Origin of the sequence: Brevibacillus sp. HB2.2 (genome assembly GCF_013284275.1) — a bacterium.
In the GTDB taxonomy this organism is placed as follows: Bacteria; Bacillota; Bacilli; order Brevibacillales; family Brevibacillaceae; genus Brevibacillus; species Brevibacillus brevis_D.
On the sequence record NZ_JABSUV010000051.1, the window covers coordinates 1 to 42,442 of the forward strand.

The 42,442-nt window shown below is 45.9% G+C and carries 35 protein-coding genes and 2 pseudogenes; 13 read left to right on the forward strand and 24 right to left on the reverse strand.

Going from position 1 to position 42,442, the window contains the following annotated elements; genetic code table 11:
- The 3 genes and pseudogenes from HP401_RS26180 to HP401_RS26185 all read left to right on the forward strand — a co-directional run.
- A pseudogene (locus HP401_RS26180) lies at positions 1-3,155 on the forward strand (hypothetical protein); the annotation flags it as partial.
- An 83-nt stretch (positions 3,156-3,238) separates the two neighbouring features.
- Complete coding sequence (locus HP401_RS29700) at positions 3,239-3,421, forward strand: hypothetical protein (RefSeq protein ID WP_217364556.1); 183 nt, start codon at positions 3,239-3,241, stop codon at positions 3,419-3,421.
- A gap of 22 nt (positions 3,422-3,443) precedes the next feature.
- Positions 3,444-3,833, forward strand: a complete 390-nt coding sequence (locus HP401_RS26185) for a M67 family metallopeptidase (protein WP_217364557.1) — start codon at positions 3,444-3,446, stop codon at positions 3,831-3,833.
- Positions 3,834-3,869: 36 nt separating this feature from the next.
- On the opposite strand, the gene HP401_RS26190 is transcribed toward HP401_RS26185, so the two are convergent.
- From HP401_RS26190 to HP401_RS26215, 6 genes are all read right to left on the reverse strand, one after another.
- The gene (locus HP401_RS26190; RefSeq protein ID WP_064200905.1) at positions 3,870-4,058 is read right to left on the reverse strand and encodes a hypothetical protein; all 189 of its coding nucleotides are present in this window, start codon (positions 4,056-4,058) and stop codon (positions 3,870-3,872) included.
- A 16-nt stretch (positions 4,059-4,074) separates the two neighbouring features.
- A complete protein-coding gene (locus tag HP401_RS26195) occupies positions 4,075-4,371 on the reverse strand; it encodes a ferredoxin family protein (protein WP_012685452.1) in 297 nt (98 codons plus the stop codon).
- Positions 4,371-5,666: an FAD-dependent oxidoreductase gene (locus HP401_RS26200; protein WP_012685451.1), complete on the reverse strand. Its 1,296-nt coding sequence runs from the start codon at positions 5,664-5,666 to the stop codon at positions 4,371-4,373. Before HP401_RS26200 ends, HP401_RS26195 begins: the two co-directional genes overlap by 1 nt.
- Positions 5,659-6,681 (reverse strand): electron transfer flavoprotein subunit alpha/FixB family protein, encoded by a 1,023-nt coding sequence (locus tag HP401_RS26205; protein WP_173607152.1) that lies wholly within the window; start codon positions 6,679-6,681, stop codon positions 5,659-5,661. Before HP401_RS26205 ends, HP401_RS26200 begins: the two co-directional genes overlap by 8 nt.
- Entirely contained in the window at positions 6,678-7,508 is an 831-nt protein-coding gene (locus HP401_RS26210) for an electron transfer flavoprotein subunit beta/FixA family protein (RefSeq protein ID WP_012685449.1), read from the reverse strand. The genes HP401_RS26205 and HP401_RS26210 overlap by 4 nt, the downstream gene beginning before the upstream one ends.
- Before the next feature lie 199 nt (positions 7,509-7,707).
- A complete protein-coding gene (locus HP401_RS26215) occupies positions 7,708-9,969 on the reverse strand; it encodes an immune inhibitor A domain-containing protein (RefSeq protein WP_173607153.1) in 2,262 nt (753 codons plus the stop codon).
- A gap of 396 nt (positions 9,970-10,365) precedes the next feature.
- On the opposite strand from HP401_RS26215, the gene HP401_RS26220 reads away from it, so the two are divergent.
- A complete protein-coding gene (locus HP401_RS26220; protein ID WP_173607154.1) occupies positions 10,366-11,124 on the forward strand; it encodes a TrmB family transcriptional regulator in 759 nt (252 codons plus the stop codon).
- A gap of 269 nt (positions 11,125-11,393) precedes the next feature.
- On the opposite strand, the gene HP401_RS26225 is transcribed toward HP401_RS26220, so the two are convergent.
- A complete protein-coding gene (locus tag HP401_RS26225) occupies positions 11,394-12,119 on the reverse strand; it encodes a CPBP family intramembrane glutamic endopeptidase (protein ID WP_012685446.1) in 726 nt (241 codons plus the stop codon).
- A gap of 950 nt (positions 12,120-13,069) precedes the next feature.
- On the opposite strand from HP401_RS26225, the gene HP401_RS26230 reads away from it, so the two are divergent.
- Complete coding sequence (locus HP401_RS26230) at positions 13,070-14,257, forward strand: MFS transporter (protein ID WP_173607155.1); 1,188 nt, start codon at positions 13,070-13,072, stop codon at positions 14,255-14,257.
- 76 nt (positions 14,258-14,333) lie between these two features.
- Here HP401_RS26230 and HP401_RS26235 read toward each other — a convergent pair whose 3' ends face one another.
- Positions 14,334-15,662, reverse strand: coding sequence for a sensor histidine kinase (locus HP401_RS26235; protein ID WP_173607156.1), 1,329 nt, complete (start codon positions 15,660-15,662; stop codon positions 14,334-14,336).
- A 241-nt stretch (positions 15,663-15,903) separates the two neighbouring features.
- On the opposite strand from HP401_RS26235, the gene HP401_RS26240 reads away from it, so the two are divergent.
- Complete coding sequence (locus HP401_RS26240) at positions 15,904-17,088, forward strand: amidohydrolase (protein ID WP_012685443.1); 1,185 nt, start codon at positions 15,904-15,906, stop codon at positions 17,086-17,088.
- A 58-nt stretch (positions 17,089-17,146) separates the two neighbouring features.
- Here HP401_RS26240 and HP401_RS26245 read toward each other — a convergent pair whose 3' ends face one another.
- From HP401_RS26245 to HP401_RS26310, 14 genes are all read right to left on the reverse strand, one after another.
- Entirely contained in the window at positions 17,147-18,310 is a 1,164-nt protein-coding gene (locus HP401_RS26245) for an FAD-dependent monooxygenase (protein ID WP_173607157.1), read from the reverse strand.
- 15 nt (positions 18,311-18,325) lie between these two features.
- Positions 18,326-19,240: a cysteine synthase A gene (cysK, locus tag HP401_RS26250; protein WP_173607158.1), complete on the reverse strand. Its 915-nt coding sequence runs from the start codon at positions 19,238-19,240 to the stop codon at positions 18,326-18,328.
- A gap of 136 nt (positions 19,241-19,376) precedes the next feature.
- Complete coding sequence (locus HP401_RS26255; protein WP_173607159.1) at positions 19,377-20,429, reverse strand: hypothetical protein; 1,053 nt, start codon at positions 20,427-20,429, stop codon at positions 19,377-19,379.
- Positions 20,430-20,556: 127 nt separating this feature from the next.
- Positions 20,557-21,375: a hypothetical protein gene (locus HP401_RS26260; RefSeq protein ID WP_173607160.1), complete on the reverse strand. Its 819-nt coding sequence runs from the start codon at positions 21,373-21,375 to the stop codon at positions 20,557-20,559.
- A gap of 163 nt (positions 21,376-21,538) precedes the next feature.
- Positions 21,539-22,525, reverse strand: coding sequence for an ROK family protein (locus tag HP401_RS26265; RefSeq protein ID WP_173607161.1), 987 nt, complete (start codon positions 22,523-22,525; stop codon positions 21,539-21,541).
- Positions 22,526-22,552: 27 nt separating this feature from the next.
- Positions 22,553-23,377: a sugar phosphate isomerase/epimerase family protein gene (locus HP401_RS26270; RefSeq protein ID WP_173607162.1), complete on the reverse strand. Its 825-nt coding sequence runs from the start codon at positions 23,375-23,377 to the stop codon at positions 22,553-22,555.
- 5 nt (positions 23,378-23,382) lie between these two features.
- The gene (locus HP401_RS26275; RefSeq protein ID WP_173607163.1) at positions 23,383-24,357 is read right to left on the reverse strand and encodes a Gfo/Idh/MocA family protein; all 975 of its coding nucleotides are present in this window, start codon (positions 24,355-24,357) and stop codon (positions 23,383-23,385) included.
- A 15-nt stretch (positions 24,358-24,372) separates the two neighbouring features.
- The gene (locus HP401_RS26280; protein WP_173607164.1) at positions 24,373-25,347 is read right to left on the reverse strand and encodes a Gfo/Idh/MocA family protein; all 975 of its coding nucleotides are present in this window, start codon (positions 25,345-25,347) and stop codon (positions 24,373-24,375) included.
- Positions 25,348-25,360: 13 nt separating this feature from the next.
- On the reverse strand, positions 25,361-26,350 hold the full coding sequence (locus HP401_RS26285) for a Gfo/Idh/MocA family protein (protein ID WP_173607165.1): 990 nt from the start codon (positions 26,348-26,350) through the stop codon (positions 25,361-25,363).
- Between the two features lie 28 nt (positions 26,351-26,378).
- Positions 26,379-27,221: a carbohydrate ABC transporter permease gene (locus tag HP401_RS26290; RefSeq protein WP_173607166.1), complete on the reverse strand. Its 843-nt coding sequence runs from the start codon at positions 27,219-27,221 to the stop codon at positions 26,379-26,381.
- Between the two features lie 30 nt (positions 27,222-27,251).
- On the reverse strand, positions 27,252-28,211 hold the full coding sequence (locus tag HP401_RS26295) for a carbohydrate ABC transporter permease (protein ID WP_016739349.1): 960 nt from the start codon (positions 28,209-28,211) through the stop codon (positions 27,252-27,254).
- Between the two features lie 71 nt (positions 28,212-28,282).
- Entirely contained in the window at positions 28,283-29,563 is a 1,281-nt protein-coding gene (locus HP401_RS26300) for an ABC transporter substrate-binding protein (protein ID WP_012685431.1), read from the reverse strand.
- A gap of 152 nt (positions 29,564-29,715) precedes the next feature.
- On the reverse strand, positions 29,716-30,921 hold the full coding sequence (locus HP401_RS26305; RefSeq protein WP_173607167.1) for an ROK family transcriptional regulator: 1,206 nt from the start codon (positions 30,919-30,921) through the stop codon (positions 29,716-29,718).
- Between the two features lie 287 nt (positions 30,922-31,208).
- A complete protein-coding gene (locus tag HP401_RS26310) occupies positions 31,209-32,753 on the reverse strand; it encodes a YcdB/YcdC domain-containing protein (protein ID WP_173607168.1) in 1,545 nt (514 codons plus the stop codon).
- Between the two features lie 268 nt (positions 32,754-33,021).
- Here HP401_RS26310 and HP401_RS26315 point away from each other — a divergent pair, with 268 nt between their 5' ends.
- A complete protein-coding gene (locus HP401_RS26315) occupies positions 33,022-33,264 on the forward strand; it encodes a hypothetical protein (RefSeq protein WP_173607169.1) in 243 nt (80 codons plus the stop codon).
- A gap of 249 nt (positions 33,265-33,513) precedes the next feature.
- Here HP401_RS26315 and HP401_RS26320 read toward each other — a convergent pair whose 3' ends face one another.
- A complete protein-coding gene (locus tag HP401_RS26320) occupies positions 33,514-35,694 on the reverse strand; it encodes a glycosyl hydrolase family 18 protein (protein WP_173607170.1) in 2,181 nt (726 codons plus the stop codon).
- A gap of 235 nt (positions 35,695-35,929) precedes the next feature.
- Here HP401_RS26320 and HP401_RS26325 point away from each other — a divergent pair, with 235 nt between their 5' ends.
- From HP401_RS26325 to HP401_RS26350, 6 genes are all read left to right on the forward strand, one after another.
- Positions 35,930-36,469 (forward strand): M23 family metallopeptidase, encoded by a 540-nt coding sequence (locus tag HP401_RS26325; protein WP_254457196.1) that lies wholly within the window; start codon positions 35,930-35,932, stop codon positions 36,467-36,469.
- Between the two features lie 525 nt (positions 36,470-36,994).
- Positions 36,995-37,513 (forward strand): hypothetical protein, encoded by a 519-nt coding sequence (locus HP401_RS26330; RefSeq protein ID WP_064200927.1) that lies wholly within the window; start codon positions 36,995-36,997, stop codon positions 37,511-37,513.
- Between the two features lie 121 nt (positions 37,514-37,634).
- The gene (locus tag HP401_RS26335) at positions 37,635-37,994 is read left to right on the forward strand and encodes a VOC family protein (RefSeq protein ID WP_173607171.1); all 360 of its coding nucleotides are present in this window, start codon (positions 37,635-37,637) and stop codon (positions 37,992-37,994) included.
- 243 nt (positions 37,995-38,237) lie between these two features.
- The gene (locus tag HP401_RS26340) at positions 38,238-38,321 is read left to right on the forward strand and encodes a YjcZ family sporulation protein (RefSeq protein ID WP_217366234.1); all 84 of its coding nucleotides are present in this window, start codon (positions 38,238-38,240) and stop codon (positions 38,319-38,321) included.
- Between the two features lie 1,295 nt (positions 38,322-39,616).
- Positions 39,617-40,609 carry a GNAT family N-acetyltransferase gene (locus tag HP401_RS26345; RefSeq protein ID WP_173607173.1) on the forward strand — a complete coding sequence of 331 codons (993 nt, stop codon included), beginning with the start codon at positions 39,617-39,619 and terminating at the stop codon, positions 40,607-40,609.
- Positions 40,610-40,894: 285 nt separating this feature from the next.
- On the forward strand, positions 40,895-41,680 hold the full coding sequence (locus HP401_RS26350; RefSeq protein ID WP_173607174.1) for a hypothetical protein: 786 nt from the start codon (positions 40,895-40,897) through the stop codon (positions 41,678-41,680).
- A 134-nt stretch (positions 41,681-41,814) separates the two neighbouring features.
- Here the strand turns inward: HP401_RS26350 and HP401_RS26355 are convergent.
- Positions 41,815-41,943: pseudogene (locus tag HP401_RS26355) on the reverse strand (LuxR C-terminal-related transcriptional regulator); the annotation flags it as partial.
- Positions 41,944-42,442: the final 499 nt, after the last annotated feature.

Genomic DNA, 42,442 nt, shown 5'->3' on the forward strand with positions numbered 1-42,442 from the left:
TTTCTCAGACACAAGAGCTTCAAGCACGACAGCAGGAACTTCTCAGTCTTGAACAAGCGTTACAAGCGCAAGGACTAGAAATGCACGCTCAGGCACAAGACCTCAACTCACGGGAGCAGGAACTTCACGTTCTCAAACAAGAGCTTCAGACACAAGACCAAGAACTTCAATCCTTAAAGCATAACCTTGAGACGAAAGAACAACAGCTCCAGTCCCAAGAGCTAGTGCTGCATTCCCAAACACAAGACCTTAACTCACGAGAGCAGGAACTTCTTGATATCGAACAAGTGCTTCAGACACAAGGCCAAGAACTTCAATCCCTAAAGCATAACCTGCAGACGCAAGAGCAACAGCTTCAGTCCAAAGAGTTTGAGCTGCATTCCCAAACGCAAGACCTCAACTCACGAGAGCAGGAACTTCTCGATATCGAACAAGTGCTTCAGACACAAGGCCAAGAACTTCAATCCCTAAAACATAACCTTGAGACGAAAGAACAACAGCTCCAGTCCCAAGAGCTTGAGCTGCATTCCCAAACACAAGACCTCAACTCACGGCAGCAGGACCTTCTCGATATCGAACAAGTGCTTCAAACACAAAGCCAAGAACTTCAATCCCTAGCTCAAAACCTGCAAACGAAAGAACAACAGCTCCAGTCCAAAGAGCTTGAGCTTCATTCTCAAACGCAAGACCTCAACTCACGGGAACAAGAACTTCTCGAGCTCGAACAAGAGCTTCAAACACAAGGCCAAGAACTTCAATCCCTAAAAAATAACCTTGAGACGAAAGAACAACAGCTTCAGTCCGAAGAGCTTGAGTTGCAATCCCAAGCGCAAGACCTCAACCGACGGGAGCAGGAACTTCTCGATATCGAACAAGTGCTTCAGACAAAAGGCCAAGAACTTCAATCCCTAAAACACAACCTTGAGACGAAAGAACAACAGCTCCAGTCTAAAGAGCTTGAGCTGCATTCCCAAACGCAAGACCTCAACTCACGTGAACAAGAGCTTCAATCCCTAGCTCAAAATCTGCAAACGAAAGAACAACAGCTCCAGTCCAAAGAACTTGAGCTGCATTCCCAAACACAAGACCTCAACTCACGGGAGCAGGAACTTCTCGAGCTCGAACAAGAGCTTCAGACGCAAAACCAAGACCTCCAATCCTTGGTTCAAAACCTGAAAACGCAAGAACAACAGCTCCAGTCCAAAGAGCTTGAGCTGCATTCCCAGACGCAAGACCTCAACTCACGGGAACAAGAACTTCAATCCCTAGCTCAAAACCTGCAAACGAAAGAACAACAGCTCCAGTCCAAAGAACTTGAGCTGCATTCCCAAACGCAGGACCTCCATGCACGAGAACAAAAACTTCTCGAGCTCGAGCAAGAACTTCAGACGCACAACCAAGAACTTCAATCCCTAAAGCATAACCTGCAGACGCAAGAACAACAGCTCCAATCCAAAGAGCTAGAGCTGCATTCCCAGACGCAAGACCTCAACTCACGGGAACAGGATCTTCTCAATTTTGAGCAAGAGCTCCAAGTACAAGGGCAACAGTTGCAAACGCAAGCAGATCACCTACAAACAAAAGAACAAGAACTTCTCACCCAGACGCAATACCTTCAAGCTCGAGAGCAAGACCTATACACCCTTGAGCAAGAGCTACAAACGCGCGGGCAAGAACTTCACTCTCAGAATCATAACCTCCAGACAAAAGAACAAGAGCTGCTCGCTTTCAAACAAGAGCTTCAGGCCCGAGATCAAGAAATTCTCGAGCGGACGCGAGACCTTGAAGCACGTGAAGAAGAACTAAACGATGTTGAACAAGAGCTCCAGGCCCAAGAAAAAAAACTACAAGCTCATGCACAGGCCTTGCAGATTCAAGAACAAGAGCTGAAGAGCCATGAACAGGGGCTTCGGGATTGGGAACAAGCCAACCTCTTCCAGGAGCAAGCACTTTTAACGCAGAGCCAAGAACTACAGGTTCAAGAACAAGGACTTCAATCACGAGAACAAGAGCTGCAGCTTCGCGGGGAGGAGCTTCTCTCTCATGAGCAGGAAATCCACTCCCACGAGCAAGAGCTACTCACGATGAAACAAGAGCTGAACGCCCGAGATCAAGAACTGCACAACCAAGAGCAGGAGTTGCACGCTCAAGCGAATACCCTACACACTCGTGAACAGGAGCTGCTTACTCGAGAGCAAGAACTAAACACACTGGAACAGGCACTACTCTCTTTGGAGCAAGAAATCCAAGCTCAAAGGCAAGGGCTGCAAACCCGGGAGCAGGAGCTACAAGTGCAGAATCAAGACATTTACACCCGAGAACAAGAACTCGAAGCGCAAAAACAAGATTTACGCACGAAAGAACAAGAGCTAGAAGCCACTCGCCGTGAGATGTTGCAAAAAGCAATAGATCTCGAGCAAAGTTGGACAATAAAGCACGAAGAGACTTCTCAGCAATTAACGGAAGCTCTGCTTGAGCTGGAAGCAGCCCGGTTAACGAAAAATCAACTCGTCGCTGATTATAAAAAGCTGGCCGAATCGCATTCCCTGCATGAGCAAGAATGGCAGCAAAGCATCCAACAACGCGACGAAGAAATCCAACAAACACAAAACACTGTTAAGAGTCTCCAGTCGGAGTTAAAAGAAGCTCAACAGCAATTAACCGATGCACAGGATCGTATCAAAGCTTTTCAGCAACAAGCCAAGGAAACCGATGAAAAGCTCTCGAACGTCTCTCTTCAAAAAAATAAATGGAACGAAGTACTGGAGAAAACAACCCAAAAATATGACTCTCTGTTAACAGAAAAGGAAAAAACCATTGAGCAGCTTACATCCCAGGAGCAAGTATTGAAAAAGACGATAACCGGACTTAAAAACATGGTGAAAGAACACCAAAACAACGAAGAAAAATACAAGCAAATCATCAAGGAATTCACGCAAAAAGAAGCTCGATCCAATAAAGCCTTCAGTCAACTCCAGCAAAATGTCCAATTTCAGCCAAACACGCAATTTCAACCAAGCGCCCAATTCCACCCAAACACCCAATTCATGCCAAGCTCTGATCCCTCCACTCAACAGTTATCTTCATCTTCCACACCAGTAAAAATGCAGATGCCCTATCCCAAAAATGCCAACGAATTCAACCCGTTTCGTTGAAAAAGTGAAAATGTGCAAGAGCCGTTACCATGTGAATCTAACCTGAATACAACATAATACAGTCCAGAAAGGGAGGAAAAACCATGACCCCTGAACAAATGCGTGCACTGTATCATCAACGTCAACAACATCAAGTCCAACCTGCCCAGCGCCCATCGAAAATGCCGCGATCGCCATTGCCAAAATCCGGTCCGGTTCATAGAGTCCAACCGTCCGTCCAGACTAGAACAAGCGGAGGCTGCTGCGGCAGGCGTTGGCAGGGCTAATCTTTCAGAACCCCCCTTTTCCATGACCCGTACCGTCTGGGATGAGATCATCCGAGATTCCCTGGAGAAACGACCAAATGAAACGTGTGGATTGCTCTCCGGTAGAAATGGAAGTGCACAGAAGGTTTGGCGAATGGAAAATACGTTGAAAAGCCCGGTCGCCTTCGCTATGGACCCCAAGCAGATTCAACATGTTTTCCACGAAATGGCGTTGCGCGGGGAGCATTTGGTCGGGATCTACCACTCCCACCCTACTGCACCTCCCATTCCGTCACCTGAAGATATTGCTTACTGTCGCTACCCGGAGGTCGCGTATCTCATCGTTTCACTCGCTTCTCCACAACCAGTTCTCGGCTGTTTTCGAATTGAGGGGTCTTTTGCTCGGATGTATCCTTATACAGTCCGTAACTAGTGATCAAATTCCTCAAAACAAAAGAACAGCGGGAATCTACTCCTGCTGTTCTTTCTGTTTTGGAAGATCGCTTTGTTCCAATGAACTGGGCAACAGCCATTCCCTTTTCTCCCAGCTGACAAAATCATCTTCCCACATTATCTGGAAGCGGTCCTCCTCCATATGAATGACGACTCCCTTTGCCCCATCCTTTACATATATGACCAGATCGCCTACTTGTATCACCGCTTATCGCCGCCCATTACCCGAGTCTGAAGATGATTCCGTGTCCACCCTTCGGATACACCCACTTGATATTTTCATACGGGCAACCAATACGGCAGCTCCCACATTCGTGACATCCTTCGTAACCGACGTGCATCCGCACTTCTTCCCATTTGTATACTTCCGCAGGACAAAAGATGGTACAGAGCTTATCAGGGCATTGCGTCGCACAAACATCAGCAGAGAGCACATGCAGATGTGACTCCGTATCCGCTTTGAAACGCACGAGATACTGTTTCTCCTCGATTGACTGGCCCTTCGGTATATCCTGCATCACTTCATCACCCTCCACGCATTCATCAAGTCACGCGCCATTTTCCATTTGTCCTTCGCAGAGCCGAGGTCGCTCCAGATTTTCTTCTGCTTGCTCCATTTCGAGCTGCCATCAACCGTGAACATCTGACTCGCCGCTTTGTTCATCATTGGAATATACTGTTCAAAATACTGCGGGAATTTTTCAAAGTGATGCGTTGCGTCCTTGTATTTTTTCAAATCTTGACCGACAAAGCTATTCAACAGGTTGATTCGGTATCCGTCGAGCATTTTTTCGGAATAGTCCCCCGCCTCTTTTGCCGCCAGGATCGTTTCCGCCGCCATGACACCAGATGCCATCGCCATATTCGATCCCTCTCGATGGATCGCATTGACGAGCTGGGCAGCATCTCCTACGACAAGGACACCATTGCCGACAATTTTGGGAATGGAACGATAGCCTCCCTCGGGAATCAGGTGCGCCAAGTATTCCTGCTGCTCACACCCTTGGATATACGGCCGAATCATGGGATGATTCTTTACATAGTCCAACAACTCATACGGCTTAATCTTGTTTTTGATCAGACCCGACAGCATCGTCCCTACCCCAATGTTCAAGCTGTCCTTATTCGTATACAACCAAGCCGTCCCCAAAATCCCTTTGGTCGAATCTCCGAAAATTTCAATCGTACAACCGTGATCGCCCTCTAGGTTAAAGCGATCCTCGATTATTTTACGATCCAGTTTCAGTACTTCCATGACAGCGAGCGCTACTTCATCTGGACGAAACTCTTTATGAAACCCTAACGATTTCGCCAGCAAGGAGTTCACGCCGTCTGCCAGAACGACAACATCTGCGTATAAATCCCCATCCGGTCGATCTGTTTTCACACCGACTACTTTGCCATTTTCAACAATGCACTGCAAAGCCACGGTCTCATTAAGTAAAAGTGCTCCCTGCTGCACAGCTTTGTCTGCAAACCATTGGTCAAATTTCGCCCGCAGCACCGTGAAATTGTTATAAGGTTCCTGGGCCCACTCCATGCCTTTATAACTGAAATTGATGGCTGATTCCCTATCGAGCATCATGAATCGCTGTTCGACGATCGGTCTCTCAACAGGTGCCTCCTTGTAAAATTCGGGGATGATGTCTTCCATCGTTTTGCGATACAAAACACCTCCCATGACGTTTTTGGAACCCGGATATTCCCCGCGCTCCATCAACAGTACATTTACACCCGCTTTGGCAAGCGTATAAGCACAAGCTGTTCCAGCCGGGCCTGCTCCGACAATGATTACATCAAATTTCTCAGCCATACGTTACCTCCTTGTCCGGCTCCTTTTGGAATGCTTCCATGAGCAATGGCACAATTTCAAAAGCATCACCGACAATACCGTAGTGACAAGCCTGGAAGATGAGTGCATTCGGGTCTTTATTGATGGCAATGATCAATCCTGAGTTACGCATGCCGACCAAATGCTGGATAGCTCCTGATATGCCGATGGCAAAATAGATTTTTGGCGTGACCGTCACTCCCGTCTGTCCGACCTGATGTTCATGACCGATCCAGCCAGCTTCCACCGCATCTCTGCTGGCCCCGACGGTTGCCCCGATTCGTTCTGCGAAGCGATGAATAAGCGCAAAGCCTTCCTTGCTTCCGAGTCCCTTACCGCCAGCGATGATCACATCTGCCTCATCCAACCGCACCTTTTCCTTCGTCTCCCGGACGATTTTCAGTACTTTTGTGCGAATGTCTTCTTCTCGCAGCTCCATGGTTTCCTCGATGATCTCTCCTGTACGTGACTCGTCTGGCTCAAGCGCTTTCATGACTTTTGGGCGAACGGTCGCCATTTGCGGTCGATGTTTTTTGCACAAAATCGTCGCCATGATGTTACCACCAAACGCTGGACGGCTCGCCTCCAACAATCCTGTCTCCGCGTTCACATCGAGCATGGTCGTATCGGCGGTCAGCCCTGTCTCCAAATCCGTCGCAACAGCGCTAGCCAAATCTTTTCCCGTGGACGTCGCCCCATACAAGATAATTTCCGGCTTGTGCTTTTGGACACATTCGATGACAGCTCGCATGTAGGACTCTGTACGGTACTCATGAAAAATCTTCTGATCGTATACATACACTTGATCCGCACCGAAGGGAAACGCCGTGTGGGCCAACTCCTTAACTCCATCTCCGATTAACAAGCCAGCAAGCGGCACGTCTCGCTTGTCAGCCATTTGTCTTCCCGCCCCCAACAGCTCGAGTGATACTGGGGCGATACGGCCGTCACTCACCTCTAAAAACACCCAGATGCCACGAAAATCATCCAGATTCATATCTGCTCCTCCTTCACCCGAAACAATCGCTGTTTATCGTGCAAAACTTCCATCAAGCGTGCGATTTGCTCGCTGACGCTTCCTTCGAGCATTTCGCCACCCTTTGGCTTCTCTGGGGGCCAAACTTTTGCAACGATGGTAGGAGAGCCCTTCAGACCTAACTGCGTCCGATCGATATCCCCCAAGTCATCGACGGACCAAACAACAGGATTATACCTAGCAGCTCGAAGCATGTTGGGCAGCGGAGAATACGGTACCTCATTAATCTCCTTCTCCACAGAAAACAAACAAGGCAAGGTCGACTGGATGACTTCATAACCATCCTCCAGCTTTCGATGCACGATGGCGTAACCTTGTTCTTTGTTTATCTCTACTACTTTTTTCACACACGTAAGCGGCGGAATATCCAACCGTCTGGCGACTCCTGGTCCGACTTGTCCCGTATCACCGTCGATGGTCATCTTTCCGCAAATGACGAGGTCGACTGGCTGGCTTTCTGCAATCTTCTCAATGGCTTTGGTAATCGCATAGCTGGTTGCCAATGTGTCTGCTCCAGCAAATGCACGATCCGTTACCAGATAGCCTGCGTCTGCTCCGATCTCGATGCACTTCCGAATGGCCTTCACCGCTGGCGGCGGTCCCATGGTGACGACGGAGACCACACCCCCATATCGATTTTTCAACCGAACGGCTTCTTCTACCGCATGTGCATCATACGGGTTAAGAATAGCTGGTGCACTGGCGCGATCCATCGTATTCGTCTTCGGATTCATCTTGATGATTTTGGTGTCCGGCACCTGCTTAATGCAAGCGACAATATGCAGCATGATTGATCCCCCCTTGCTGCCGGGCGCGATTCCTATGCCTGTACAAAAGGTTGCCTTTCTTACGCGCAATCAGTTCGGGCAGCTTGTCGTTCATTGTTATAGCCTATTTCTATGCAGCCGAGCTTAGACCAGTAATCAGAGAAACGAAAAAGACGCCAAACATCAGCTTGGCGCTGTGTGGCGTCTTTTGACTTATTCATTAATGTTTGTCAATGGAGAACTCAACCGTAGCATCCGTGAACTTCTTGGAAGCTCTTTTCAGTTTGATTTGCAAACCGATTTGCGGCAGGATTTTACCGACTTCCGGTACTTCTGGCATCGAGTAGTCATCACTGTCGTCAAACTCCTTAACGCCTTTCAACGGATCGTATTTCATCGTTCCATAGATGTAATCCAGATCCATACCGGATGTGTTGTTCGGGCTAAACGCAGCATCGTTCACCTGATAGCGGGAGTCTGCGATTGCGCTTTTGTTACCCTCATCATTGTTCCAGTAACGTACTTCCTGATGGGCATCTACTACACCGAGCAAGCCGTAGCCTGGATGCTGGCTCGTATTGTTATCACGTGTTCTTTCGTAGCGACCATCAAAGTACCAGATCACCATACCTGGATCATACGTGAAGAAGGAGTCATTTCGGCGGAAGTACTTCAGTCCAGCGTCAATTCCTTCGTGAGAGCGAAGCTCAACCAAATAGTACGAATCGTACATTTTGCCTTTTCCATCGAAGTGGATGAAGCCATCCAACTTGAACTTCTTCTCACCCTCTGCATCATCCGCGAAGATAACTTGCCCATCTGCCTCTACTTCAAAGTTATCGAGATAGAAGCCGTCCAACACGTAAGCGACGTCCGTCACATAGTTAAACTCGACTTGCACTTTTTTGCCGACAAACTCATTCAGGCTAATTTCTTCTTTGTCCCAGCCTTTTGTTACATCATCGAATTTCTGCACTTCTTTTTTCTCACCTGTATCCGCATCGATTACATTTACGGAGAGGTAATCATAGCCTTCCTCAATGTTTCTCCATGAGTCGAATTTCATCGTGGCGGAGCTGACCCCAGTCAAATCGATCACATCGGAAGTCATTTTGGTGTTCAATTTGTTTCCTTCATCCGAGAAGTATGCGTAGCCACCATCTTTTGGCTCAACCGGCGGTTTCTTTTCAACTTTCGGCATATTCAGCTTGACGACTTTTCCGTTTTTCTCAATGCTGCTCGCATCAATGAGCTGAACCGTTTTCTTGCGTTTTTCTACATCTTTGTAGTCCAGAACAGTCGGAGCAATCCAGTTGCCGCCAAACATTTGTTGTAGAACCATTTTGGACCAAGGATCAAGGCCTGTAGGTTCTGTTTGGAAGACCTTACCTGTATGGCTACCGGACGACATGAGGGACCAAGCGCCTACTGGCGAATCTTTTCCGGCTCTTGTCGTGTCATACAAGTCTGGCAAACCGAGATTGTGTCCGTATTCGTGAGTGAATACACCTGGGGCGCCATCTTCAGGCTGGATCATGTAATCAAATGCCTTGAGGCTTGTTCCAGGAATTTCCACAGGTTTCTTCAAAGTCCAACGGTGAGACCAGATCGCATCTGGATCTTCCCCTGTCTCTTCTCCGATCCCCGCATGAACGAGCATGAGGTTGTCCAGATTGCCATCCGGCTCCATTAGGTCTCCATCACCATCGATATCATACGGATCGCGCTGATCGTACAATTCCTCTTTCCCAGCAATGGATTCCCCAACCGCCGCCAAGGTCTCGATTACCAGATCGCGCGGATTGGAATCGTCACCAGCCTTGGAGTTCCCTCCATAATACTTGTAGCCATTCTCTGCCATTTGCCATGGCGTTACCACACCATCAACGGTCCACGTTCTTCCCGATTGCAGATAGAAGTATTTCGCCATTGTTGTCATGCCGATTCCTTCAGGAGTTTTGTACCCCTCCTGATCAAACAGCATTTCTTTGTAATGCTTTTCGTTGAAGTCTTCCGTCCAAAGCGAATCACTCACTTTGGGTAGCTGATTATGCTCCCGGTCAGGGTACTCGACAAGAGCGACAACGATGTTATCTGTATGTAGACGCTTGGAAGCACGCACTTCATCGCCGTCTTCCATCTCAGCTATTTTCTGCACAGCATCAGCCAATGCTGCCTGCTGTCCTCTGCTCGCTTCCTTACCGTAAGAAGACGACTCATCAATGCCGTGCGGTACTTTTTTGTCTTCGAAGTACTCGAGCAACGCCTCGTCAATCTCTTCCTGATCGGCGTCTTCATCAATAATTCCTTGCTCCATTAACCCTTTAATCAGTCGATCCAGGTTAACAGTGGACAAATCTACATGCAGATCATGCTTGTCCTCTTTTGGTTTGGCCAAACCCGTTGCAGGTGCAGCCACGAAAGTACTGAGCACGAGTGAGGAGGAAAATAAAACGGATAAGAGCTTTTTGCTTTTCTTCACTGCGGTTCACCCTCTTTTTCTATCTATTTGTGATGCATCGGAAAATCAAACCCCCAATTCCGACTATTTTTAATTATTACGCGATACGTAATCTTTGCCAAATTTTTTCCTTCGACAAAAAAACCTTCACGTTCAAAAGAAATTGCTCAATAAGGCTATCGACCTACTTGCAACAAGTGCCGAATTTTCGGCTGATCATTTACACATAGGGTCTCTATTTGATATATGCTTGGTATGTCTACTGCCTAAGGACCTACAAGAATTTCGTCGAATTATGTCGAAAAAACCCGATAATTTTCGATAAAATATTCCTTTCGCCCCTCCTCTTTCTTGCAAAACACCTCGATTATCGGTACGATCGAATAAAAATGCTCGTGTTTTCCATGGAGGATTTTGATGCTGCAAACATTTGGTTTTTCTCTGTATGAGAGTAAAGTTTATGAAGCATTGGCGTCTAGCGGCGAGCCTCTCGATGCTGCAATGGTCGTGAAGCATTCGGGGGTGCCAAAGGCCAAAATTTACGAGGTGCTCAATCGTCTGGTAGAAAAGGGGATGGTCCTTGACACCATCTCGGAAAAGAAGAAGCGGTATACAGCCCTTCCTCTGGACAGCCTGGTAGAAAAGCTGACCCGCCAATTTCAAACGGACGTCAAAAAATTAACCAGCTCCCTTTCTCATAAAACCGTACGTGATGACCGAGTCTGGAGCCTGAAGGTTGACGAATCGATTCGCGCAGAATGCAAACAACTGATCCAACGAGCGACTCGTTCTATTCGTATCTCCGCCTGGTCCGATGATTTTTTAGAGTATGCCCCCCTACTTGAGAGGAAAGAAAAGGAAGGCGTAGAGATCGAAGCCTTGGTGATCGGGCAGATCAACACCACGCTTTCCTGTGTTCATTCCTTTATCCCGGTGCAAGAGCATCAAGGCTTGGAGCGCTATCAGCTAATCGTAGTGGACCAAGATGAAATGATTTTTGCAGGTGAGGAGGACACAGGCTGGCATGCGATCAAGACACGCGGTCAACCATTCGTCAAATTTTTTGCCGATTCTTTTTACCATGATGTCGCACTGACAAAAATCACCCAAAAATATGTGGATCAACTGTTTGACGATGAAGAAATCCGCAAGATGATCATCCGTCTCCGATACTGATAATCCCTGGACTTTGGCTTTTGGTTTTATTTAAATAGCTAGGAAGTCCAATTTAACCGATCCTATTAATTAATGCGATACAATGTTAGACGTTTATTAGTGAAAATAAGAATGGATAGAGGTTTCAGAGAAGATCTGAATTCTATCCATTTCTTTTTGTTATTTACAGCAACTCTTTTGTTCTGTAAATCGGCTTTCGTTTATTTGAACTATCGAAATCAGCTTGTTGAACAGCATCATCTGCCGACATGAACTCATCTTTAATGGCTCTATTTGCTTATATGTAGAAATGAAGCAATTGAAGGTAATGTATCTATTCCATAATGTAAAGCAATCAAAATCCAGATGTTCCTATATCTCCACCATAAAAATCCGAAGATAATACCAATAACAAACACTGGTACAATAGTTCCTATGAGGACCGAATAAATATTTCCCGCAGTTCCCTCTACTCCGCTTGAAAGTAGATAACGAGAGGGAAAATGAAATGAAGCAAACAAGAGCGCAGATAAAAAAATACCTAAGATAGCACCACATACTTTTTCCAATCGAGTTTGGAGTATATATCTATAAAAAATCTCTTCTGGAATAGCCGCTTGCACAAGCGGTAAAAGAAGTCCAACTGTGAAGTTTATCCATATCATGATACCACCATTGGCAACAACTCTATTAATCTCAGCTATGTAACTGACATTTAGAAGCATTCCAAGAATAAAACAACTAAATACTGCTATACATATTTTCCACGTTAGTTTGGTTTTAAATATACTAGAAATTTCGTACCCAAGTCTTTTATAAATACACAAGGGAAGAAAAAGTAGAAAAATGATTTTTACAAATACTACATACCATACATCCTGAATAAACCCTGTAGCTCCCAAAATTGGTATAGGAAAATACATTATCGCTACAGAAAATAATGCAACAATGAAAATATATAATAAAGAATATAGTATAAAGATACCCAATTCCTTTTTTAGTTTCTCAATATTCATAGATTAGAATTACTCCTTTATAGCGCCGGTTTAATTAAATACGAAAGGTTGCACAACCTCAATTTCTATACTATTCATAAAGATTTTTTACAATTTAGGCAGTACAGATATTAAGAACTGCCCATTTGTTTTCTCAGATGTAGCAGGCCTCCAATCATTAACTGAAAACCGATTTCAGTTCCATTTGATGTTACTACGACATTGCCCTGCTCATCGTTACGATAGATCTTAATTCCTTTCTAGATTCAAACCTGCTTTTGCAGATGAGACTTTTAACCCCTTCTTCGCAATTTCAGTTAAAACACTCCCAAGGCGCTACCGCATCGTGGTACAACTTGCCACTCTCCCTCATGCCGGAGCTACAGGTGGATTCTATGGTGAAGTTGGAGTTCTTCCTTGGTAAAAAACGAGGTTGATGACGAATCAATTCACGGAATAAGCTTAGTAGACTACGATCCTTCAATATAACAGCGACAGTCTAGGACTTTATTTTTCGGAGAAACCAACGTTGTTTCACTTGACTCCATCGAAACCGTGCAGTCGCCCTGATTTCAGGTAAATATTGAACAATGGCATCTGTTTCATCTTTGCGGTTATTCCGATGTTGTTCTGGGGCTAAGCGTAAAACTCGCTCTTCAAAAGCAAATTAAACTAAAAATCACATAAATAGGTATTCATTTCTTACTATGTACGTATCGAAATCGCACGTAAAAAAATGAAGAGGATGGTAACGCAAAAAGGAATATCCCTTTTACATTACACATCCTTCAATAAATTGTTTTATTTTGTATTCGATTACTTATTTTTATTGGTCATGATGAACTTTTTACGCTTTTAATTCTACAGTTGGCCGGAGTCTTTTCTATTTATATGGAGAAATTTCTAGTTGCACACGACCAAAAAGGTTACTATTATGGTAGTAACCTTTTTACTTGAGAGGAGCTATTGTCTTGAATCCACGTGTCTTCATCTTAGCGATTGCTACCTTTGTCGTAGGTACGGTGGAATTGATTATCGGTGGTACGCTCGATCTGATTGCTCGTGATCTTCAGGTATCGATTAGCGCTGCCGGACAATTAATCACCATTTTCTCGCTTGCCTTTGCCATTGCTGCTCCTCTGCTCCTGCATGTTACAAGGCGCGTCGAGCGTAAAAAGCTATACTTGTATGCATTAGCAGCCTTTTTCCTGAGTAATGTGCTCGCTGCACTTAGTCCGAGCTACGCTGTATTAATGACGGCGCGCGTCTTGAGCGCAGCAAGTAGCTCCATCCTGATTGTGCTGTCGATTACAATTGCAACGAATCTTGTGGAACCTGCTTATCGCGGCCGCGCCATTGGGGTTATTTTCATGGGGATTAGCGGTTCGCTCGTACTCGGCGTCCCTGTTGGACTGGCTCTGGGGAATGCCTTCGGATGGCGTGCCCCCTTTTGGCTCATTGCAGCTCTGAGTATTGTCGCGATGATTTTTATCCTCTTGTTTTTGCCAAAAGTTCAAACCGCACCGCCGATTCCGCTGCGTGATCAAATGACTACCCTCCGTAGCGGCAAGCTATTCAGCGCCTTGTTTATCGTTTTGTTAATGCTGACAGGTCACTTGACGCTGTATGCATACTTCACTCCTTATCTGCAAACGACGATGAATGTCGATGGAACGACACTGAGCTGGATTTATCTCTTGTTTGGGCTTGCAGCCGTTGCTGGCGGTGGGATTGGCGGTTGGATCGCAGATAAATGGGGAGCAACCAAAAGCATACTGTTCATCATCCCAGTGTTCGGCTTGATCATGTGTGTCCTTCCGTTTTTTACAGGCTCGCTTTATTTGTTCTTGCCGATCATGGTCATCTGGAGTGCGCTTAGCTGGGCTATTTCGCCAGCGCAGCAAAACTATTTGATCTCCTGCTCACCTGCTACTGCGGATATTCAATTGAGCTTGAATACTTCTGCCCAGCATTTAGGTATCGCCCTTGGCTCTCTGGCTGGCGGCCTCGTTGTCGAACGGTCATCCGTCATCTACACGCCTTGGATTGGAGCCGTGTTCGTCCTGATTTCATTCGGATTTGCCTTCTACTCGATCTCACGTCCATTTCATGCACAGGAAAACCAAGTGGTGCAGCCTGCGCCAGGACACCATGCATAGAGACTCGCAAAAGCAAAAAGCCGCCAACTGTTTGACGGCTTTTTCTTATCATCCTTGAATCATTTTTGTTATGAGCCTATTTCACTGGCAACCAGACGGTAAATCTCGTGATTCCCCGCTCAGACCAAACCTCAATTTTCCCCCTGTACTTGTGAACGACTGCATCTACGATCGTCAGACCCGTTCCACGCGAGCCATATTGTTTCTCTGTTTTCGTTGTATAGCCACGCTCGAAAATACGTGCACGTTGTTCTGGCGTTATTTCCGGGCCTGTATTTTCAACTCGGAAAATAACGTGTTCTTCATCACAGCAAAAATAAATGCTGACTCGCTTTTCCCCATCCGCTAATTCAGCCGCTTCAATTGCATTATCAATAAGATTCGATAAAATTTTGATCAGATCAATGGAAGGAATGCTATCGATTGGATCAGAACATTCTTCAAATTGCATCACGATTTGTTTGGATTTAGCCTGCTCCCATTTGGTGTGAAGCAATACCATTAAGGCAGGATTCGCAAACCTCACGGTGAGGTCCAAAAGCTTGGTTTCTTTCAGCAACGACTGCACGTAATCTCGTGCTTTTGGATAATAGCCGCATTCAATCAAACCGTAGAGCACTTGCATGTGATTGACGAAATCATGGCGTATGGAGCGCATCGAACAAATGACTGAGCGCAATTCATCCTGATAGGTTTCTTCCGTCTCGTCAACTGCTGCCTTGATGGCACGTTGGTACCAGCGTTCCATGCAAAGGACCAGGAAGATCAGTACGACGACAAACAAACCTTGAATCGCAAAAACAGGAATGCTGCTACGAACGACATCATCTCCAATGTCCTCGACGATGGCTACGTCCGTATCTACTCCAATGATTCCGATGATTCTTCCTTCTCTATCTCTAAGCGGTGCGCCAGCAGACAAGTAGACCCCGTAATTTGGATCCCTGATAATATCTGAGTAGTACGTTGATGATCCTTCGTAAATCATTTGAATGTGCTTAGAAGATAGAACAATAGGCATACCGATATCAAAAGTTTGCTTCGCATTTGGAGGCCTTGCGACGATCATTGCGCGACCACTCTGCCTGTCTTCACTGATTTGAATCGTGTATAAATACAGCAGACCGAGCTGCTCACGCGCTTGATTCAATTGCTGTTCGATTCGTTTATAGGCGGGGGTCCCTTTTACCGGATTTCGTAAAAACTCCTGATACGCGTCAACATCTAGACTGTCTGCTACTGTAGAGGCAGCTTTCATGCTTTGATTCGCAATGGAGAGTCGGACGGATTGAATCGTATTGAAATAAGAAATCGCGATGCTTACACAAGTCAAGATCAAAACAAGGATGCTAGAAACGAGCATAATGATTAGAACTCTGGGGTTTTTTGGGTGTGTACTCGTCATAATCTCCTCAATCCATCTGTGCAAAAAGTCGTCTTTTGTTTATTTGGTTGTACTAAAAACACGACTTTTTGAACATGTCTCTCTAATATTCTAGAGATTTCTACTGGAAATGTCTACATAATATGAATGTAGCTTCATCATAGTTATCGAAATCATACATTGAATTATGATTCGGAATATTTTTATAATAAGGCGAATACGAAATACCAATCTCTTTCCCTAGGAAAAAGGAGTGGGTTCGATGGAAGAAAAATGGTTTGCCCGGCTACAGGAGATTTATCCAGAGCTTGTTACATTCAGACGTGATTTGCATATGTATCCCGAGCTTTCCTTTCAGGAGGAAAACACAGCGAAGAAAGTAGCAGACAAGCTGGCTTCTTTTGGTATAGAGGTACAAACCGGTGTCGGTGGTATGGGTGTTGTCGGTCTCTTGAGGGGTGGAAAGCCAGGAAAAACAGTTGCGTTGCGCGCTGACTTCGATGCCTTACCCATCCATGATGAAAAAGAAGTACCGTATAAGTCCCGCATTCCAGGCGTCATGCACGCGTGCGGTCACGATATACATACCTCCGGACTTTTAGGAGTCGCACAAGTGTTGAGCGAGTTTCGCGATGAGCTCCCAGGAAATGTGGTATTCCTGCATCAATTCGCGGAAGAGCTGCCCCCCGGTGGCGCCAAAGCCATGGTGGAGGCGGGTTGTCTCGAAGGAGTCGATGTTGTGTATGGCGCACACGTTGCCTCCGAACTTCCCGTAGGCACTGTCGGAATCGGTCATGGCTACATTACAGCAGCAGCGGACAGCTTCGAAATCGTTTTGTACGGAAAAGGCGGACACGGTGCTTATCCTCATACCTCCGTTGATCCAATCGTATTGGGCAGTCAGGTTGTCATGAATTTGCAGCAGATTGCCAGCCGTCAGGTAGATCCGCTGAAACAAGTCGTTCTGTCTGTTTGCTCCTTCGTGGGCGGGGGCGAAGCGTTCAACGTCATCCCTGATCAAGTGAGGCTCAAGGGGACTGTCCGCACGTATGACGAGGAAGTAAGGGTAGCCGTCGAGCAATCTCTGAAACGTATCGTGGAAGCCAGCTGCCAAGCAGTCGGCGCTACTTGCGAAATCATGTACCAACGCGGCTACCCCGCTACTTGGAACGATGAGACAGAAACTCCGCTACTTGCAGAAGAAGCCAAACGTATTTTTGGTGAGGAGCGCGTCTTGAAAATCCCACCTGGCATGGGCGGAGAGGATTTTGCTTACTTTGCCCAAGAGCGCCCCGCTACCTTCTTCATGGTCGGTGGACGCAACCCGGAGATTCAAGCGACATATCCGCATCATCACCCCAAATTCGATGTCGATGAGCGCTCCATGATTCAAACTGGTCAGTTATTCATTGCAGCGTTGCTTGCCTATCAGGCACGTCATCAATAAGCGGAAAAAGTCGAAAGGCAAGGGCCTCATGCTCCTTGCCTTTTTTCTGCCGCCGTATTCACACTTCGTGTCCGACAATCCAGTCCAGTCTTCTGCTCTGGATACGGGCAGGGATCGTTTTTAGCAGGAAATGACGAGCCGCGATGGCGAGCGGATTTTCCCATTGGGTGACTGCCCCCATCAAGCGGGAACCTTTCACAATCGCATTCGCTCGCTTCTTTCGTATCTCTTCATACATGCGCAAAGCGTGAGCCGAGTCCGTGTCGTTATCCGCCAAGCATCTGGCCAGCACAAGTGCGTCTTCCATTCCCTGACCCGCTCCTTGCCCCAGATTCGGCAGCATCGGATGTGCCGCATCGCCCACTAATGTAACCCGCCCCTCACTCCATTTCCTGAGTGGTGTACGATCGTAAATATCATGCCGCAAAATAGCTGCATCCTCTGTCGCCTCAATCACTGCACGTACTGGCTCATACCAGCCGTCCAGTCGGCGCAAAGTCTCTCGCTTCCGTCCCATCGGCCCATCTTGTTCTCCCTCAGGTGCATTAATGGCGGCAAACCAATGTATTCGATTGTTGCCGATATGGGAAAATCCGAAACGAATTCCCTTGCCCCATGCTTCAAAGCCTCCCCCTGATTCCAGTGGATAACGAGGGTCTTGATAAGTAGCAATCCCGCGAATCGCCGTATACCCGGAGTATCTCATCGACTCTTCACCGAATAAGCTCCTCCGTACACGGGAGTGAATCCCGTCCGCTCCGATCAGAATCGTCCCATGTGTACCCGACCCATCTGCAAAAGCGGCATGAACCCTTTCCTCTTCCTGAGAAAATGAAGCGAACTGCTTGCCTAAAACCAATTCATGTGTCGAGATTTTCGTCAAAAGTGCCTGCTGTAGATCAGCCCGATGAATCAAGTAGCTGTCAGCCCCGTACCGTTCTGCTTGTTCCGCGACGGGCAGCTCGACTAATAAATTTCCTTTCCAGTCGCGAATCCGTGCTGAACGGACAGCTGCCCCACATTCGCGTACTTCCTGTCCAACTCCCAGCTTATCCAATGCCTTCATGGCATTGGCAGCCAAAACAATTCCAGCGCCGATGCCTTTATGCTCCTTTGCCTGCTCATAAAGCGTCACTTGCCAGCCCTTTTGCTTCAAAGCAAGCGCTGCTGCGAGCCCACTCAAGCCTGCCCCGATGATCACCGCGTGTTTTTCGTTGCTCATCGCCTTTTCTCCTCATTAGAAAAGATTCATACTCAAATACCGCTCCCCCGTGTCAGGCGCAATGCAAACGACTCGCTTCCCCACTCCGAGCCTTTTGGCAATCGTGATAGCAGCAAAGACCGAGGCACCCGATGAAGGGCCGACGAGAATCCCTTCCAACGCTGCAAGCTGTCTCATGCTTTGTAGGGCGTCTTCGTCTGCGATTTGAATGATTTCATTATAAATGCTTGTATTGAGGATTTGTGGAACAAAACCGGGGCTTGTGCCCACCAGTTTATGTGGACCAGGCTTTCCGCCAGACAGAACCGGGGAGCCTTTTGGTTCGACGACAGTGATATACAGCTCCGGGAGCTTTTCGCGCAACGCTTCGCCTGTTCCGGTAATCGTTCCTCCCGTCCCAGCTGTGGCGACAAAAGCATCCAGTTGACCATTCATTTGCGCAAAAATTTCCTTAGCTGTCGTCATTCGATGAATGTCCGGGTTCGCCTGATTTTCGAATTGCTGGGGAATAAAGCTGCGCGGAATCTCTTTTTGAAGTTCTTGCGCTTTGGCAATCGCCCCCGGCATCCTTAGCTCGCTCGGAGTCAAGACAACCTCTGCCCCATACGCTTTCAATATATTGATCCGTTCCTTCGACATATTATCAGGCATCACCAAAATCGCACGATAGCCTTTTGCTGCGGCATTCATCGCCAAGCCGATTCCTGTATTGCCGCTCGTTGGCTCTATGATCGTATCCCCCGGTTGAATCAGTCCTGCTTGCTCAGCCGTCAAAATCAGATTATAGGCAGCGCGATCCTTCACACTCCCTGACGGATTGAATTTCTCCAGCTTCACAAAAACTTCTGCTGCTCCTTCAGGAACCATGCGCCTCAGTCGAACAATCGGCGTGTTTCCAATCAATTCGGTAATGTTCTGGTAGACGCTCATCGTACTCCTCCTGGAAAATATGCCTTCATGTCATTATCCCTTAGTAATACTATAAGAATAATACAATTTTTCCGACCTGAAAACGATAAGGGTGCTTAAATGAGAAAAAGCTCTCGAAGGAGAGCCTTGTTCCTGTCTAAAAACCATACTTTGCTTTTGTCTGATTCAGTACATTCACCGCTTGTTGATACAGACTGTTCGCGGTTTCCTTCACTTTTGCTTGTCCGCTTTTGTCTACCGAGCCTTGGCGCTGCTTCGCCTGCGCGATTGAATCAGTCGCCGTCTTGATAGCCGCGAGGACTGCTTTTTCCCGTTTCTCGGCATCCGGCACGCTCGCTTTGATTTCCGCCCAAATTGTTTGGATGTCCTTCATGTCGGTCTCCATGATGGCGATCATTTCCTGCATGTTTTTGTTTTTATCCTGGATCGAGCCATCCATGGTGTTCATCCCATCGACCAACACCTTCATACTGCCCAGCGTTCCTTGCATGACCTCGAATTCCATCTTGCTCAAGCCTGGCTGCGTCGAATAGGTACGAATCTCTTCCAACAGTCTTTGCAGCTCTGCTATTTGATCATTGGAAAACTGAGCTTCATCCGTAAATTGCAGCTCGTCCAAATACTTTGCCGTTTCGATCAGATCAGCCTCTAGCTTTCCTGTCTTTTCTACTTTTTTGGCGAAATCCACACGCGCTTTTTCTTTGGCCTGTTGTTCTGCTACTGCTTTCTTTTTTACTTCCGCTTCCTCATTAATGCGCTTGGTTAATGTCGTCAATTTGCTTTCGTACGCGCTTTTCTTTGTGGCAATAAGACTCGTCTGTCCTTTATTTTCTTCCATAAGCAACCCGTCAAATTGGAGCTCGTCACCCTGCACTGTGCCGATGATATCCTGACCAGTCGCCGGATTTTTAAGGGTCAGCTGCGCCCCATCCATCGTTCCCTCCAGCAGAATCGACTCAGTTTTCAGAACGGGGATGCTGTCTTCCGTTTCGACGATGGAATCTGTTATTTCTACGTTTACTTTCTCGTTATTTACCGTGACACTCGTGTAAAACATACGTGTATCGTCTTCGTACAAATACCCTTCTGCCAGTGTCACAGGAGCAAAGAAACGATAGCCTGCATATCCCAGCAATGCGACGATGACCATAGCCATGACGATCATGATGCTTTTGTTTTTTCCCTTCATGCTGCGGCGACCCCTTTACCCACAAATTCTATTACGTTTGACCTGTTTTTCCTGCCAAAACGTGCCATAGTTTTATGATACATGAATCGCGGGGGAAAACCCTATGAGTCTAAAGGCCAAAACAAGATTAATAGAACGTATTACCAAAATCGTGACTGAAATCGAGTGTTTGACCTTCTTCGATTGTAATCGTGGAGAGTTCATATTTTAAATGTAATAGACTAATCCTTACAAATGAATCCCAATTTCTGATGTAAGGTTTCAATATACTTGTGAAATATTCATCAATAGGCTCATTAATATTGCGAGTGGTTTGTGCTGATACGACCAAGATGTGATATTCTCCAGCCGGTAAGTTACCAACCTCGTAATTTCCATATCCATTTGCTTTTGCAGCAAATAATCCCACGTTTTTTTTTGGTACTGTACCTATCGCAAATATACTCTCTTCATCATCAGTGAGCGTATTCTTATCATAACCTTTGGAAATGAGTAGAATCCTTGCATTCACATCCGGCTTCGTCCCAACAAAATCGTTATACTGCCAAGTAATCGTACCCTTGAGCGATCCCTTTTGGGTAGGAATTGCTGGTTCTGCTCCTTGTCCTACGACATTATTTTGTTGGCCTACCGTTTCAACCGGATAAGCTGCCGGCATCGCCACGTCCGTTGTACTTTTCCCCTCCGACGATACAGCTACAGCATTTGACTGCTGATTTGTGCCCGCTTCCTGACCTGTAGACACTGGATTTACGGGTGCAGGCTGATTCGTTTCCTTTTTTGCTACGGGGCGCGATCCTAGCAGATCCTCAAGGTTTTTCCCAGATAAATAGAAAATAGCACCGCTAGCAATTCCGAGGATGATGGCAATTACCAATAAAAAAGTAAGGAGTTCTTTGAAAAATCCGGGCTTCTTCGCTGCTTTTGCTGTTTTGGCCTCTGCCATGGTACCCCTCCGTCTGTCTCTCTATCATGCTATGTGAAGATTTTTCCAATTAATATTTTACCAATAGATAGAATCTAGGTCTAGGCTCCTATGACTCGTTCATATACAGGAACAGGAAAAAGCCGATGTCTCCCAAACATCGGCCTCTCGCACTTTCATTCCGTTATACCTCAACCATTTCACGCTCGGAGGGATAATACATACCCGCTGCACCGAGCACGCCTGCTTCCGCACCAATTGTCGTCAACTGGATGCTCGCTTGGTTTGCCATCCGAGAGATAGAGCGCTCGCGAATGACGCTCTTCGCTTCTGTAAGCAGCAGCTGTCCGTTCTTCATTACACCGCCACCCATGACGATCACCTGCGGATTAAACAGGTGGATCAGATTAGTCAGTCCGACCCCGAGATAATAACCTGCTTCCTTCATCAAGGTCATGCTGAGCAAATCTCCGCGAACCGCTGCCTCTCCGACCTCTCTGGCCGTTATCCTGCTCAGGTCATTTCCATTTTCAACAAGCAATGAGCTAGTAACACCCTGGAGAAGCTGTTCCCTGGCTCTGCTTGCCAAAGCCAGCCCAGACGTATAATTTTCCAGACATCCTCTATTCCCGCACACGCACAACGGTCCTTCAGGATCAAGCGAAATATGCCCAAACTCACCAGCACTATCGCCAACACCAGTAATCAGCCGTCCTCCACTAATAATGCCAGCACCAACACCCGTACTGACCGTTACATAGATCAAGTCTTTCGTGCCTCGCGCACTTCCAAACGCCCATTCAGCTACCGCTGCTGCATTGGCATCATTGATCAATTGCACGACTACACCAAACCGCTCCTGAAGCATCGCGCCGATTGGCACATCGCTCCAGTTTAGATTGCTCGCAAAAATGACCATTTGGCGCTGCGTATCAATAATTCCCGCGGTTGCAATCCCGATCCCGCGAATGCGAGAGAGATTGATGCCGCTCTCGTCTAGGACCGTCTGCACCAAATCACCGATACGTCCGATGACTGCCTGCGCTGCCTCTTCTGTTTGGGTCGCTGCGTTCGCCTGCCTGAGGATATTCCCATGCTCGTCGACGATCGCGGCCATGATCTTCGTGCCTCCCAGATCAATCCCGATGGCATATGGTTTGTCTTGATTCATCTTCCGCTTCACATCCTTGCTGTCCATTCACGATTGAAAAATGGCGTCCAACGCTTGGGACGTATGCGCGATTAATTGCTCAGGCAACTGGCTGTAAGGCGTGATTTCCGGGATGATGTAGCCGTCGTACCCGATCTCACGCAACGCTTCCACCACGCGGTTCCATGGGATATCGCCTGCGAGCAGCGGCACGAAACCTGTGATGTTGCCTGTTGTTGTCTTAAAATCTTTGACGTGAATAGCTTGGATTCTCTTGCCCAAAATGCGAATCCATTGCTCAGGAAAACCGAATTGCAACACGTTGCCTACATCAAAATAAGCGCCTACCCACGGACTGTCTACTTCATCGATCAAGCGGGCCATCTCCAGTGGACTAAGCAAAAACTTGTTCCACACGTTTTCGACTCCGATGTATACCTGATGCTGCTCCGCCTTTCTCGCCAAGCGCTGCAATGCTTCACGTGCCCGCTCGTAGGCCGTATCATACGACACCTCAGCTGTAACGAGACCTGGGACGACGAGGACGGTTCGCGAGCCAAAAATGCTTGCCGCCTCTATCATTTTCTCGACAACACGCATGCCTTGCTCGCGGGTCGCTTCCTCATTGTGCGTCAACGGATATTTCCATAAAAGGGCAGTAGAGACGCTTGGCAGCTCCAAACCGAGCTCGCGAGCCTCGTCTGCCAGCTCCTTTAATTCCTGCTCTGTCATCCCTAGATGAAAGGGAGCATCTCCCTCGTCCAAATTCAGTTCTACCCCTTGATAGCCGTGCGCTTTCGCCTGGCGAAACATTTCTTGTACGCTCGTTTCCTTTGGGAAGCACCAAGCATTGATTCCCTTTTGAAAAGCCATGCGCCTCACTCCCCTTTTCTCAAAATAGTGACAGGCTTTCCTTCTTGTGCCGACTGATTCGCTGCCAATGTTACTTCTAGCGTCTTTCTCGCTGATTCATACGGCGACAGAATCAAGCTGCGATCCCCTGTCACAATCGCGGTAATAAACGCCCGATCTTGCTCCACGTACATATCCACTGTGCTCTCTTTCGTACGCGCTCCCTGCTCATCGATGATCGATAATTGCTTCCCGTCAATCATGACGCGGAAATCTTTGCCCAAGATTTCTACATTCGTACGGTGATCCGGCTGAATGAAGCACGTATCCAGATGTCCTAGCGCCCCTGACTGAAACACCATACTAATGGAAGTCACGTCTGGAATATCGATGTTTGGAATGTCACGCGAGACGAGCAAGGCCATCTGCGCATAGACCTTCTCAATATCTCCAGCCAAATACCGCATCATGTCCAACGTATGTGTCGCCTGCTCGACAAGCTGTCCACCCGACTTGCCCATTTCTCTCCACCAAGGTGTCGTGACGAACTTGGTCAAATAATGACCGCGGACGAGCGCAATCGACTTGCCTTCCAAGTACGCTTTCGCTTCCTGTACGATATCGAGATAACGCAGGCAATAGCCAGTCGCAGTGATAATCCCTGCCTTTTCAATCGCTGTTTGCTTTTCATTTACTTTCTGTATGTCCAGCCCAATTGGCTTTTCCACAAATAGATGAATCCCTTTCGCAGCCGCCGTTTCCTCAATCTCTTCATGGGCAAAAGGTGGGACGCACACAAACAAAGCATCCAGCTTTTCTACCTCTACTAGCTCCCGCCAAGAGGTGTAGCCATGCGCACCAATGCGCTCAGCAGTCTCAGCAGCCGCCACTTGGTTCACGTCGCACACTGCAACGACCTTTACCCTCTCGTCCGTCAACAAGCCTTTTAGATGATGCTGCCCGATTCCACCTACGCCGATCATGCCTACACGTACAATCATGCGTCCTTCACCGTCCTAGCGTAATACGACTGGTTGCTTCTGTTCAGCGGATCGATAAGCGGCGAGGGCAACTTCCACAGCCCGCAAACCGTCTTCACCCGTAATCGACGGCGCTTTCTTTTCTCGCACGCTGGTGACGAAATCCTTGACCAATTGACTGTCCATGTCATCGCCCCAGTTGACCCACTTCAAGCCTTTTTCATTGGAATACACATCCAGCTTTTGAGAAAAAGCGTCGAGCGAAATTGTGCCCTCTGTCCCGATAATTTCCATCGTCACGTCTCCCCACGTCGGGAAGGACCTGTTGCGAGACCAGCTGCAATCGAGTGTAGCAAATACCCCATTCTCAAATTCCATGGTCAAAATGCCGCAATCATCAATCGGCGTTTCGGAAAACTTGCTGTCTATCTCCGCGTAAACCTCACGCACTTCATCGTTCATAAACCAGCGCATCAAATCAACAACGTGAACCGTGTGATCGATCACTGCACCTCCGCCGGATTTTTCCGGATCGACGAACCAACCACCAGGATTTTGTCCACGGTTCGTACCCCGGATTGCCATGATCCGTCCGACCTTGCCTTGCTCCACCAATTGCTTTGCTCGAACAACAGCCGGATGGAATCGCACTGGGAATGCCGTCTGCAAAATGACGCCCTGTTTACGGCAGAAGTCGATCATCTCTTGAGCAGCCTCTGCTGTTGTCGCCAGAGGTTTTTCGCACAGGATGTGCTTGCCTGCCTTCGCTGCTGCTATCGTATGCTCTTGGTGCTTGGCGTTTTCCGAGGTGACGATGACCGCATCGATATCCGTTGCGAGCAGCTCATGATAATCGGCGAAGTACGGAACGCCAAACTTTTCAGCCGCCGCCTTTCCACGCACGTCATCCTCGTCTGCTACCCCCACTAATTGAACCCCATCTAATTTCGCAACCGCATTTGCGTAACTGTAGGCATGCATATGTGCAACACTGATGATTCCGAGTTTCATGTCCAGTCCCCTCCTACACCAAAGTTACGGGTTTGCCCGTTTCGATTGACACAAGCGCGGCACGAGCGATTTCTACCGCTTTCACGGCGTCTTCTGCCGTCACGAGTGGCTCCAGATCATGGTCGATGCACTCGATGAAATGCTTCAGTTCTCGGAAATACGGGTTTTCACGCAACGGGCTCTCCGGAACTGCGACCCCGTTCATGCCAGCTTGCTTCGAGCGATTAACTGCCACAAGAGGTTTTTCCTTCGAGCTGTCGTAGGAAATGATGCCTTCCTTGCCCGCCAGCTCCATTTTCATCGCGAAGCCTTCATGTGCCCACGAGCCTTCCACATGCGCAATCATGCCGTTCTTGAAGCGAAGCGTGACCAGCGCGTAATCCATCCGTGCAAAACCTCGACCAAGTAAGCCTTTCGCGTACACACGCTCCACATCCCCGAAGCACCAACGCAAAAAGTCAAAATCGTGAATGATCATATCTAAAACAAGGCTGCCACTGTTTTTGTAATCGGCGTACCAGTCATTCCACGCTGTCGGGAAGATACCACCACGGAACGTCCGTGCCACACCAACGTTGCCAATCGCACCGTCATTAACCAGCTGACGGGACTTTTCGTACTCCGGGAAGAAGCGCAGGACGTGTCCGACGAACAGCTTGACGTTTTTCTCCCGGCAATAATCAACGATAAAACGAGCTTCTTCCTTATCACGGGCCAACGGCTTTTCGCAAATGACATGCTTGCCTGCATCTGCAGCCTTTTTCACATAGGTCTTATGAAGGTACGTAGGCAAACACACGTCTACGATATCTACCTGCGCCAGTTTTTCTATGGCCTCTTCATAGCTCCCAAACCATTCTGTTTTTGTCTCGGCTGCCAGCTCTTTTCCTCTCTCGCTGCGGATATCGACGATCCCGACCAGCTTGACGTTTTCCATGGCAGCATACGATTTCGCGTGAACAGTCCCCATGGTTCCTGCTCCGATTACCAGAACATGATTCATAATGGTTTCACTCCTTTTTGGAAAAAGTCTATTTGGACCCAGTTAGGGTAATTCCCTCGACAAAATGCTTCTGCAAGAAAATAAAGACGATGATCATCGGCCAAATGGCAAGAACGGAGCCCGCCATCAAAATCGGGTAGTTCGTCAAATTAGTGTGCTCGCCCGTCAAGTACGCCAAGCCAGCGGAGAGCGGCATTTTATCAGGCGTGCTGTTGACGATCAACGGCCACATCAGGTCGTTCCAAGACCACAACGCTACGAAAATAGCGAGTGCGATCAAGCCGGGCTTCGCCAACGGCAGCATAATTCTCCAATAAATCTGAAAATGGTTGCAGCCATCGAGCTTCGCCGCTTCTTCCAGTTCTTTTGGCAGCGACATGAAAAACTGACGCAGAAGAAACGTACCGAATGCACTGAACAATCCCGGTACAATCAGCGCTGTCAACGTATTCAGCCAGCCAAGCTCCTTCATGATCATAAATTGCGGGAGCAGAAACACCTGGCCTGGCACCATCAAAACGGTCAAGAACAGGATGAACAAGGCGTTTCTCCCTGGAAATTCAATTCGCGCGAATGCGTACGCCGCAAGCGAGCAAAGGAATACTTGTCCGATTACCTTCGCCACAGTTGTGATCACGGTATTCCAATAAAAGTCCAAGAAGGGCAGAATCTCAAAAATATGGGTGTAATTCTCCCACTGGTACTTGGTCGGCAAAATGACCGGAGGCACCTGTGTTGATTCGCCTAGTGACTCGAGCGAAGTGAGAACCATCCAGACGAATGGCGCAATCATTACGAGAGCGCCTGCAATCAACAGCAGATGAATCAGCAACTTCTTGCCCATTTTGTTCCGACTCGTATATACACTCATTCCATATCCCTCCCGTCTGTTCAGCGTTGATTAATCATAGTGAACCCATTTTTTCTGCAACTTCATTTGAATTGCGGTAACAATCAGGATCATCACCAGAAGCACGACAGCAACTGCGGCCGCATAGCCACCGTTCCCTGATTCAAATCCATTCGTAAAGAACAAGTACGCCATCGTCTGCGTTTGTTCAGTCGCTGGATTGCCCATTTTGCTTCCAAGCATCAGGTAAATCAGGTCAAATACTTGAAAAGCCCCAATCAAGGAAGTGATACTGACGAAAAAAATTGAAGGAGTCAACAGCGGCAACGTAATCTTGAAAAACATCCGAACCGGCCCCGCTCCATCAATTTCTGCCGCTTCGTAATAGCTTCTCGGGATGCCTTGCAGTCCGGCCAGGAAAATCACCATGTTGTATCCGATGGAGCTCCAAACGGCAACGATAATCACCGCATACAAAGCAATGGCGGGATCAGATATCCAGCGTGGGCCCTCAATACCTATCGATCCCAGCAAATAATTGATCAGACCGTAATCAGCGTTGTACAACCATCTCCACACCATCGCCACAGCTGCTGCCATCGTCACAACGGGCAGGAAGTACAGGGTGCGATAAATCGCAATCCCCTTAATTTTCTGATTAAGTAGCACAGCGATAAAAATGGAGATAGCGATACCTACCGGAACTGCGATTACTGTATAAATCAGCGTATTTTTCAGCGCGATCCACAAGTTAGGGTCCTTCAACAACAGCTCGTAATTATGTAAGCCAGCCCACTTGTACTTGCCGAAGCCTCCCCATTTGGTAAAGCTTAAATAAATGGTTTGTACGATCGGCCATAAGTAGAAGACACCCAACCCGATCAGTGTGGGAGCAATCATGAGATACGCCCAGAACCAATCACTTCTCTTCATGCGATTCAACGATTTATTCGTTTTTGGCTGGACGGCGGCGTGCATTTCAGGCTGCAACTGGCTGCTCATCGCATTCATTCCCTCCTTACATCAGCTTTTCAAAAAAGGATGGCCTCGTCCATGATGCGAAGCCATCCATCATAGACCTTTTATTCTTGGCTAAGCATTTCGTTCATTTTTTGCGCGAGCTCTTTGGATGCATCCTCTACGCTCATTTGTCCAGCCCAAGCCTTGGTCATGAGCTCTGTTTCCAGCTTGGCCCATTTTGCCGTGTCCTTCGAGATCGGATACGGCTTCGCCACAGCTGCCTGATCAATAAAAATTTTCAGATGAAAGTTCGGCATGGATTGCATCCATGTATCCTGTGTTCCGTTAAATGCCGGAATCGCAGCACCCGATTTTGCCAGGATTTCTGCCCCTTCTTTCGAGCCCAAGAATTTCACGAATTCCCATGCTTCCTTCGGATGCTTGGTATTCGCCGAAATCACGTTGCCCAGGCCGTGAATGACGCTTGTGTTCTCTTTTCCTTTTGGAAGATACGTCACGTCCACCTTGTCCTTCGTATATTCATTCTTATGAAAAGCGGATGCCATCCATGAACCGTTGTACATCATCGCGATCTTGCCTGACTCAAATAGCTGTGTTGCCTCTGTTTCGGACAATTGCGCTGCTGTTGGTGATGCTTTTTCGTTGATCAGGTCTGTCCAAAACTTGAGACCCTCGATCGTTTCCGGTTTGTCATAGCCGGACGTTTTCTTGTCTTCCGAAATGATATAGCCACCGTTTTGAAGGATTGTGTTATAGAAGCCGTCCTGTCCATAAGGAGGTGCTGCAATTCCCCAAACGCCTTTTTTCTCATCCGTCAGTTGCTTTGCTACTTCCTTCAGCTTGTTCCAATCCCAGGTTTCGTCTGGATATGGTACTTTTGCATCGTCAAACAGCTTCTTGTTATACCAGAGGCCAATGGTGTCGAAATCTTTCGGTAGCGCGTAGTTTTGTCCATCGTAGGTGTAGAGATCAACGAGAGCTTTCGGATAATTGTTCAGATCGATGCCATCTGCCTTAATTTGATCTGTTATCGGCAGGAGCATGTCGTTATCTGCGTATTTAATGATACGCGGACCATTAATCCAAAAAATGTCCGGCAGGGTGCCACCCGTTGCGGCTGCCTCCATTTTTGTCCAGTATTGCTTGTTAGGTGTTAGCTCGATCTTGATGTCCACGTTCGGGTTCTTTTCGTTAAACTTTTTTGCCATTTCCTCCATCGCAGGCATTTGGTTTTTGTCCCACAGCGCATAGGTGAGCGTTACCTTTTCGCCTGAAGCAGCACTGTCAGTTGTTCCAGCTGGTGCGGAGCTCTGCCCGCCGCCCGAACATCCTGCTACTGCTACCAAGAGAGCAGCCATTGCAATCGAAACCAACTTCTTCATCAGAAACCCCTCCTCGATTTACGTTCTCCTCTTTTACCCCCAAAATATGGCCAAACTCGACGCGCTTTCCTTTTCGACTCGCCCCCTTTCAACGATTTTTGATGGGGTGAACTTTCTTTTTCCAATGACCAAATAAAGTAATTAAAAAGATGTTACAAGCTGAAGTGAAAAACATCTTGTAACAAAACAGCAGCAGCAGCCTTGACCTCGAAATCAGCCCCCAGTACAGTTGGACGAAATTCCAGCCCTTCGACCATCGTTCCAATCGCTTGGACCATCACTTGTTTTTGGATGCGCTCAAACAACACTTGGTTGTCCCGTATCATTTCTCCACCCAGAATGATCAGGCTCGGGTTGAACAAATTCACCAGATTCACGATGCCGATTGACATGTATGAAGCGATTTCGTCGACGATGTCTTGGCATACCTGATCCCCTTGATGCAGTGCTTGGCGAAAGACATCAAATGTGATTCTTGTCATATCTCCGTCAGCCAAATCCATGACGAGCGTTTCTTTTCCGCGTGTAACGGCGGACAGTATGCCTGAGTAAATGGCCGGCCACGCCACGTAGTTTTCCAAACAGCCGACATTACCGCAGTCACAGCGCATCCCACTTCGATCAACAGTCGTATGCCCGAATTCACCTGCTCCACCTCGACTTCCGCGGAAGATGGAACCGTTTACAACGAGGCCCGAACCAACCCCTTCTCCTACAGTAACAAACAGGAGATTGTCAGCATTCAGACCACCACCGAAGTTTTTTTCCGCCAGGGCGATTGCATTGGCATCATTGTCGAGCCATGTGTTTAGCCCAAAACGCTCTTCTGCCATGTCCTTTAATGGAACATCATGCAAACGTAGCTTAGAGTTGAAGCGAATGACCCCGCTCGCTGCATCGACAATCCCTGGTGCGATGATGGAAATGCCCAGACAACGGCTGACATTATCCACCGATTGGAGAAAGTCCTCGATCGAATCCAGCACATACTGGATGATCAGGTCACTCACTAGAGCAGCTTTGACCGGATAGATTTTCTTTTGCTTTGTAGCTGCTTCCAAATTCATTTCGGCTATCGTAATCGCTGTATTCGTAATCGAGACGCCAATCAAAAACTTCCCGTCTGGACAAAAGCGAACCATAATCGGCTTACGACCACCCTTTGACTCACCAGTTCCATCTTCTGCAACCATGCCGTCACGGATTAGCTCGTTGACTGCCGAGGTGACTGTAGTGGGGCTGATGCCCTGCTTTTTGGCGATATCACTTCGCGAGATGGGCCCAAACTGGCGAATGGTGTCGAGGATAATAAAGCGATTGAGCTCTTGAATTAATTTTAGATCTCCCGTTCTGCGCATCGTATTCGTTCATCCTTTATTTTTCCAATGACTTTATAAAGTGATCATACTGAAGTTTGTATTTTGTGTCAATTTCGTTTTTTCTTAGATTTCGATCAACTTTTTCTGATTGAATCCACTTTACCGATTTATACCTACTCCTTTTTGCAAAAACGGCTCCACCCACTATGAACGAACCTACCATTTTTATTATGAGGAAGATGTGGAAGCCAGGCTAGTGGAGATTTCCAATACTTTTAATCAAAATAACCTCCCTTAATCCGTTGGAAAGGGAGGTTATTCTTGCTTTATTTCTTATCTGTGGACCCGTAGGAATAAAACTCGCCCGACAACGCATCTATTTTTGCATCGAATAGCATCGGCAACGTATAGACGAGAGTAGCTTTGCCTTCTTCTTGCAAGATATACTGTAGCTGCAATGGATATTTCTTGAGCAAAGAGGCTGCCGCTTCTTCTTGGGAGATTGCCTTCTTCGGATCAGACATCACGCCATCGACCTTTTCATTGAGATCGATCCCCATGACTTTCCCGTTGCTGCCGTTGATCGAGATATGCGTCAGCCAATCCTCAACAGGAATCTCTTGCTCTTGCCTCACAAAAAAGAATTCGTATTGATTTGTACTTTCATCATATTCTCCGGGCTGAAGTAGCAGTAGCTCGCCTGTACCAGCTGGAGTGATCTCTGCTAATTCATTTATGGCCAATTGCAAAGCCTGCTCTTGCGTCAATTTTTTGGTAGCGGTCTTTGACACACTTGTATCGATAACATGATAGCTCACAATTGACCCTGTCTTCGGTTCGATTAGCATGCTCCCAATCCATCCGTCGTCTGTTCTCCACGAATAATTAGTACGTCCCTCCCATTTCTTTGTTTTCCAGAAATATTTGATAATCACGGGTTTTTCACCAGTTAATTCTTCAAAAAAGACATTGTCTTTTGCAAAATCATAACCCGTACGCTGAGTCAAATACGCTTGTGCTTCTTCACGGGTTTGTGCTATGGGCTGGCTCGCACCCTTTGGTTTCACATTCACTTTGCTATGATAAGGCATATTTACGCTGTCTTTGTCTTTGCCGGACACAGCATCCAACTGACCGGAAAAAGCTGGGACGTAGAGGAGCTTGTACGTTTTTCCGTCTTGATCGAGGGAATACCGTAATTTCATATAGGTGGACAACTGTTTCTCGGCTTTTTCTTTGGATAAGATCTGATCTAATTTCACGAAGGAGATTTTTTCGATATTCATGCCAAGGGATTTTCCTGTGATTTGTCCCTCATGATCAACTTGTACCTGTATCATGTCGTCTGGAAAAGGAACCCCGTTGATCACACGCACAAATTGAATTGTATTTGTTTGGCCATCGAATACCTTCGCAACCCCATCCCCATCCAGTTGGTACCCTGCCATGTCTTCTCCGTACCACTTTTTCATAAAGGAAATGGCTGCTTCTTTCGATTTGTCGATCGGGTAAAGCGTTTGGCTCTGGTGATTATTTAGCTCGTATTTGCCAAACTCAAGTATGTCACCAGTATTTTTATCGAGCACTAGGCTAACAAATTCAGCAGTGTTTTCTTTAAACTTGTAGTTGTTCACGAGCAGATAAGGAGTGTCTTTCACTACTACTTCTCTAACAGGATAATCTTTCAAATAAGGGATGAGACTAGCTGCTTTCTTTACCCCTTTTTCTACCAGCCTATTTATTTCAGGAGTCATTTGCTCTACTTTTATTTTTTCCAGCGTATTCTCCCTAGCCATTGCACCAGTAGAAGATGACATCGCAATACTTGCAGCCATCAGGAGGAACACAGCGTGCGTAACTTTTTTCATCATTTCTCTTCCTCTCGTCTGTCCATATTTGTTTTCTCACACTCATTATTCGAACCTGAATCTGTTTTGTTTCATTTTCCTAAAAAAAAGTAACATATACATACATTCCTCAGATGAATCGAAGAAACGATGGGCGTCTATGCCCGCTCTGCCTTCCTTGGTAAGAAGGCGGAATGCTCCCCTTTGCTTTTCATAAGTCTCTAACAGTCTTATGGCTTGGCTTTTTTCTTGTGTATGTTAAAATTTACAAAAAAGGGAATGGGGCGTTAGTATGAGGGAGCAGCCCTTTTGGTTTAAAGCGACCGTGACCGTTGTTTTTGTCATTGGAATTCTAGCATTTCTGACAGGTGTCGCTTTCATTCAGCTGTTAGCAATGGTAGGCTTAGTCGTTATGTGTGCCTCGAAAGGCGTATTGGAATGGAAAAAGAACAGAAACTGGGCTGTCAAAATTTTTGGACTAGTTGCCTTACAAATCGTTATTTTTATCAAGTCATTGTATGACTTTTTCACATAAGCCACTTATTATTTCAGTGTAGGTGGAAAATATTTCTTGATTCCTATTATGAACATTAATATAATAATAGTGAATTTGGAATTTTAAGGAGGGGCTTCTATGAATACGGCAATTGCGATCCTTACTTTTATTGGAGATCTTATTCCATTAGTCCTCCAACTGTTAAAAGCCTTTGCTTAATTTCCAAACGAACAAATAGGGGCTGTTCCTCCGTCATTTTCATGACTGGAGGGACAGCCCCTTCCTTACTTATTGAGTATCTGCATTTCCTTCTGTTTCCTCCAAAATCTCCTCATCTACATAACCATCGACTTCTTCTACTGCTGCTTGCTGTTGAACCTGCCAGAGAGCTGCTACATTTGCTGGCTCCCACCCTACGAGAGAGGTGTGTGGTTGCAGACATTTGTATACCTTGCCTTGATAGCTGACCAAATCACCAGCTGCATAATTTACATTTGGCGCCCAGGCAGGAGTTCCTGGATTTGCAGCATCTGTTACGCCTACGACCTCGATGCTCTTTTGCGAAGCATTACCTGCTGCATCCTTCGCTACCACAGAGAAGGTATACGATGTGTTAGGTGTGAGTCCTGTGATAGTTGCAGTCGTAGTCGTTACATCCGCTGCTAATGCTGTCCCGTTGTAAACCTCGTAATTTGTCACCGCAATATTGTCTGTAGAAGCAGCCCAGCTCAGACTGATACTCGTGCTAGTTTTCCCTGTTATGACTAGATTGGTAGGTGTGCTAGGAGGTTGGTTGTCTGGCTGAATCGTATCCGTCGTAACCGTCACCTCATTGCTTGCTACTGAGGAATTCCCTGCTGCATCTTTCGCCTTCACAGTGAATTGGTAGGTAGTGCCAGCTGTCAGCCCGCTAATCGTCGTATTTGTACCAGTTACGGTTTTCGCAAGCTGCGTGCCATTGTATACCTCATAGCCAGTAACCCCTACATTGTCGGTAGCAGCCCCCCAACTCAGACTAACACTTGTAGCTGTTTTGGCGGTCGCTTGGAGATTAGCTGGTGCTGTCGGCGGAACGTTGTCGACTGGTACTGTCCCGCCTAGAAGATCGCCATTCACTTTGTCTAGCAGAACCTTGTTACGGTCTCCGCTAAATTCCCAGAACATTGCGCCTGCCAATCCTTTGGATGTAATATAAGAAGTTTTGTGACCGATTGAAGTCACATCGTCATAGCTAATATAGGTTTTCGAAGCCGGGTTGAAGAGATAGGGCACTTTTGCAGCGTCATTCCAGTGGCGTGTGAAGCCATTTTTGTTCACATAATTATTTTGGATATCCGTGAAGTCAAGCATGCCAGGTTCCCACGTTCCTGTTGAAGCCCCTGTGCAATTTTGATATTCCCCATTGTTCGCTGTTCCGCAACCCGACCAGCCCCTGCCGTAAAACGGAAGTCCGAGAACGAGCTTGCTGGCAGGAACCCCGTCACGAAGATGACCCTCTACTGCTGTTTGGACGTTATAGGTCTCGGCATTTGGCAAACCTGCTGCTCCTGCTGCCGGATCATAGGCCAACGGTGCGTTATGTCCAGTCTGCTTTTGGAAGGCTCCATAGAAGTCGTAGGTCATAATATTGATCCAATCCACAACCCGGGCAATATTTCCAAGCTCTGTATTTGCGGCATAGCTAGGGCTGGCACCAGAGGCAATCGTCAAATAGTACTGTTTGCCATCCGTTACCTCAGCCGCATCGAGTTTGTCCCTGACAGCCTGTAGCAACAACGTATAATTTTGCTTATCTGCTGGACGTGTGCTGTTTCCAGGCAAACCTCCACCAACCGGGTACTCCCAATCGAGATCGACCCCATCCATCTGATATTTCCGGATGAAATCGACTGAAGATTGTGCAAATACTTGGCGTGCAGCCGGATCTGCTGCTACATCCGAGAAGCGATTGGACCACGTCCAGCCCCCGATCGATATCAATGTCTTTAATTGAGGGTTTTTTTGCTTTAATTTTGCCAATTGGTTCAAATTTCCGCGGATCGGCTGATCCCATGTATCCCCAGGATAGGATTTTTGCACATCAATCCATGGATCTCCGAGAACAACCGTACCATTTGGGGCATTAATATTGCCTACTTCATCCTGGCAAGCCCACGTTTGTGGATTGGGCCCCGTTGGATCTGGGTTGCCGTGTCTGCCATTCCAGCAAATATCCGCAAATGCATAGTTAATATGCGTTACTTTATTAGGATCGATATCCGTTACATTGTAGTTTCGTCCATAAGCCCCCCATGAGGGATAGTAGCCAATAATTTTGTAATTGGATACCGCAGTCGCCTCCGCTTGATTTTCCTCTGCTTGCGCCACCTGTGCCGCCATCGGCAAAACGGAGGTGACAAGCAGGGCCCCTACCATTAGCACATTCCTCACACATTTCTTGAATTTCATAGTATCCCTCTCGATCTTCATGGATTTTATTACAAATCCATCTTATTACGCCTTACATTACAATATGCTAATGCGCTTACATAAATGGTAATAAAAGGTTAATTCAAGACGAATGTACATTAAAAAACCCTCCCTTCCGACCAAGGTAAGAAAGGGGGGGCTCTGAGTAGGTTACCTTGGCCATTTTCACATCCAACAATTCCTTAACAGTTACATTTTTCCATTTTCCTCGTATTTATTAATGGAACCAATTTATATGAAAGTAGGAAGAAAAATGAATATAAGGAATATTGTCGCTTTGAATCTTTTAACTTTAGCCGTTACTTTAACACCAACGGCTTTCGCAGCGGAGGCAAGTAATTTGAGTCAGCCTGGTAAAATGAACGAAGCACCCTTTTTGTTAGAAGCCCCCATTCATGATCCCTATGTCATTTCCTCTGAATTCGGCTTGCAAATGAATCCCGAAACCAAGAAATCAAAAGGACATAACGGATTAGACTATGCAACCGCTAAAGGTACAGCTATCTTTGCAGCAAATGATGGTGTCGTTCTTTTCGCTGAAAGCACACAAGGATTTGGAGAAACAATAATAATCAAGCACAATTCCGAATTCAGTACTCTCTATGGTCACATTCTCCTTGGTTCATTTCTTGTGAAGCCCGGAGATACTGTAAAGAAAGGTCAAAAAATAGCAGAAGTAGGATCATCCGAAACAGGAGATATGTTGCATTTTTCTGTTATGAAACAAGGAACTATGGTAAATCCTACCGATTTTTTACCTAAAAGTACCCAATGAGGATCTAGTCACCTTCCGTAAGGAATGGTGGCTTTTTTCATTCACATACCAAATTGATCATTTGGTATCATTATCCATATAACGGAGGTGTTTTACATTGTTGCTGCTATCTAAAATTTTCTTAGCGTTGCTCCTTTTCTTGTGGGTCGGTGCGGAAGTTATCTTTTCTCCAAGTCCCAAAAAGGTTAGAGCAAGAATATTGTTTTTCATCGCATTAGTGGTAATCAGCGGAGCCATTTACTGGATAGGGTATTGGTTATAAGGTCCATCAATTTGCGGTACACATTTTCAATGTAACCAGTAGCGTATTCAGTCGCTTTTTCAGAGCAACCTTCAGCTACAAACTTAGGACCTGTTCCCCTCCCTCGTTTTTGGTTTTTCTTGAATGAGATTCCGAAAAAACTCAATAAAATCTCGGTATTCACATTTTTGTAACAAATCCACCAATACATCCAAAGGAAAACTATTGATAGACAAGAAATTCATATTGAATTGTAAATAAATTACAAATAAGGAGTGTTTTTCATGAAGCGAACCTTGTCTTTCCTTTCTGCTACATTACTTTTAGCAAGTATGTTAGCTACACCATCGTATGCCGAAGCAAATAAGACGACTGCCACCTCCCAATCTTCAAAGTCAAATCAGTCAATCCAAGCAATAGCAACAGATCCATCTCTATTGAATGGTTTTCGAGTGAAGGAAACGAACAGCGCAACTGTATATGTAGTCATGGATGGTAAAAAGAGAGGCATTGTCAGTGCCGATGTTTACTTTAAATTGTTTAATAGTTGGGATGGTATTAGGGAATATCCGTCTCTCAGCAGTATTCCTGATGGGCAAGTCATTGGTGAAAATGCTCAACTGATAAGGTTTCAAAGCAGTGCAACTGTCTATCTTTTAGATGAAGAAAATGGAAGAGTAGTTAAGCGTGGCATCACAAGCGCATCTGTTTTTAACAAATACAATTTTGATTGGAATAAAATTATGGTACTTGCTGACTCTCTAAAGAATGCATTTCCCGATGGTTCCCTACTAGACAAATAACAAAGTTTGCGAATAGACACACCTCTTACATTGGGTAAGAGGTGTGTTGCCGTTTGCGTTTTGATTCATGTAAAATAATCAAAATATTAATAAAAAACGCTAATCATTTGGAGGGTCCGAAATGAAGGTCAAACGAATTGTCGCCAATATAGACACCCAGGATATCGCCGCAGCTAAATGCTTTTATCAGGACGTACTCGGCCTACATTTATTGATGGATCATGGTTGGATCGCAACTTACGGGACTAACGAAGAAATGAGCGTTCAAATTAGTTTTGCTTCACAGGGAGGTTCCCACACGCTTACTCCTGATCTATCCATTGAAGTCGATGATGTCGATACAGCGCTTGAACGGATGAAGCATGCAGGGTTTCCAATTGAATATGGGCCAGCAGATGAGCCTTGGGGTGTTCGGCGTTTCTACGTCCGCGACCCATTTGGCAAGCTCATCAACATTCTTGGTCATCTACAGTCTAATTGAATCCTATTCATAATTCAGTGCTGTTCGTCCACTTCTGCCTGCCGTCCATTTCATGCGGCTAGTCACTCTAACCATGCAGTTGCGATCCATCGGTTTCACTCCCTACACATTGTGTCAACCACCATAAAAACAACTTTTTTTCCACCCATTATTTTTTTCATGTACAAACGCCCTTACATAATTCATTAGATGACATACCTTAATTTGGGGAGTACCCTCAATCACAATTAAGGAGTGACATTCATGAGCACTGGCTTTTTTGATGACTTTTCTTTAATTTTGGTTCTCTTCGTCCTGTTGGTAATTGTTGCTTGCAGTTGCGAGTAATTTTCAATGTTTTTGGGTAGCTTTATAAGCTGCCCTTTTTACATAATTTCCCGCTAGACTTGTCGTTCATTTGGATATGCCTTCAATAAATAAATTTGCGCATTCATTAGCACATTTACGTTTACCCTAGGCTCGTATCAGTTGCCAAGCATCCCCTATTTGCATTCCCTATACCATGTGAGAGAAGCGAGTTGAGTAATCTGACGTACGGAGGCGAAGTATACGCATCTCTCTCACAAAAACATCAAATAGAGTATGCAAGATCGTTTAAAAGGAGGTGCGAGAATTGGCGGCACAAAAAGGTGTTACAACTTCGTCGAGAAGAGTGTCCTTAGAAATACAAAGAAAGAATCGTAGAAAAGCAGTCCGATTAATCAACAGAATTGTTGTAATAAGAACCATATTTGATACATTTACTGGATGTCTTCTCAGTGTCGGACCAAATGGTTTTCGTGTTCGGGTCTACACTGGTAGTAATGAGACGTTCACCATCATCACCATTCCATTAAATTTCGTTATAAACCTCTTTCCTTTCCCTTGCAATTGCTAGGTTCAAGGCCCCGGCCCAACGGGGCTTATACATATTCCCTCTCTTTTTTTCAAACCTCTATTTGAGCATTGTGATAAGTCTTGTATCCAACGGCAATAATGTTCATGAAAAAGAATTTGAGGTGAAACAAAGCAATGCTTATAAACATTTTGCTTGGCTTCGTATTTCCATGGATTTTTGGAATCTGGTTGTATTTGCGATCACCTAAAATAGTTCTCACGATTGGTCCATTTGCATCGGTCCTGTCGTACATCGTTAATGTCTGGGGGATTTATAACCATTACTGGATATTGACACCTGTTTTAGAGGTCAAGACCGCTTCCGTGCTTCCAATGAACCTCGGACTATTCCCTGTTATTGCCTGCTGTACTTACTTTCTCATTTTCCGAACGAGAACCCAGCCAGTTCTCTGGATACTATTTTTTTCTGTTGCCCTAACGCTTTTGGAATCTATCGCCTATTATTTTGGCAAAGTACAATATTTTAATGGGTGGAATATTGGAGGAACCTTCTTATCCTACTTGATCCCGGCCATAATTACATACATATACTTCGCTCTTTTGATATCCAAAGGGGTATTGGGAAAAAATGACCCCGATTTAACCTAACGCCTGCATCCTGACATATCCTTCACTCATAAGAACCGAAAAGAAAATCTTTCATTTTGCTTCACCTTCTAGGGCAAAACTAATTGCAACAGATTAAGAGCAGCTTTATGATGATAAAAAACAGAGGTGTCCATTTTATGTATTTCATACCATTTACGGATGAGTTAATCTCAGAAGCTGGGCAACTATTGTCCAAACGTCATAAACTAGATCGAGAAATTCTTTCGGTACTACCAATTGAATGTGAAGATGAAAATGATGCAACGACTGCTGTTAAAACGATATGGTCAAGACCAAACAGTAGCGGAGTCGCAGCAATGGAAGATGGTAAATTAATCGGATACCTCATTGGACAAAAAATTGAAAACCCTCTTCGAGGTCGCCATGTCTGGATGAACTTGGAGGGTCATGCAATTTCTCGCAATACCTCCGTTGAATTATATAGAGATCTTTATTCAGAGGCTTCTCAACTATGGGTAGATGAGGGATATTTCAGTCATTTTGCACTAATTCCAGCCAGTCAACCGGAATTACTTCATTCTTGGTTCCGTTTAGGATTTGGCTTTGAACAAACACATGCATTACTCTCATTACTTGGTCGGGAATTTCCTCTTCCTTTAAGCATTCCAAATGTGGAAATTCGCTTGGCATCCCCAGAAGATCGTAGTTTGGTAGAGGAGATTGCAAACATTATTAGAACTCATCAAAATAAGGCACCCGTATTTGCTTATTCTTTACGTGATGACCCTGAGGAATTACGTAAAGGTTATGCAGGTCTCCTTGATGATCATGATGTCGATTTCTGGATCGCCTTAAAAGATGGAAAAATTGTTTCTTTTCAAGGATATTTCCCCTTCGATAGAAGTAATGTAAATTTGAATGTACCGGATCGTTGTGTTGAATTAGGGGTGGCTGGTACTCTAGATCAATATCGCGGGCAAGGTATCAATTATGCACTTACACTACATGGACTTGCCCATGCGAAGAAAAAAGGATATGTCTCCTGCATGACAGATTGGAGAGAAACGAATTTACAATCTTCACGTTATTGGCCTCGTCAAGGCTTCCTTCCTGTTTCTTACAGAGTTTCTCGCCTTATTGATAGCAGAATAACCATGGTGAAAGAGTAGTAATGCTGTTTCACATCCTTCACTAGCTGCAAATCTCTTGATAATTTCCCTTAAAATTGTCTCACACTCCTATATTTATGGTAAACTTTTCTTGCCGGACGAACTGCTAAAGTGAAGATGCCGAGGAATTCACTTCTGTATTCGGTGTTGATTTTTATGCCGAAGATTGAACTATATCGCTCAAAAAGGTAGCCTTGTTCATTGATAGATGAGATAAATAGATGACATATGAGGGTATCTCATAATATATTGTTAATTTCAAACTTTTATTAAGGATGGCACCTGATGGAAAAAGATCCTCTTCTACTCGTTTTCGGTATCTCAACAATTTTTTTTACGTTATTGATGATTTTTACAATGCTAAAAAACAAAGTGATTTTTGCCCGAGTGAATTTACTCCTACTAATAATTTCGTTACTTGCCTTCGTAGTAACATACATAGGGGTAACTAACAAATTCGCTAAAGGTAAACCTCCTAGCGAAGATCGAAAAAATTCTATAGCCCATAATTCTCAAACGGAGGGCAATCCCTCCAAAATCATCGAACCTCCTAAAGAACAAGATGCTTTCGAAACCAACGAACCTCCTAAAGAGCAAGATGTTTCCGAAACGATTAAATCTCTTAAAGAGCAAGATGCTTCTGAAACCATTGAACCATTAACCGCGCCTAAGCTAACCCTACAAGATCTACAAATTGGTCCGTTAAACACAGGATTGACTTCTTTAGATGTTCAAGAATTAATTGGCCGTCCACCAGATGAAACTTATATAAGTAATGAGAATCGCTTCACCTCATCCTGGGGAGAAAGGATCATCACCGGAGAAAGAGAGGAAAATTCCGGAATCATCTCCTTAATGTATGCAAACAATCAGCTTAACTACCAAACCCCACGTGGAATTAAAATAGGCGATTCTATTGAAGATGTACATAAGGCCTACGGTTATAAAAAATCAAGAAACAATATTGTAGGATATTACCAAATGTTGTCCGAGACCGATATTGCTTATATTTCTTTCGCAACCTCAAACGGTTTAGTAGTTGCAATCTATATTAGACATGAATTAAGGTAGATATCATCTACTTTCATTACCAAAGTGTCAGATGTTACATCTGGCACTTTATTCATTGATCTGGCTATGTCTAACTTTGAATGCTTCAGGTAATGTGGCTCCACTCTGCCATTACCGACTACATCCCGCTGGGTTCAAATCTCTCGTTTACCAAGTCGAACGAGTTCGACTACTGCCTGAGATCGACCTTTGACACCTTTTTGCATGGCATTTCTCATGTAATTGCGCGCAGTCTTTTCACTGATGAAGAGTTGTTCACTAATTGATAGGGGCTTCCTACTGGAGGCCTCTTTTTATTTTTTTGTGTATTCATCCTTTTTGTAGATACTCAATCTGTCGGATAATCGGCGGCTTCCATTCAGCCAAATCTTACAGCCGCTTTCCATATCCACCTTCTTCATTTATTCGAAATATTGTCAATTTTAATCAACATTCGACAATTTCTCTTAAAGTTAGAGGATCGTCTTTGTGATAGGATGGTATATATTGGTATTTTAGGAAGGTGATGATAGAAACCTACCTCTTTTTAGCAAGAAATGCTACAACAATTGACCTCTACTCGATGATAGTTTCCAAACAACTTTTATCATGAAAGGTTGATGTTCATGTTTAAAAAAGCACTTATTATCCTGTCATTAAGTTCAGTCGTCGTAGTACCCTCTCTAGCCACACAAGTCCAAGCGGCAGCGCTCCCTGCACAGGAAAAGACAACCACCTACGCTTCCAATAAAAACATCAGAAGCGCCACGTATGGAGAAGAAA

Coding starts and splice junctions, on each gene's coding strand:
- HP401_RS29700 (WP_217364556.1), top strand. CDS start 3,239: ATGACCCCTGAACAAATGCGTGCACTGTATCATCAACGTCAACAACAT.
- HP401_RS26185 (WP_217364557.1), top strand. CDS start 3,444: ATGACCCGTACCGTCTGGGATGAGATCATCCGAGATTCCCTGGAGAAA.
- HP401_RS26195 (WP_012685452.1), bottom strand. CDS start 4,371: ATGCAGGATATACCGAAGGGCCAGTCAATCGAGGAGAAACAGTATCTC.
- HP401_RS26200 (WP_012685451.1), bottom strand. CDS start 5,666: ATGGCTGAGAAATTTGATGTAATCATTGTCGGAGCAGGCCCGGCTGGA.
- HP401_RS26205 (WP_173607152.1), bottom strand. CDS start 6,681: ATGAATCTGGATGATTTTCGTGGCATCTGGGTGTTTTTAGAGGTGAGT.
- HP401_RS26210 (WP_012685449.1), bottom strand. CDS start 7,508: ATGCTGCATATTGTCGCTTGCATTAAGCAGGTGCCGGACACCAAAATC.
- HP401_RS26220 (WP_173607154.1), top strand. CDS start 10,366: ATGCTGCAAACATTTGGTTTTTCTCTGTATGAGAGTAAAGTTTATGAA.
- HP401_RS26225 (WP_012685446.1), bottom strand. CDS start 12,119: ATGAATATTGAGAAACTAAAAAAGGAATTGGGTATCTTTATACTATAT.
- HP401_RS26235 (WP_173607156.1), bottom strand. CDS start 15,662: ATGACGAGTACACACCCAAAAAACCCCAGAGTTCTAATCATTATGCTC.
- HP401_RS26240 (WP_012685443.1), top strand. CDS start 15,904: ATGGAAGAAAAATGGTTTGCCCGGCTACAGGAGATTTATCCAGAGCTT.
- HP401_RS26245 (WP_173607157.1), bottom strand. CDS start 18,310: ATGAGCAACGAAAAACACGCGGTGATCATCGGGGCAGGCTTGAGTGGG.
- cysK (WP_173607158.1), bottom strand. CDS start 19,240: ATGAGCGTCTACCAGAACATTACCGAATTGATTGGAAACACGCCGATT.
- HP401_RS26255 (WP_173607159.1), bottom strand. CDS start 20,429: ATGAAGGGAAAAAACAAAAGCATCATGATCGTCATGGCTATGGTCATC.
- HP401_RS26260 (WP_173607160.1), bottom strand. CDS start 21,375: ATGGCAGAGGCCAAAACAGCAAAAGCAGCGAAGAAGCCCGGATTTTTC.
- HP401_RS26265 (WP_173607161.1), bottom strand. CDS start 22,525: ATGAATCAAGACAAACCATATGCCATCGGGATTGATCTGGGAGGCACG.
- HP401_RS26270 (WP_173607162.1), bottom strand. CDS start 23,377: ATGGCTTTTCAAAAGGGAATCAATGCTTGGTGCTTCCCAAAGGAAACG.
- HP401_RS26275 (WP_173607163.1), bottom strand. CDS start 24,357: ATGATTGTACGTGTAGGCATGATCGGCGTAGGTGGAATCGGGCAGCAT.
- HP401_RS26280 (WP_173607164.1), bottom strand. CDS start 25,347: ATGAAACTCGGAATCATCAGTGTTGCACATATGCATGCCTACAGTTAC.
- HP401_RS26285 (WP_173607165.1), bottom strand. CDS start 26,350: ATGAATCATGTTCTGGTAATCGGAGCAGGAACCATGGGGACTGTTCAC.
- HP401_RS26290 (WP_173607166.1), bottom strand. CDS start 27,221: ATGAGTGTATATACGAGTCGGAACAAAATGGGCAAGAAGTTGCTGATT.
- HP401_RS26295 (WP_016739349.1), bottom strand. CDS start 28,211: ATGAATGCGATGAGCAGCCAGTTGCAGCCTGAAATGCACGCCGCCGTC.
- HP401_RS26300 (WP_012685431.1), bottom strand. CDS start 29,563: ATGAAGAAGTTGGTTTCGATTGCAATGGCTGCTCTCTTGGTAGCAGTA.
- HP401_RS26305 (WP_173607167.1), bottom strand. CDS start 30,921: ATGCGCAGAACGGGAGATCTAAAATTAATTCAAGAGCTCAATCGCTTT.
- HP401_RS26310 (WP_173607168.1), bottom strand. CDS start 32,753: ATGATGAAAAAAGTTACGCACGCTGTGTTCCTCCTGATGGCTGCAAGT.
- HP401_RS26315 (WP_173607169.1), top strand. CDS start 33,022: ATGAGGGAGCAGCCCTTTTGGTTTAAAGCGACCGTGACCGTTGTTTTT.
- HP401_RS26320 (WP_173607170.1), bottom strand. CDS start 35,694: ATGAAGATCGAGAGGGATACTATGAAATTCAAGAAATGTGTGAGGAAT.
- HP401_RS26325 (WP_254457196.1), top strand. CDS start 35,930: ATGAAAGTAGGAAGAAAAATGAATATAAGGAATATTGTCGCTTTGAAT.
- HP401_RS26330 (WP_064200927.1), top strand. CDS start 36,995: ATGAAGCGAACCTTGTCTTTCCTTTCTGCTACATTACTTTTAGCAAGT.
- HP401_RS26335 (WP_173607171.1), top strand. CDS start 37,635: ATGAAGGTCAAACGAATTGTCGCCAATATAGACACCCAGGATATCGCC.
- HP401_RS26340 (WP_217366234.1), top strand. CDS start 38,238: ATGAGCACTGGCTTTTTTGATGACTTTTCTTTAATTTTGGTTCTCTTC.
- HP401_RS26345 (WP_173607173.1), top strand. CDS start 39,617: ATGTATTTCATACCATTTACGGATGAGTTAATCTCAGAAGCTGGGCAA.
- HP401_RS26350 (WP_173607174.1), top strand. CDS start 40,895: ATGGAAAAAGATCCTCTTCTACTCGTTTTCGGTATCTCAACAATTTTT.